We start from the raw sequence: 57,671 nt of genomic DNA on the forward strand, positions 1-57,671 counted from the left end.
CACCGGCTCCCAGTTCGGGTCGGTCATGTCGGCGACCAGCACGTCGCCGGGCAGCACGCGTTCCATTTCGGACGGATCGTGAATCACCTTCACGCGGCCCGCACCGATCTTCTGGCCGATCGCGCGGCCCGTGGTGAGCACCTGCGACTGGCCCTTGAGCTTGAAGCGCTGCTCGACCTTTCCCGCGGCCTGGCTCTTCACGGTTTCCGGGCGCGCCTGGAGGATGAAGATCTTGCCGTCGCGGCCGTCCTTGCCCCACTCGATGTCCATCGGACGCTGGTAGTGCTTCTCGATGATGACGGCGTACTTCGCCAGCTCGATCACGTCTTCATCGGTGATCGAGAAGCGGTTGCGCATTTCGTGGGAGACGTCGACGGTCTTCACGCGGCCCGGCTCGCCCGGCTGCGTGAATTCCATCTTGATGAGCTTCGAGCCGATCGAGCGGCGGATGATCGGGGCCTTGCCCTGCGCGAGCGTGGTCTTGAAGACGTAGAACTCGTCCGGATTCACCGCACCCTGCACGACGGTCTCGCCGAGGCCGTAGCTCGACGTGATGAACACGGCGTCCTTGAAGCCCGATTCCGTGTCGAGCGTGAACATGACGCCCGCGGCGCCGACGTCCGAACGGACCATGCGCTGCACGCCAGCCGACAGCGCGACTTCGGCGTGGGTAAAGCCCTTGTGGACGCGATAGGAGATGGCGCGGTCGTTGTAGAGCGACGCGAACACGTGCTTGAGGCGGTCGAGCACGTCCTCGATGCCCACGACGTTCAGGTAGCTTTCCTGCTGGCCGGCGAACGATGCGTCGGGCAGGTCTTCCGCCGTCGCCGAGGAACGCACGGCAAACGACAGCTCAGCCGGCGAACCGTTCTGGAGCTTTTCGAAACCGGCGCGGATGTCCGCTTCGAGTTGCGGCTGCAGCGGCGCGTCGACGATCCATTGACGGATATCCTTGCCCGCTTCGGCCAGCGCCTTGACGTCGTCGACGTCGAGCGAAGCCAGACGCGCAGCGATCCGCTCGGTCAGGTTGTTGTGTTTCAGAAAGTCGCGGAACGCGAGCGCGGTGGTCGCGAAGCCCGTGGGCACGCGCACGCCGGCCTCGGCCAACTGGCTGATCATCTCGCCGAGCGAGGCGTTCTTGCCGCCCACGATCTCGACATCAGTCATCCGCAACTGCTCGAAAGGCACTACATATGCCTGGTCCTTAGCAACGGTGTTAGTCATACAAGCCCCTAAGTGTGAAAAAAATTCACGATTGCGCAAGTGGGCTCGAACACGGGGCGCTCATTGGAAGCGGATCCGCGTCTTGCGCAACCTGTTGGAGAAGCAATCGCCCGGGCTGCCGCAGCCCGGATTCGCAGTCCGAATCCAGCAGCAGGAAAGCAGGGATATGCATGCGATTACGCGAAGTTAGACGGAATCGCTGCAAGTTGACACCAGAATCAGCCACATTGGCTGCGGTTTGGCGTGGTTGTGCTGCAATTGCTTATCCAACAGGTTGCCGCTATTCTACCGTGCCGACATCCGAAAATGTGCCAGTCGGTCCGAATCGCGCCCCGGAATATTCCGACAGACGCGACCCGGGTGTTCCGTCCGTCTCCCAGTTGTCCAATCGCAACGTACGTACCCTGCTTCAGTCAATGCCGCCCACCGTATTCATCGTCTCCGACGGTACCGGAATCACCGCCGAAACCTTCGCGCATTCCATCCTGTCCCAGTTCGACCAGAAATTCCGTCTCGTGCGCGTTCCGTTCGTCGACTCGACGGACAAGGCTTACGCGACCGCCGAAAAAATCAACGAAGCCGCCGTTCACGAAGGCCGCCGTCCGATCGTGTTCACGACGCTCGTGGACAGCAATTCGAACGAGATCGTCAAGCGTGCGAACGGACTCGTGCTGGACATGTTCCAGACCTTCGTCGAGCCGCTGGAGCAGGAACTGGAGCTGAAGTCGAGCCACGCGATGGGCCGCGGCCACCAGAATGCCGACACGGACGAATACAAGAACCGCATCGAGGCGATCAACTTCTCGCTCGCGCATGACGACGGTCAGTCGAACCGCAATCTCGCGGACGCCGACGTGATCCTCGTGGGCGTGTCGCGCAGCGGCAAGACGCCGACGAGCCTCTATCTCGCCATGCAGTACGGCGTGAAGGCGGCGAACTATCCGCTGATTCCGGAAGACTTCGAGCGCGGCAAGCTGCCGACGGCACTGCTCTCGCATCGTCAGAAGATCTTCGGGCTGTCGATCGACCCGCATCGCCTCGCCGAGATCCGCAACGAGCGGCGCCCGGGCAGCAAGTACGCAGCGCCCGAGAATTGCCGTTTCGAGGTGAACGAAGCGGAAGCGATGATGCGGCGTGAAGGGATCAAGTGGCTCTCGTCGACGCACAAGTCGATCGAGGAGATCGCGACGACGATCCTGCAGGAAGTCCGGCTCGACAAGCCGGCTTACTGATACGCGGCAACAGGCTGCAGCCGGCCCGGGTGGCCGGCTGGAATGGCCGGACCCGGCGTCAGCGCGCGCGGCGCTGCTGGCGGCATTGCTCGAAGAGGCAAACGGCCGCGGCTGCCGCGACATTCAGCGATTCCATGCCGCCCGGCTGCGGAATCGTCACGCGATGCGCAGCCGCATCGCGCCAGACCTGCGACACGCCCGCCCCTTCGTTGCCGAACACCCAGGCGACCCGCCCCGTGAGATCGCATTCGTCGATGGCCTGCGCGCCGTGCGAATCCGTGATGACGACGGGTACGCCCAGCATGTCGGCCAGCGTGCCGGGCTCGACGTCCTCGAATACTTCCAGCAGGAAATGCGCGCCCATCGCCGAGCGCAGCACCTTCGACGACCACGCGTAGGCCGTGCCCGGCGTACAGAACACCTTGTCGATCCCCGCCGCCGCCGCGCTGCGCAGGATCGAGCCGACGTTGCCCGCATCCTGCACGCCATCGAGCACCACGCAGGTCGACAGCACGCGCTGCGGCAAGATGGCCTCGGGCGTGTCGACGAGGAGCAGCATCCCCACGCCGTGCACGACGTTCGAAAGCTGGCCGAACAGCGCATCGGGCAGCGTGATCACGCGCCGGTCGTCGACGCGCGCAACAATTGCACGCGCCTCTTCGTGCGCGAGCGCACCGTCGGTGACGACGCAATATTCCGGCTGACCGCCGCCGTCGAGCCAGGCACTCGCCAGATGGAAACCTTCGAGCAGAGCCTGGCCGCTCTTGCGCTGTTGATGCGTCGAGCCAGCCAGCGCTTTCAGATGCTTGTAGAGCGGATTGTCGCGTGACGTAATGGCTTTCACGTTCGGGCCTGGCGATCTGAATAAAAGGAATTCGGGAAAAGAAAAACGCGCCGCGCGATGCGGCGCTCAGAGCACACGCGCGGCCACATCAAACCGGCGCGAAAGCGTCGTCGAGCGGATCGGCGGATCGACTCGCGGCCACCGTGCGGGTCGCCGCGACGCCATGCAGCGCATAAGCCTCGCGCACCGGCGCAAACGAGCGGCGATGATGCTCGCAAGGACCGTGCTTGCGCAACGCGGCGAGATGTTGCGGCGTGCCGTAACCCGCGTGCACGTCGAATCCATACGCCGGATACGACGCGTGCAATTCCACCAGCATGCGGTCACGCGTGACCTTCGCAATGATCGACGCCGCCGAAATGCTCGGCACCAGCGCATCGCCGCCAACGACAGCTTCGCTGCGCACAGGCAGCACCGGACAGCGGTTGCCGTCGATCTTCGCGAGCGTCGGCGTCACGCTGAGCCCCACGACCGCACGCCGCATCGCGAGCATCGTCGCCTGCAGGATATTGAGCGTGTCAATCTCTTCGACCGTCGCCGACGCGACGCACCACGCGAGCGAGCGCTCGACGATGAGATCGTAAAGCGCGTCGCGGGTCCTGGCTGTCAGCACTTTCGAGTCGTCGAGCCCGGCGATCGGCCGGGCCGGATCGAGAATCACCGCTGCCGCGACGACAGGTCCGGCGAGCGGACCGCGTCCGGCCTCGTCCACGCCGCAGACGATGTCGTCGGGCGAATCGAACAGCAACCCAGCCTGTTGCGCCTGCGCCAGACGCATTGCGCGCTTTGCCGCCGCCGACGATTGCGCTTTCGGTGCAGCCTTTGTTGCGCCTTTCGTTGCAGCTTTTGCAGCAACTTTCGCAGCCCCCTTGGCCGCCGGCTTGCGCGCCCGCCCGGTCGCGTCGTCCATCATGAGCGCCCTCTGCGGCGCTCAACGATTTCCGCCACAACCTGGGCAGCGCGCTGCGACGTGTTCCGGCGCAGCGCCAGATGCATCTCGGTGAAAATTTCCGTGAGCGTGCGCCGGTTCGCCTCGTCGCGCAGCTGTGTGAGCGTGGCGTCGGCGAGCGCCTCGGGCGTCGCGAAGTGCTGGAGGATCTCGGGGACGACGAAACGGCCCGCCAGAATATTCGGCAGGCCCACGTACGGCAGATAACCCTGGCGGCGCATGATCTCCCCGGTAAGCCAGGGCACCCTGTACGAGATCACCATCGGCTTTTTCAGCAGCGCCGCTTCGAGCGTCACGGTGCCGCTCTTCACGAGGATCGCATCGGCAGCCGTCATCGCAAGCTGCGACTGGCCGTCGATGATCGTCAACGCAAGGTTGTTGCGCGTGCTCGCGAGTTCCTGCAGTTGCGCATGGATCGCCGGCGTCGCTGCCGGCATCACAAAGCGCAGACCCGGTTCGCGCTGCTGCATGAGCGCAATGGCGTCGAAGAAGGTCGGGCCGATCAGGTTGATTTCGGAGCGCCGGCTGCCCGGCAGCACGGCGATCACCGGCCCGCTCTCGGGCAGGCCCAGCGCGCGGCGCGCGCCTGCCACGTCCGGTTCGAGCGGAATCTCGTCGGCGAGCGGATGGCCCACGTACGACGCTGAAACGCCCGCCTTTTCGAGTATCGCCGTCTCGAACGGAAATACGCACAGCATGTGATCCACCGACTTCTGGATCTTCTTGATGCGTCCGCCGCGCCACGCCCAGATCGACGGGCACACGAAGTGAATCGTGGGAATGCCCGCCGCGCGCACCGCGTGCTCGAGGCCGAAGTTGAAGTCGGGGGCATCGACGCCGATAAACGCGTCGGGGGGATAGGCGAGCAACTGGTGCTTCAGCTCGCCGCGAATGCGCAGAATTTCGGGGATGTGCCTGAGCGCCTCGACGTAGCCGCGCACCGTGAGCTTTTCCATCGGCCAGTGCGCGTCGAAACCGGCAGCCGACATGCGCGGCCCGCCGATTCCGTAGTACTGCGTCGAATCAGGCAAGCGTTCCGTGAGGCCGGCGAGCAGCGAGGCCGCCAGCAGATCGCCGGACGGTTCGCCGGCGACCATCGCAACACGCAGGGGACGGGCTTGCAGGACCATTGGCTAGCGGATGATGCCGCGTTGCGACTGCTCGACGAACGCGATCAGCGCCTTGACGTGGACATCGCCGTCGCCGCCCGCCTCCGCCAGTTCCGCGAGCTGGACCTTCGCCTCTTCGAGCGACAGGCCGTTCTTGTAGAGCGTGCGATAAGCCGAGCGCAGCGCCGAAATCGCATCGGGCGAGAAGCCGCGGCGGCGCAGGCCTTCGACGTTGACGCCATGCGGCACGGCCTTGTTGCCCGCGGCGACCACGAACGGCGGCACGTCCTGCACGAGCGCCGATGCGCCGCCCACCATCGAATGCGCGCCGATGCGCACGAACTGGTGCACGCCGGTCATGCCGCCGACGATCGCGTAGTCGTCCACGATCACGTGGCCCGCGAGCTGCGCGTTGCTCGACATGATCACGTTGCTGCCGAGGCGGCAGTCGTGGCCTACGTGCACGTAGGCCATGATCCAGTTGTCGTCGCCGACGATCGTGACGCCGGTGTCCTGCACCGTGCCCGTATGCACCGTCGTGTATTCGCGGATCGTATTGCGGTTGCCGATCACGAGCTTCGTCGGCTCGCCCTTGTACTTCATGTCCTGCGGGCGGCCGCCAATCGCCGCAAAGTGGCCGAAGCGGTTGTCCTCGCCGATCGTCGTATGACCTTCGATCACGGTATGCGACCCGACGATCGTGCGAGCACCGATGCTCACGTTCGCGCCCACGACCGCGTACGCTCCGATCTCGACCGATTCGTCAACTTGCGCACCGGGTTCGACAATCGCGGTGGGATGGATCCTGCTCATTCGTCTTTGCTTCCGATTCTGTTATCTGCCGGCGCATCACGCGACGCGCGACGGCACCCCGCGGTGCGCGTTATTGCACGTCCGCATCCATTTTTTTCACGGTGCACATGAGCTCTGCTTCGCACGCGACGACACCGTCCACTTCGGCTTGCGCCTTGAACTTCCAGATGCCGCGCATGTAGCGCTCGAACGTGGCGTTCAGGATCAGCTGGTCGCCCGGCTCGACCACGCGCTTGAAGCGCGCGCCGTCGATGCCGACGAAGTAGTACAGCGTGTTCGCGAAATCCTGCTGCTGTTCGGAGAACGTCAGCAGCGCGGCCGTCTGCGCGAGCGCTTCGAGGATCATCACGCCGGGCATGACCGGGCGCGTGGGGAAATGGCCCGTGAAATACGGCTCGTTGACCGTCACATTCTTCAACGCCTTGATGCTCTTGTGCGGCTCGAGCTCGATGACCCGGTCGACCATCAGGAACGGGTAGCGATGCGGCAGCAGCGTGAAAATCTTGTGGATGTCGAAGTTGAGTTTTTCGATGTTCATGGTATTTCTGCTCACGCTGGAATTGCGCGAAGATGACTGCGAATGCCGATGCCGGTGGCCTGGCGCTGACGCGCAGTATGCGCCAGCCCCGCGGATCGCGGCATGCGGATCTGCCCGGAGCGCGGTCCGGCACGCAAAAAACCGGCGCCTGACGAAAGACGCCGGTCGTGTTGTACCCCTGCTTGTACCCCTGGTTTTACCCGTAAGGCACCGCGCCCGGGTTACCTGTCGTTACGCGTTACGCGTCGCCTTGCGGCTTCGCGGGAAGCGCTGCCTCGAGCGCCCGGATACGATTGCGCAACTTGTCGATGTTGCGCAGCAGCGCGGCGCTCTTGTTCCAGTCGGCGTTGTCGACCGCCGGGAAGGCGCTCGTGTACACACCGGCCTTCGTCAGCGACTTCGAAACCCCCGATTTCGCCGTGACGACCACGTAGTCGGCGAGCGTCACGTGCCCGGCAATACCCACCGCGCCGCCAATCATGCAATGCCTGCCGATCGTCGTGCTGCCGGCAATGCCGACACAGCCTGCGATCACCGTATACGCGCCGATCTTGCAGTTATGGCCGATCTGCACGAGGTTATCGATCTTCACACATTCTTCGATAATCGTATCGGCCATTGCACCGCGATCGATCGTCGTATTGGCCCCGATCTCGACATCCGGGCCGATCGACACGCCGCCGACCTGCGGAATCTTGACCCAGCTGCCCGTGCGCGCTTCGCCCTCGCCCGTGAAATCGGGCGCAAATCCGAAACCATCCGAGCCGATCACCGCGCCTGCGTGCACGATCGCGCGCTCGCCGATGCGGCAGCCGTGATAGATGGTGACGCCCGGGTAAAGATGCGAACCTGCGCCGATCCGCGTGCCGCGCCCGACGAACACGTTCGCGTCAAGACGCACATGCTCGCCGATTACGACGCCCGCCTCGACCGTCACGTTCGGGCCGATCACCGCACTCGCAGCGATCTGTGCCGAAGCGTCGACGCTGGCGCCCGGATGAACGCCGGGTTGAACCTTCGGCGCGGCGAGGTCGATGAACGCCTGCGCGACGCGCGCGAAGTAAGCATACGGATTGGGTGTGACGATGAAGTTGCGGCCGTCGCGCGAAGCAAGCTTCTCGAGGTCGCCCGGGCTGATGAGCACTGCTCCCGCGCGCGTCGTCTCGACCTGCGCCAGATACTTCGGATTGGCGAGGAATGCCAGCTGCTGCGGACCGGCCTGATCGAGCGGCGCGAGCGAGCCGACGCGTTGCGCGGCGTTGCCGACCACCTGGCCGCCGAAACGCCCGGTGAGTTCCTCAAGCGTAAAAGCCATACGTGTCCTGCTCCTGCTTAATTGCTGACCGACGAGCCGGCGAGCGCCTTGAGCACCTGGTCGGTGATATCGATACGCGGGCTCACGTAGACGGCTTCCTGCACGATCAGGTCGTAATGCTGCTGCTCGGCGATCTGCTTGATCACCTTGTTCGCCCGTTCCAGCACCGCGGCGAGTTCTTCGTTGCGACGCTGGTTCAGATCCTCGCGGAATTCGCGCTGCTTGCGCTGGAAGTCGCTGTCGAGCTGCGAAAGATCGCGCTGCTTCTGCGCGCGGTCAGTGGCCGACATCGAGACGCCGCTCTTGTCGAGCGACTCGGACACCGTCTTCAGACGCTGCGCCATGTCCTGCAAGTCCTTGTCGCGCTTGGCGAACTCGGCCTCCAGCTTGGTCTGCGCGGCCTTCGCCGGGACGGATTCGCGCAGGATGCGATCAGAGTTGACTGCTGCGATCTTCGCCTCCTGCGCGTGGGCTACGCCCGCGTCGAGAGCAAACATCGCCAGCGACAACGTCATGGCCCCGATCACCCGTCTTGAATACTTACCCGTTAGCAAAGTCATCCTCTCGTTTCTCTGGATTCCGATTTCCATACTGCTCGCTACACAACCCGCTGTACGACTTCGCCGTACAGCGTATGGTTCACGCCGTCAGAATGCCGTTCCGATCTGGAACTGGAACTTCTGGTACTGGTCGCCCGTGTGTTTCTGGAGCGGGAAACCAAGGCTCAGCTTGAGCGGACCGATCGGCGAGATCCAGGCCAGGCCCGCACCGTAGGCGTAACGCAGGCCGTTCGCGCCGATACTGCTGCCTTCCGTGCCCCAGACGTTACCACCATCGATGAAGGTGAAGACGCGCAGTGTGCGATCGTAACCCGTGCCCGGCAGCGGGAACGTGAGTTCGATGTTGCCGACAACCATCTTCGAGCCGCCGATCGGGTCGTTCGTCGACTTGTCGCGCGGACCCAGCGAGCTCGGCTCATAGCCGCGCACCGAACCGATACCGCCGGCGTAGTAGTTCTTGAAGATCGGGAACGGTTTGCCGCCGAGGCCGTTGCCGTAGCCGCCCTGGATATTCAGGCCGAGCACGAAGCCGCGCGCGAACGAGTAATAGTACTGTGCCTGGACGTCAGCCTTGTAGTACTCCGTCCCGCCCGCCGGCGTGCCGTATTCGGCATTCGCCTGCGTGAAATAGCCCTTGCTCGGTACGAGCGCGCTGTCACGCGAGTCGCGCGACCAGCCGATCGTCAGCGGCACGTTGTTCGACACGCGGCCGAAATGGTTCACGTAATCGCGGTAGCTCTGCGGCGTGTTAGCGTCGACGTCGAGGCGGTCCTGCTCGAGGCCCAAGCCGAAAAACACCGTATCGACTTCCGAGAACGGAATGCCGAACTTCAGATCGCCGCCGACCGTGATGATGCGGAAGCTCGAATCGGTCGAGTAGTAGAGCGGCTGGTACGTGCGGTAGTAGACGTCCGTGATGCGCTTGATGCCGTCCACGGTGAAGTACGGGTCCACCTGCGTGACGGACAGCGTGCGGTACGTCTGCGCGGTGTTCACGTTCAACGAGAGCGACTTGCCCGAACCGAACACGTTGTCCTGCGACACGCCCGCCGAGAGCACCACCTTGTCCGTCGACGAGAAGCCCGCGCCCAGCGTAATCGCGCCGGTCGGCTTTTCCGTGACCTTGACGTTCACGTCCACCTGGTCGGCCGTGCCTTCCACGGGCACCGTCGTCACGTCGACGTCGGTGAAGTAGCCGAGACGATTGATGCGGTCTTTCGAAAGCGCAAGGCGGTTCGAGTCGAACCACGAGCTTTCGAGCTGGCGCATTTCGCGGCGCACGACTTCGTCGCGCGTACGCGTGTTGCCGATCACGTTGACGCGGCGCACATAGACGCGGCGGCTCGGATCGACCTGCAGCGTGAGTTCGACCGTATGGTGTTCCTGGTCGATCTTCGGCAGCGCATTGACCGTGGCGAACGCGTAGCCGTATTCACCGAGCTTGTCGACGATAGCCTTCGTCGTGCTCTTCAGTTTTTCGGCCGAGAACTTATCGCCCGGCCGGATCTTGATGAGCTTCTTCAGCTCGGCTTCGCGGTCGAGCAGATTGCCGGACAACTGGATGCCCGACACCGTGTACGGCTGGCCCTCGTGGATCCCGATCGTCAGGAACATTTCCTTCTTGTCGGGCGAGATCGACACCTGCGTCGAGTCGATATTGAACTCGAGATAACCGTGATCGAGGTAGTAAGAGCGCACGTTCTCGAGGTCGCCCGTGAGCTTTTCCTTCGAGTACAGGTCGTTCTTCGTGTACCAGGAGAACCAGTTCGGCGTGGAGAGCTGCATTTCGCCGAGCAGCGTGCCGCTGCTGAACGCCTTGTTGCCGATGAAGTTGATCTGGCGGATCTTCGCGTTCGGGCCTTCGTTCACCGAGAACAGCAGGCTGACGCGATTGCTGTCGATCGGCGTGACCGTCGTGACCACCTGGGCGGCGTAGAAGCCGCGCGTGAGGTACTGGCGCTTGAGTTCCTGCTCGGCCTTGTCGACGAGCGACTTGTCGTAGTAGCGGCCCTGCGAGAGACCGACCGCATGCAGCGCCTTCGTGAGGTTGTCCTTGTCGAACTCGTGGATGCCCGCGAAGTCGATCGTGCCGATCGCCGGACGCTCCTGAACCTGCACGACAACGACGTTGCCTTCGGAGGCGATCTTCACGTCGTTGAAGAAGCCCGTCGCGTAAAGCGCGCGGATCGCCTCAGAAGCTTTGTCGTCGTTGAAAGTGTCGCCCTGTTTGATGGGCAGATACGCGAAAACGGTGCCCGGCTCGACGCGCTGCAGCCCTTCGATCCGGATATCCTGAACCACAAACGGCGCAGTTACTGCATGAGCAACCAGTCCATGCGCGGCCAGCGCGGCGGCCGCAACGGTCTTTGGAACCAAGCGATGAGGTCTAAACAACGTGCTTCCCCAGGTATGTATAGCTGTATCAGGTCAGGCAGCCCGTCGCGGAAGCCGCCCGACATTTTAAAAATGGATTAACCTAGCCAGATCGTTGAACAACGCAATCGCCGACAAGGCGACGATGCAGGCTAGACCCGCACGCTGCAGCACGAGCTGCCAGCGCTCGGACACGGCTTTGCCTGTTACGGCTTCAACCAGATAATATAACAGATGCCCCCCGTCCAATACCGGAATTGGGAGCAGGTTGAGCACACCGAGGCTAATGCTCACAAGCGCGAGGAACGACAGGAATGCCGATGGCCCAAGCCGCGCACTCTTGCCCGCGTAATCGGCGATCGTCACCGGGCCCGATAGATTCTTCAGCGACGCTTCGCCCGTAATCATGCGGCCGAACATCCGAAGCGAGTAAACCGCGATCTCCCACGTGCGATAGGCGCCGAGCTTCACGCTCTCGATCGGCCCGTAACGCACCTCCACCGAAGGCGCCTGTGCCGCCAGCGCCGCACCGATGTGGCCCACTGTCTCACCGGTCTCGTCGTCGCGCTGGCCAACCGGAGTAATCGTCAGCATCAGCGGCTGGGTGGCATTGCCGCGCATCACTTCGAGACGCAACGGCTTGCCTGCATGTGCCTTCACATACGAGATGAACGTGCCCGCACTATCGACAGGACGGCCATCGATTGCACGCAGATGATCGCCCTTGCGCATGCCGGCGCGCTCCGCCGCGCTGCCCGGCTCGACGCCCGCGACCTGCAGCGTGCCGCCGCCGGCTTCGAGGCCGAGGTGCGACATGAAGTCGTCGTCGAGGTCCTTGCCGCGCAGTTGGGCGAGATCAAGCGGGAAATCGTAGGTGCCGCCGCCGTCGCGGGCCGCGAGCACGACGCGGCCGTGATCGAATGCCGCCGCCAGCAGCTTCCAGCGCAGATCCGACCATGAGCGCACGGGCTGGGTGTCGTTGCCGTCCGCATTCGTGACAGAGACGATTTTTTCGCCGCCCTGGAACCCCGCCTGCGCAGCAGCCGAATGCGCGGGCGGCGCGGCGACGATGGCCGCGGGCTCGTTCACGCCCGACGCGAACACGAGCGCAAACAATGCGATGGCCAGCAGGAAGTTGGCGACAGGGCCCGCCACGACAATTGCGATCCGCTTGCCGACCGGCTGCCGGTTAAATGCGTGCGGGAGCTCGTGCGCGGGAATGCGCTCGTCCGACTCACGTTCGTCGAGCATCTTCACGTAGCCGCCGAGCGGCAGCGCCGCGATGGTCCACTCGGTGCCGGTCTTCTTGCTGACCCATTGCACGATCGGCTTGCCGAAGCCGATCGAAAAGCGCAGAACCTTCACGCCGCACAGGCGCGCGATGCTGTAATGCCCGTATTCGTGGACGACGACGAGCACGCCGATCGCCACGAGAAAAGCCACCAGTTCAGTGAGCAGGTTCATATGCGCCTCCTGCTTGCGCGGCGTGCCGGTGCGTAATGTACGTAACGTGCGAAACGTGCATTACGCGGCCTGAAACGGCCTCAGGCCGGCACCGGCAGGCTGTCGATGATGGTGTGTGCCGCACGGCGCGCGGCGGCGTCCGCTTCGAGCACGACGTCGAGGTTCGACGCGGCCGTATTGTCGAGCGCGTCAAGCACTGCGTCGACCGTCTGCGCAATCGCCATGAAGCCGATGCGGCGGTTAAGGAACGCCTCCACCGCGACCTCGTTGGCCGCGTTGAGCGCCGCGCTCGCCACGCCGCCTTCGGCCAGCGCCTTCATCGCGAGCGCGAGACACGGGAAGCGTGCGTAGTCGGGCTTCTCGAACGTGAGCGTGGCGATCTGCGTCAGATCGAGTTGCGCGACGCCCGAATCGACGCGATCCGGGAACGCCAGTGCGTGCGCGATCGGCGTGCGCATGTCGGGGTTGCCCAGTTGCGCGAGCACCGAACCGTCCGCGTACGAAACCATCGAATGGATCACGCTCTGCGGATGGATCAGCACGTCGATGCGCTCGCCGGGCATCTCGAACAGGTAATGCGCCTCGATCACTTCGAGGCCCTTGTTCATCATCGTCGCCGAGTCGACCGAAATCTTGCGGCCCATCGACCAGTTCGGATGCTTGCACGCCTCGTCCGGCGTCACGCCGACGAGCGTGGCCGGTTCGCGCGTACGGAACGGCCCGCCCGAAGCGGTGAGGATGATCTTCGAAACGCCGCCGTGCAGTTCGCGCTCGCGCGGCAGGGACTGGAAAATCGCGTTGTGTTCGCTGTCGACCGGCAGCAGGATCGCGCCGTTGTCGCGCACCGCGTCCATGAAGATGTCGCCCGACATCACGAGCGCTTCCTTGTTCGCGAGCAGGATGCGCTTGCCGGCCTTCGCCGCCGCGAGCGTCGGCACGAGACCCGCCGCGCCGACGATTGCGGCTACAACCGTGTCGCAGCCGTCGCTCTTCGAGACGTCGACGAGCGCCTGCGGACCATAGGTCACGACAGTGCGGCAGCCCGCTTCGCGCAGCTTCTTCTCGACGCGCGCAGCCGTGTCCGCGTCGCCGACCACAGCCACTTCGGGCGTAAAGCGCAGGCATTGTTCGACGAGCTTGTCGCCGTTGCGGTGCGCCGTGAGCGCATAAACCGAGAAGCGTTCCGGATGACGCGCGACCACGTCGAGCGTGCTGTCTCCGATTGAGCCCGTGGAGCCGAGCAGTGTCAGTCGTTTTTGCATATTCATGTCTCTAGCCGAGCAGCAGCATCGCAAGCGGCAGCACCGGCAGCAGCGCGTCGATACGGTCGAGCACCCCGCCGTGGCCCGGCAGGAGACCGCTCGAATCCTTCACGCCAGCCTGGCGCTTGAGCATCGACTCGAACAGATCGCCGATCACGCTGAACGCGACCAGCACGGTAAGCACAAAAAGCGCACGGCCGAAGCCCAAATGCGCGGCCAGTGCGGAATAAAGCGTCGGCGCGAGGATGCGCAACGTGATCGCGGCGATCGACACCACCATCACGGCGGCCCAGCCGCCCACCGCGCCTTCCCATGTCTTGCCCGGGCTGATCGAAGGCGCCAGCTTGTGGCGGCCGAACGCCTTACCAGCAAAGTATGCGCCGATATCGGCCAGCCAGACGACCAGCAACAGGGACAGGACAAACGCCACGCCCGCCGTGCGCGCCGCGATGAGCGCGTGCCAGCAGGCCGCGAAGATCACGAGACCGCAGGCGAGCAGGAACATGCGCCAGACGCCCGCGGCGAGCGTCGGCTTGCGCAGCAGCACGTAAGGACCGGCGACGATCCAGAACACGCCGGCGGCCTGGAAGAGCGGGCGCGGCGCCTCGAGCTGGGCGCTCAGTATCACGACCGCCCCGGCGATGGCCGCATAGACGATCGAGCCGCTCTTCCCGGCCTTGAGCAGGCGCGCCCACTCCCACGCCGCGAACACGACCACGACACGGATCAGCGCACCGAACACCGGGATCGGCGCGAACAGCGTGACTGGCAAAAGGATGGCCAGCAGCACGATCGCCGTGATGACACGGGTCTTTAGCATGAAAGCGAGTCGGCGTTCTGGGATTGGGTGACGAGCTGGGCGCTCGTGCGGCCAAAGCGGCGTTCGCGTTCGACGTACGATTCGATCGCCCGGCCAAGCGCGGCGGCGTCGAAATCGGGCCAGTAGGTATCGGTGAAATAGAGTTCGGTGTAGGCGAGCTGCCACAGCAGGAAATTGCTGACGCGCTGCTCGCCGCCCGTGCGGATGAAGAGATCCGGCTCCGGCGCGTAGGCCATCGCGAGATGCTGGCCGAGCGTGTCCTCGGTCACGGGCACCGCCACGCCGCTCTTCGCGCTCTCTTCCACGAGCTTGCGGGTGGCCTGCATGATGTCCCAGCGCCCGCCGTAATTCGCCGCGATCGTCAGCGTGAGACGGGTGTTGCGCGCGGTCTTGGTTTCTGCGCGGCGAATCAGATCCTGGATGCGCTCGTTGAACATCGACAGGTCGCCAATCACGCGCAGACGGATCCCATTCGCGTGCAGACGGCCCACCTCGCGCTCGAGCGCGGTGATGAAGAGGCGCATCAGGAACGACACTTCCTCGGTCGGGCGTCGCCAGTTCTCGGAGCTGAACGCGAACAACGTCAGATATTCGACGCCGCGCTCGACGCACGCCTCGACGGTCGAACGCACGGCGTCGACGCCACGCGTATGGCCCGCCACGCGCGGCAGGCGGCGCTGCGTTGCCCAACGGCCATTGCCGTCCATGATGATCGCGATGTGGCGCGGCACGGCCGCCACGTCGGGCACGCGAACGGTTGAGCTGGTATAGGTCATGGCCGTCGGACTATGGCTGCGATAAAGAAGGGAAACCCGGTCGGGACTGAGAGCCTGGCGGCCTCAGACCGTCAGGATTTCGGCTTCCTTGGTCTGGACGAGCTTGTCGATCTCGGCCACGAAGCGATCCGTCAATTTCTGGACGTCGTCGCTTGCACGGCGCTCGTCGTCTTCCGAAATTTCCTTGTCCTTCACGAGCTTCTTCAATTGCTCGTTGGCGTCGCGGCGCAGGTTGCGCACGGCGACCTTCGCCGTCTCGCCTTCGCTCTTGACGACCTTCGTGAGTTCCTTGCGGCGCTCTTCGGTCAGCGCGGGCATCGGCACGCGGATCAGATCGCCGTGCGTGGCCGGGTTCAGGCCCAGGTCCGACTCGCGGATCGCCTTTTCGACGACCTGCACCATCTTCTTTTCCCACGGCTGCACGCCGATCGTGCGCGCGTCGACGAGCGTCAGGTTCGCGACCTGCGAGATCGGCACGGGCGAGCCGTAGTAATCGACCTGGATGTGATCGAGCAGACCGGTATGCGCCCGGCCAGTGCGGATCTTCGCGAGATCGCTCTTGAATGCTTCGATCGAGCGCTGCATTTTTTGCTCCGCGCCCTTCTTGATGTCAGCCACAGTCATTTTGAAATCTCCCAACCTTTAACGGTACGGACCGCCCGGCGCCTCGCCACTACGCGCAGGGGACGCGGCCCGCAATCGAGCCTCTCGGATGACGAGAGTTTACACGTGGACGAGCGTACCCTCGTCTTCGCCCTGAACGATGCGCTTGAGCGCGCCCGGCTTGACGATCGAAAAAACGCGGATCGGCAGCTTCTGGTCGCGGCACAGCGCGAACGCCGTCGCGTCCATGACCTGCAGGTTCCGGCCGATCGCCTCGTCGAAGCTGATCGTCGAATAGCGCGTGGCCGCCGGGTCCTTCTTCGGGTCCGCCGAGTAGACGCCGTCGACCTTCGTTGCCTTCAGCACGACTTCCGCGCCGACTTCCGCGCCGCGCAGTGCGGCGGCCGTGTCGGTCGTGAAGAACGGGTTGCCCGTGCCGGCCGCGAAGATCACGACCTTGCCCTCTTCGAGCTGGCGAATGGCGCGCGGGCGGATGTACGGTTCGACCACCTGATCCATGCGCAGCGCCGACTGCACGCGCGCTTCGATGCCCGCGTGGCGCATGGCGTCCTGCAGGGCGAGCGCGTTCATCATCGTCGCGAGCATGCCCATGTAGTCGGCCGTTGCGCGGTCCATGCCGGCTGCACCGCCCGCAACGCCGCGGAAGATGTTGCCGCCGCCGATCACGACCGCGAGCTGCGTGCCGAGCCTCACCACCTCGGCCACGTCCGCGACCATACGTTCGATCGTGGCGCGATTGATGCCAAAGACATCATCGCCCATGAGGGCTTCGCCGGAAAGTTTGAGCAGGACGCGTTTATAGGCGGGTGTGGGCATGGGGTATCCAGATCGCGCGGAAAGGCAATAACTTGAAACTGTAGGGGTGAAATACAACTTCGGGCAAGCGCAGCCGGAACCGACGATGACCTGTGCCGCCGGGGGCTGGCCGCACGGGCGCCGCTGCGCTGCCCGCCGCGGCGGATTGCTCCGCCGCGGGTGCTACGGTACTGCGGGTACTGCTGTTGCTGTACGCGCGTGAACCTTATTGCTGCTTCGCAGCAGCGACTTGCGCGGCCACTTCGGCGGCGAAGTCGTCCTGACGCTTCTCGATGCCCTCGCCGACCACGAACAGCGCGAACTGATGAACCGTCGCGCCGGCAGCCTTCAGCATCTGCTCGATCGTCTGCTTGTCGTTCTTCACGAACGGCTGGTTCAGCAACGAGACTTCCTTCAGGAACTTCTGCACCGAGCCTTCGACCATCTTCGCGATGATTTCGGCCGGCTTGCCCGATTCGGCAGCCTTCTGCTCGGCGATGCTGCGCTCCTTGGCGATCAGATCGGCCGGCACGTCGTTCGACGACAGCGAGACCGGCTTCATCGCGGCGATGTGCATCGCCACGTCCTTGCCGACCTGCTCTTCGGCGCCCGTGTACTCGACCAGCACGCCGATGCGCGTGCCGTGCAGGTAGGAAGCCAGCTTGTTCGAGGTTTCGAAGCGCGCGAAACGGCGGATCGAGAGGTTCTCGCCGATCTTGCCGACGAGCGCGAGACGCACTGCGTCGACGGTCGAGCCTTCGAGCGGCAGCGCCGACAGGGCTGCGACGTCAGCGGGGTTTTGCGTGGCGACCAGCTCGGCCACCGTCTTCGCGAATGCGTTGAAGTCGTCGTTCTTCGCGACGAAGTCGGTTTCGCAGTTCAGCTCGACCACGGCGCCCGCGTTGCTGCCGACAAACGATGCGATCACGCCTTCAGCCGTAATACGCGAAGCCGCCTTGCTCGCCTTGTTGCCGAGCTTGACGCGCAGCAGCTCTTCGGCGCGCGCCATGTCGCCGTCGGCTTCCGTCAGCGCCTTCTTGCATTCCATCATCGGCGCGTCGGTCTTCGCGCGCAGTTCTGCCACCATGCTTGCGGTAATTGCCGCCATCATTCGCTCCTTGAGTCTGTCTGGTACACACCAGCCGCCTTTCGATTCGGCCAGCAGGAATTCGTTTTCCGCGAAACATGATTTTTACAGTCTCACGGTGCCGCGCATGTGGCACGGCAGCGAAAGTCACGGCTTAAAAAAAAGGGGCCTATGGAAAGCCCCCTTTTCTTGCCGGACACGGGGCAGCTTACGCCTCCGAATTGACCTCAACGAACTCGTCGTCGCCGCCATCGCCGCGCGCTGCGGCAACCACGTCGTTTACTGCGTTTGCACGGCCTTCGAGGATCGCGTCGGCCACGCCTTGCGTGTACAGCGCGACGGCCTTGCTCGCGTCGTCGTTACCCGGGATCACGTAATCCACGCCTTCCGGCGAGTGGTTCGTATCGACCACGGCGATGACGGGGATGCCGAGCTTGTTGGCTTCCGTCACGGCAATCTTGTGGTAGCCGACGTCGACGACGAAAATTGCGTCCGGAATGCCGCCCATGTCCTTCACGCCGCCGATCGACTTCTGCAGCTTGGCGATTTCACGTTCGAACAGCAGCGCTTCCTTCTTGCTCATCTTCTCGAGCTCGCCTGCTTCCACGGCCGCTTCCATGTCCTTCAGGCGCTTGATCGAAACCTTCAGCGTCTTGAAGTTGGTCAGCATGCCGCCGAGCCAGCGTGCGTTGACGTACGGCATGCCTGCGCGCAGTGCTTCCTCGGAGATCGTGTCGCGCGATTGACGCTTCGTGCCGACGAACAGGATCGTGCCGCGATTCGATGCCAGTTGACGCACGTACTTCAGCGCGTCGTTGTACATCGGCAGCGTCTTTTCGAGGTTGATGATGTGAATCTTGTTGCGATGGCCGAAAATGAAGGGGGCCATCTTCGGGTTCCAGAAGCGCGTCTGGTGACCGAAGTGGACACCGGCTTCCAGCATTTGGCGCATGGTAACTGCCATGAGAAATTCTCCGCTAGGGTTTGGGTCTGAAGCCGGCTGCCGCACCGGATGCGCCGCCTTCCCGCCATGAATGACCGCACTCGTGGCGAAAAGATCGAAACGCAAACGGCACCCTGGATGCGCCGGCTCGCGAATATGCTGTCGTCACCGGAAAATCATCCCGCTTCCGGTATCGCGCCCGCGACAGCAGCGGGCTCCTTCCTAATTTCCTAAGCTGCCCGGCCATCTTCTTTACATATTCCGAAAGAATAGAGCGAGCGACTTAGCCGTGAAGTATAGCACGCGCGGATCGGCTCGCTCAAGCCAGCTATTACCCTCGCAGACCTGCGCCGCCGCCAGCCAGCAGGTCTGCCGCCTCGGCTTTCAAAAGACAGCGACGCCTGGGATAAGGTGCGATAATTTGATATTCGACAGCATTTCCGGGCGCCCATCATGGCCATATCGATCAAGAATGAACACGACATCGCGCAAATGCGCGTCGCCGGCAAGCTGGCGAGCGAGGTGCTCGATTACATCACGCCCTATATCGTCGCGGGCGTAACGACCGGCGAACTCGACCGCCTGTGTCACGAATACATGACCAACGTGCAGGGCACGGTGCCCGCGCCGCTCAACTACCAGCCGCCGGGCTACCCGCCGTATCCGAAAGCCACCTGCATCTCGGTCAACGACGTGATCTGTCACGGTATTCCGGGCGAAAAGACGCTGAAGAACGGCGACGCGCTCAATATCGATGTCACCGTCATCAAGGAAGGCTATTTCGGCGACACGAGCCGGATGTTCATCGTCGGCGAGGGTTCGATCCTCGTGAAGCGCCTTGTCCAGACGACCTATGAGTGCATGTGGCTCGGCATCGACCAGGTGCGCCCGGGCGCCCATCTCGGCGATATCGGCCACGCCATCCAGCGCTATGCCGAAGCGCAAGGCTACAGCGTCGTGCGCGAATACTGCGGCCACGGCATCGGCACGGTTTTCCACGACGACCCGCAAGTGCTGCACTACGGCCGCCCCGGCACCGGCATCGAACTCGTGCCCGGCATGATCTTCACGGTCGAACCGATGATCAACGCCGGCCGCCGCGAAATCCGCACGATGCCGGACCAGTGGACCGTCAAAACGAAGGATCGCAGCCTCTCGGCGCAGTGGGAGCATACGGTGCTCGTCACCGAGACCGGTTACGAGGTGCTCACCGTGTCGGCGGGCACGCCGGCTAAACCGGCGATCGTCGCTCAGGCTGCGGGCACGGCAGCCTGAAGCGCCGGACAGGCGAGCGACGCATGCCGCTCGCGGGCCAGTCATGCCACCTGAGCAGCCACCCGCGCGCCCGCGCACTTGTCCACGCATTTGCCCAATTTACTGGCGGCGGCCGTGTGCCACCTGGCGCAGAACCGTCAGTCGCGAGACAATCCTGAAAAGTCGGGCGCACTGCATCGATCCCACGTAGTTATCAGCAGTCGTCGGCAGTCATCGCAGCGCGATTGCGCACGCCCGCCCCGCCGGAAAGGGCGCGCGGCAGCGACACCGTCCGTTCCGGGCGGCTCACCGGCAGATCCGGCCGCGGCGCAGCTCCGGCCGGCCGCAATCCAACCCGCGCACGTACAACCCGAGCCCATGAGCGTTCCCGCCGCCGTCCCCGATACGTCGTCGCTGAAATCCGACTACAAGGCCGCCAAGGCCCTGTTGCTGGAGCGTTTCCGCACCGCGGCCAATGTCGACACGCTGATGCGCGCGCTCGCCCGCACCACCGACGACACGCTGCGCAGCGCCTGGAACATGTGCGATCTGCCCGCGTCGCTAACGCTCGTCGCAGTCGGCGGGTTCGGGCGCGGCGAGCTCGCGCCTTATTCCGATGTCGACATCCTCGTGCTGTTGCCCGACGATGCGCCGCTCGCGCCGCTCGAAGCGCGAATCGAGCGCTTCATCGGGCTCGCGTGGGATCTCGGGCTCGAAATCGGCAGTAGCGTGCGCAGCGTCTCGCAGTGCCTCGACGAATCCGCGCACGACATCACGGTGCGCACGTCGCTGCTTGAAGCCCGTCGCATCACCGGCAGCGCGACGCTCTTCGGCGACTTCGTACAGCGCTATCGCGACGCGATGGACCCGCGTGCGTTCTTCCAGGCGAAGGTGCTGGAGATGCGCCAGCGCCACGCCAAATTCCAGGACACGCCCTACTCGCTCGAACCGAACGTGAAGGAAAGCCCCGGCGGCTTGCGCGATCTGCAGTTGATCCTGTGGATCACCGAAGCCGCGGCGTTCGGCAGCAGCTGGCGCGAACTCGACCAGCGCGGACTGATCACCGGCCGCGAAGCGCGCGAGCTGCGCCGCAACGAGGCATTCCTGAAGACGCTGCGCGCACGCCTGCACGTGATTGCAGGGCGCCGCCAGGACATCCTCGTGTTCGACCTGCAGACGGGCGTCGCGGAAAGCTTCGGCTATGTGGCGAGCGCGACGCGCCGCGCGAGCGAACTGCTCATGCGGCGCTATTACTGGGCCGCAAAGGCGGTCACGCAGCTCGCGACGATCCTGATCCAGAACATCGAGGCGCAACTCTTCCCGAGCACGAGCGGCGTCACGCGCGTGCTCTCGGATAACTTCGTCGAAAAGCAGGGGATGATCGAGATCGCGAGCGACGACGTGTTCGAGCGCGAGCCACACGCGATCCTCGAAGCCTTTCTGCTGTACGAGCAGGTGGCGGGGTTGAAGGGCCTCTCGGCGCGCACGCTGCGCGCGCTTTACAACGCGCGCGAGACGATGAACCAGCACTGGCGGCGCGATCCCGAGAATCGCCGGCTCTTCATGGAAATCCTGATGCAGCCGAGCGGCATCACCCACGCCATGCGGCTCATGAACCAGACGAGCGTGCTCGGACGCTATCTGCTGAATTTCCGGCGCATCGTCGGCCAGATGCAGCACGACCTCTACCACATGTACACGGTCGACCAGCACATCCTGATGGTGCTGCGCAACATCCGCCGCTTTGCCGTCGTCGAGCATGCGCACGAATACCCGTTCTGCAGCCAGTTGATCGCCAACTTCGAGCGTCCCTGGGTGCTGTATATCGCGGCGCTCTTTCACGACATCGCCAAGGGCCGCGGCGGCGATCACTCGATGCTCGGCATGGCCGATGCGCGCCGCTTCTGCCGCGAGCACGGCATCGAAGCCGACGATACCGCGCTGGTCGTCTGGCTCGTCCAGCATCACCTCACGATGAGCCAGGTCGCGCAGAAGCAGGACACGAGCGACCCCGAGGTCATCAAGCGCTTCGCCGATCTGGTCGGCACCGAGCGGCACCTGACCGCGCTCTACCTGCTGACGGTCGCCGATATCCGCGGCACGAGCCCGAAGGTGTGGAACGCCTGGAAAGGCAAGCTGCTCGAGGACCTCTATCGCGCGACGCTCGCCGTGCTCGGCGGCGCGCGCCCCGATATGCACTCCAAGCTGAAGAAGCGCCAGGAGGAAGCCATCGCGCTGCTGCGCCTCGAAACCGTGCCGGAGAACGCACACTGCGAGCTGTGGAGGGAGCTGGACGTCGGCTACTTCCTGCGCCACGACGCCGCCGATATCGCCTGGCAGACGCGCGTGCTCTATCGCCACGTCGAAGCGCCTGCGCCCGTCGTGCGCGCGCGGCCCTCGCCGATCGGCGAGGCGCTGCAGGTGCTCGTCTACGCGAAGGACCGCCCCGACCTCTTCGCGACGATGTGCGCCTACTTCGACCGCAGCGGCCTGTCGGTGCTCGACGCGCGCGTGAGCACGACGCGCCACGGCTACGCACTCGATAACTTCATCGTCGCCCACACGGAAGGCGACGTGCACTACCGCGACATCGCGAACCTCGTCGAACTGGAACTCGCGGCGCGGCTGACCGCTGCCGGCGGCCCGCTGCCCGAACCGGCGAAAGGCCGTCTGTCACGGCTCTCGCGCACGTTCCCGGTGACGCCGCGCGTCGATCTGCGAGCCGACGAGCGCGGCCAATACTACATCCTGTCCGTGTCGGCGAACGACCGGCCGGGCCTTCTTTATTCCATCGCGCGCGTGCTGGCCGAACACAGGGTCGGCGTCCACGCGGCACGGATCAATACGCTCGGCGAACGCGTCGAAGACGTGTTTCTGCTCGACGGCGCGGTTCTCTCCGATAACCGCCTGCAGATCCGCGTCGAGACCGAATTGCTGCGCGCAATAGCAGTGTAAATAACCATGTCCACGAGAATTCGACTCACAGCGCGGCACCCGCGCCCGGCCACGCCCGAACGCGCTCCCGTCCGCCGAGGCAGCGCGACCGCACGCAAGCCGGTGCGCCCGGCCGCAAGCGCGGCACCCGCCGCAAAGACGCCGGCGAAGCCCGCAGGCGCGCGCGGCGACGGCCGCACGACCGAACGTAGCGGCACCAAAGCGGCTGCGCCGCGTGATCGCGATACGGCAAAGCGGCCTGCACGAACGGCGCCGGGTGAACGTCCGGTACGCCCACGCGGCGAGGGTTTTGGTGATGATCGCCGTCCGGCGCGTGCGCGTGGCGAAGGCTTTGGTGATGATCGCCGTCCGGCGCGTGCGCGCAGCGAAGGTTTTAGTGATGGTCACCGTCCGGCTCGTCCGCGCAGTGAAGGCTTTGGTGATGAACGCCGTCCGGCTCGTCCACGCAGCGAAGGTTTCAGTGATGATCGCCGTCCGGCGCGTGCGCGTGGCGAAGGTTTTGGTGATGATCGCCGTCCGGCGCGTGCGCGTGGCGAAGGTTTTGGTGATGATCGTCGTCCGGCGCGTGCGCGCAGTGAAGGCTTTGGTGATGATCGCCGTCCGGCGCGTGCGCGCGGCGAAGGCTTCGGTGATGATCGTCGTCCGGCACGTCCGCGCGGCGAAGGCTTCGGAGCGGATCGCCGTCCGGCGCGTCCACGCAACGAAGGTTTCAGCGATGATCGCCGTCCCGCTCGTCCGCGTGGCGAAAGCGCTGGCGACGAACGCCGTCCCGCTCGCCCACGCGGCGAAGGTTTCGGTGACCGCGAACGCAAATTCGGCGACCGCAAAGCGCCGGGCGCCGCACCACGCCGCGAATACGGCTCGTCGGCAGAAGGCCGCCGCCCTCGCGACGAAGGCACGCGCCGCGCGAGCTCCGAGCGCCCCGCGCGCGAAGAGCGCAGCTTCGCACGCCCGGTCAAGGCCGCCTCGGGATATCGCGACGACGCCCCCGCGCGCAAGTTCGCGACGCGCGTCAAGCAGGACGACCGCGCCCCGCGCAGCGCACCCGTTGAATCCGCTGAGGGTGCACCGCACCGCGCGCCCCACACCGGGTCCGATGCAGCCGGCTCCCTACGCCTGTCGAAGCGCATGTCAGAACTCGGTCTGTGCTCGCGCCGCGAGGCGGACGAGTGGATCGAGAAGGGCTGGGTTCTTGTCGACGGCGAACGTATGGACACGCTGGGCACGAAGGTCACACCCGACCAGCGCATCGAGATCGACCCGGCGGCACGCGCTGCACAAGCCCGCCAGGTGACGATCCTGTTGCACAAGCCAGTGGGCTACGTCTCGGGCCAGGCCGAGGACGGCTATCCGCCCGCAGCCACGCTCGTCACGGCGGCCAACCAGTGGGATGGCGACCGCTCGGGCGTGCGCTTTTCGCCGCTGCATCTGCGCACGCTTGCACCTGCGGGCCGCCTCGATATCGACTCGACCGGCCTGCTCGTGCTGACCCAGGACGGGCGCGTGGCGAAGCAGCTGATCGGCGAGCAGTCGGACATCGACAAGGAATATCTCGTGCGCGTGACCTACGACGATATCGAGACCGACATCGACCAGCATTTTCCCGCCGACCTTCTCGCAAAACTGCGCCACGGCCTGTCACTGGACGACGTTCCGCTCAAGCCCGCGATGGTGAGCTGGCAGAACGGCGAGCAGTTGCGTTTCGTGCTGCGCGAAGGAAAGAAGCGGCAGATCCGCCGCATGTGCGAGCTGGTCGGACTGAAGGTGGTGGGGCTCAAGCGCGTGCGCATGGGCCGGGTGCTGCTGGGCGCACTGCCGCAAGGCCAGTGGCGCTATCTGACGCCCGACGAGTCGTTCTGAGTTGATTCGATCTGCGCCGAACCCTCCCTCATGCGGGGAGGTTCGTGCAAACCAGAACGGGAGCCAGCGGCTCCCGTTTTTGCTTGAACGGCTTAATCGTCGGCGACCGGGTCGAGATCGGGAAACAGCACGTCGGTGAAGCCGAACTTCGAGAAGTCCGTGATCCGCATCGGATAGAGCTTGCCGATCAGGTGATCGCATTCGTGCTGGACCACGCGGGCGTGGAAGCCCTCGGCGACACGCTCGATCGGCGAGCCGAACTGATCGAAGCCGTTGTAGCGGATCATCGAGTATCGGCTCACCACGCCGCGCATGCCCGGCACCGACAGGCACCCTTCCCATCCCTCTTCCATATCATGTGAAAGAGGATGAATGACGGGATTGATGAGCACGGTTTGCGGCACGGCGGGCGCCTCGGGATAGCGCTCGTTATGCTCGAAGCCGAAGATCACGACCTGCAGATCCACGCCGATCTGCGGCGCGGCAAGACCCGCGCCATTCGCAGCGTGCATCGTGTCGAACATGTCGGCGACGAGCGTGTGCAACTCGGGTGTGTCGAAATGATCGACTGGCTTTGCGATGCTGAGCAGCCGCGGATCGCCCATCCTGAGAATTTCGCGAATCATGTCGAGGATCCCTCCAGGAGCTTGTGCAACCCTTCTTCGTCCAGCACCGGCACGCCGAGTTCCTCGGCTTTCGCGAGCTTGCTGCCCGCGTCGGCGCCTGCGACCACGTAATCGGTCTTCTTCGAAACCGAGCCTGCCACTTTCGCACCGGCCGCTTCGAGCATTTCCTTGGCCGCGTCGCGCGTGAGCGTCGGCAACGTGCCGGTCAGCACGACCGTCTTGCCGGCCAGCACGCCCTGCGGCGCCCTGGGCGCAGGCGGGCCCTCCGGCCATGCGACCTTGCCCGGCGCCCGCAGTTGCTCGATGACCGTGCGGTTGTGTGCCTCGGCGAAAAACTGGTGCAGCGCTTCGGCGACGATGGGTCCCACGTCGTTCACTTCGAGCAGTTCCTCGACGGAAGCCCGCATTAACGGATCGAGCGAACCGAAGTGCTTCGCGAGATCCTTCGCCGTGGATTCGCCGACATGCCGGATACCAAGCGCATAAATGAAGCGCGCGAGCGTCGTGGATTTGGCCTTCTCGAGCGAATCCAGCAGATTCTGTGCCGACTTGTCCGCCATGCGGTCGAGCGCGGCCAGCGTGCCGAAGCCGAGGTTGAACAGGTCTGCGGGCGTGCGCACCAGGTTCTGGTCGACGAGCTGGTCGATGATCTTTTCGCCGAGTCCGTCGATATCGAGCGCGCGCCGCTGCGCAAAATGCCAGAGCGCCTGCTTGCGCTGCGCCGGGCAGAACAGGCCGCCCGTGCAGCGCGCAATGGCCTCGTCGGGCAACCGCTCGATGCCCGATCCGCAGACGGGACAATGCGTGGGCATCACAAATTCACGGGCGTCGGCGGGACGACGATCGAGTAGCGCGCCCACGACTTCGGGAATTACGTCGCCTGCGCGGCGCACGATCACCGTATCGCCGATGCGGATATCCTTGCGCCGCACTTCGTCTTCATTGTGGAGCGTGGCATTCGTCACCGTCGCGCCGCCGACGAACACGGGTTCGAGGCGGGCAACCGGCGTAATGGCGCCCGTGCGGCCCACCTGGACATCGATGGCGAGCAGCTTCGTGAGCGCTTCCTGGGCCGGAAACTTGTGGGCGAGCGCGAAGCGCGGCGCGCGCGAAACAAAGCCGAGCGCGTCCTGCTCGTCGCGCCGGTTGACCTTGTACACCACACCGTCGATGTCGTATGGCAGGCCGTCACGCTTTTCGCCAACCGCGCGGAAAAACGCGAGCAGGCCCTGCGCACCGGTCACGACGGCGCGTTCGCCGTTCACCGGCAGCCCGAGTTCCGCATACCAGTCGAGCAGTTCGCTGTGCGTGGCGGGCATCGGCTCGCCTTCGAGCGCTCCGATACCGTAGGCGAAGAACGACAGCGGCCGCTGCGCGGTGACCTTCGAATCGAGCTGACGCAGGCTGCCCGCCGCCGCGTTGCGAGGGTTGGCAAATTCCTTCTGGCCGGCGTCGCGCTGACGCTCGTTCATGCGCTCGAAGTCGCGGCGGAACATCAGCACTTCACCGCGCACATCGAGCACTTTCGGCACTCGCTCGCCCTTCAGACGCAACGGCAGCGAGCGAATCGTGCGAACGTTTTCCGTGACGTTCTCACCGGTCGATCCATCGCCGCGCGTGGAAGCCTGAACGAACAGGCCATCCTCGTATCGCAGCGAAATGGCGAGCCCGTCGAACTTCAGTTCGCACGCATATTCCACTTCGGACTTGCCGAGCGCGTCGGCCACGCGCTTGTCGAATGCGACGATGTCCTCATCCTCGAAGCCGTTGTTGAGCGAGAGCATCGGCACGTCGTGGACGACGGGCTCGAACCCGGTTGCAACCTCGCCGCCTACGCGCTGCGTGGGGGAATCGGGCGTGACGAGTTCGGGATGGCCGGACTCGATCTGCTGAAGCTCCTTGAACAGCCGGTCGTATTCCGCGTCGGGCAACTCCGGCTGGTCGAGGACGTGGTACGCGTGATTTGCCCGCTCGAGTTCGGCGCGCAACCACGCCGCACGTTGCGACGCAGACGGTTCATCGGGATGACGGGCGGACGTTTGGGCCATGCTGGAGCAGCTTTACGTGTGGATTTGGGAGACAGATTATCGCAGGAAGCGGCATGTGTGGCATCGGCCGAACGGCCATGGTTGCGTACCGCACGTACACCGCGCGCGCACTGCACGCACACTGCCCGCGCGCCCCTGGCCGAACGGCGAACGTTCGGCCAGCCTCGTTGACAACGGCTTGCACAGGATGCGAACGTGAACGCATTCGCAACCTGCACGATGCGTGACCGCCATGAGCTTTCCAGCCGTTGTATCCGGCGCCTCCACTGTGGCGCCTCGCGCAGGCCGTCGCACGCCGCGTGCCCGCACCGTGAGGGACGAGCGGAACGCGCGGCACGCTTGCGGTGCCGCGCTGCGCCCGTTCGAATTATTGGCTGAAGAGCCGGCGGGTGGCGGGCGACCCGGCCGGAATGCCGGCCTGTTCGAGCTTCGCGTAGAGCGTCATGAGCTGCTTGTCGATGGACTGCAGCACCGATTCCGGCAGCGGACGGCGCTGATCGTCGACCACGCGGCCGCCGATGCGCTCCGCAAGCGAGCGTGCGTAATCGCACATGAGGCGGAATGGCAGGATGTCCTCGTCGGCCACCGGCACGTCGAGAATCAGGCTGATGATCTGGCCGCCCTTGTACGTGAGGTCGTCGCGCAGGAAGTTGGTGTCGCCGAACTGCAGCATGAACACCGGGCTCTGCTTCGCGTCGAGCTTCACGAACCGCGTGCCGTCGCGCGAGAGCAGCAGGCCGTCTTGCGCGGCCACGGCCTGGACGTAGTTCGCCGACCACGGTGCGCCGTCCGACATCACGTTGATCGAGAGCTGCGCGTCGCATTGCGCGGCGAAACCGTCGAGTTCGCGCGCCATCGAAACGGTTTCCATCATGTCCGGGAATTCCGGCGCGGCGTCGAGTGCGTCGGCGAATTGCTGCACGCCGGTCACGAACTCCGAAAACTCCAGTTCGTTGAGCGGGCCACTGCGGTTGGCAAGCTGGGCGGCGGCGCGCAGCTCTTCATAGCGCACGCCGTTTTGCAGCAGCTCCCAACCGTCGCCACCCTCAGGCTTGCCTTCGATATGCACCGGCTTGCTGCCGGCGCGACGCAGGCGCTGGGCGAACGGAATCACGCGCTCGCCAGCCATCGGCGCTGCAAGGCGGATCGGGACGATGCAATCGATGCGGCGATCGACGACCGCAGGCGGCGCAGACGAAATCGTGGTCGCGGCAGGCAGGACCGGTTCTACGCGTTCGGCCTCTTCAGGCACGGCCGCAGGCGCAGCGCTCTCCACGGCAGGCGGGCTGACCTCGGTTTCCGCATCGGGGAATCCGTTCGGCGACGTGTTTTCAGCCTGGATGTCGGCTGGCGTATCGAGCGGCGCCACCGTGCCGAACCCCGGCTCGACGCGCTTCTCGGCATCGCCCGCGAGCGACGGCTCGCGCCGCGCTGCCGCTCGGGCCGGCTCGATAAACGGACTTTGCTCCTCCAGGTTGTCGCGCGGCGGCGTTTCGGCCACTTCCTGCGGCATCGGCCGCGGCATGCGCCTGCGCACTCTCGCGCCCTGCCACGCGTTATAGACCACCACACCCCCGACCACCACGGCGCCCGCGCCGATCAATCCGAGAGTCAACTCGTCCATGCATGCTCCATCAGCCATTCTTGTCCGGCGGCGCGCTACAGGCGCGATCCGCTTGCGTTGCGTTCGCGCCGCACGCGGTGGCCGGCTTTCGCCCGGCGTCACCGGATGCGCGTCGCGCGCCGCTCGTTAAACCGTATTCTGTGCAAAACCCGCTGCTGTTTCCATGTCGACCGCAACGATACGGGACACGCCCTGCTCCTGCATCGTCACGCCGATCAGCTGCTGGGCCATTTCCATCGCGATCTTGTTGTGCGAAATAAACAGGAACTGCGTCTTGTCCGACATGGCACGCACCAGATTCGCGAAACGCTCCGTGTTCGCGTCGTCAAGCGGCGCGTCCACTTCGTCCAGCAGGCAGAACGGCGCAGGATTGAGCTGGAACATCGCGAACACCAGCGCGGTCGCCGTCAGCGCTTTTTCGCCGCCGGACAGCAGGTGAATCGTCGAGTTCTTCTTGCCCGGCGGCTGCGCCATCACCTGCACCCCGGCATCGAGAATCTCGTCGCCCGTCATGATGAGTCTCGCCTGGCCGCCGCCGAAGAGGCGCGGGAACAAATCGCCGAAATGCTGGTTCACTTCGTCGAACGTGCCTTGCAGCAGCGTGCGCGTTTCCTGGTCGATCTTGCGGATCGCGTCCTCGAGCGTTTCGATCGCGCTCGTCAGGTCGGCGGACTGCGCATCGAGGAAGATCTTGCGCTCTTTCGCCGCTGCGAGTTCGTCGAGTGCCGCCATGTTCACCGGGCCGAGCGCCGCAATTGCGTTATTGATGCGCGTAACTTCGCCCTGGAGATACGACGGCTTCATGTCCGGCGTGAGCTTCTCGCGCAGCGCCGTTTCATCGACGCCCGCGGCCTGCAGTTGTTCGACGAACTGCTCGCCGTTCAGACGCGCGGCCTGCTCCTTCAACTGCAATTCCGTGATGCGATCACGCAGCGGCTGCAGCGCACGCTCGGCGCTCAACCGCGTTTCGTCGGCCTGACGCAGCTTGCCGGTGAGATCGTCCAGTTCCGTGCGCGCAACGCGCAACAAGGCTTCCTTCTGGGTGCGAATCTCGAGCGCATCCTGAAGACCGGTGTGAGCGGTCTGTTCGTTGATCGTTTCGAGTTCGGCGCGAGCGTCTTCGAGCGATGCCGCTACCCGCTCGCTCTGATCGTGCGCCACCTGGATGTTGCGCCGCAGTTCTTCGATCCGGTTCGCCATGTCGCGCGCGGCGAAGCGCGCATCGCTCGCGGCACGTTCGAGATCGCGCGCCTCATTGCGCGCAGCGCCGAGTGCCTCGTCGAGTGCTTCGAACGCAAGCTGGTTGTCCTCGAAACGTGCCTGAAGTTCCGCCAGCTCGCCATCGTGGCGCTCGAAGTTCGCTTCCGACTCGGCGCGCAACGCGCGCTGCTCGTCGACCTGTGCCGCGATCTCGTCGAGTTCCTCGCGAATCTGCGTGCTGCGCGCCGTATAACGCTCGTGCGCCTGCGTGAGTTTGAGCACGTCCAGTTGCAGTGCGTGCACGCGCTGCGTCGCGCGCTCGGCTTGCTGACGCACTTCCGTGAGCGCCTGCGCAGCCTGCGTGTGTGCAGCCTCTGCACGAATCGCAGCCGCACGCGCGTCGTCGGCGAGCAGGGCCTGTGCGCGCGCCTGGCGCGTCAGATTCTCGATTTCCTGCTGCCGCGCCAGCATGCCGGCCTGTTCGGAATCGGCCGCATAGAGCTGCACGCCCACGCGCGTCACCATGTGGCCGGACTTCACGACGAACACGCCGCCCGACGGCAACTGCGCACGCTGCGCCAGCGCCTCGGAAAGATCGGCCGCGACGAACGTCGAGCCGAGCCATTCGGTCAGCACCGCGCGCAATCCCGCATCGTCGATCCGCACGAGCGAGAGCAGCGGCGTGAGCCCGGAATGCACAGGCGCCGCCTGGCCCGCCGCGGGCGGCGCGTAGAACGCGAGCTTGGCGGGCGGCGCGTCGGTCGCGAACGCCTTCACCCAGTCGAGGTTCGACACTTCGAGTGCGGCGAGCCGCTCGCGCAGCGCCGCTTCCAGCGCCGTTTCCCACCCGGCCTCGACATGCAGCTTTTTCCACAAACGCGGCAGCGCGCCAAGCTCGTGACGTTCGAGCCAGGGCTGGATCTTGCCCTCGGTCTGCACGTTTTCCTGCAACTGCTTGAGCGCCGAGAGACGCGCTTCGATCTGGTGAATCTGCGCGTTCTCGGCCTGCACGCGCTCGTGCGCCGAGCGGCGTTCGCCGTCCAGACGCGGCAGTGCCTCCTGCGCATCGCCGAGCCGCAACTGCGCGTCGTGCAGGATTTCCTCCTGCTCGGCCAGTTGCATGCGCAACTCTTCGAGCTGCGCTTCGTCCGGTGCGTCGAGTCCGCCCTCTTCGGATTTCAGCCGCTCGTGACGCTGTTGCAGTTGTTGCAGCATCTGGTCGGCGTTGCGCTGATGCGCGGCTTCGAGCTTCAGCGCCTGTTCGGTGCGCGCAATGCCCGCGCGCTCTTCGTTGAGCTGGCCCTGCGCATCGCGCCACCGGCCTTCGAGCGCAGGCAGCGCATCCTGCCTGGCCGCAGCCTCCTCTTGGGCGACAGCAGCCTTTTCTTCGGCCATCGCCAGCTGCTCTTCAGCATCCTCGATGTCGCCTTGCGACTTCTGCGCCTGGGATTGCCATTGTTCGCGCTGTGCGCTCAGCGCCGCAATCTGCGCCTGCACACGATTGCGCGACTCGACGATGAACTTGATTTCGGCTTCGAGGCGGCTCACCTCGGCATTGGCTTCGTAGAGCGCGCCCTGCGCGCCCTGCATCGCGTCGCTCGCGGTGTAATGCGCCACGCGCAACGTTTCGAGTTGCGCCTCGACCTCGCGCAGTTGCGCCGTCTGGCGCTCGAGATCGATCTGCGCCTGTTCGATCGCGCGTTGCTGACGCTCCTGCTCGCTCGCTGCCTCGTTCTTGCGCAGCAGCCACAGCAGGCGCTGCTTTTCCTCACCGTCGAACTGAAGTTCGCGGAACTTCGTCGCGACGACCGCCTGGCCTTCCAGCTTCTCGAGGTTCGTCGAGAGTTCGCGCACGATGTCCTCGACGCGCGTGAGGTTCTCGCGCGTGTCGTGCAGGCGGTTCTCCGTCTCGCGGCGGCGCTCCTTGTACTTCGAGACGCCCGCCGCCTCTTCGAGGAACACGCGCAGCTCTTCCGGCTTCGCTTCGATGATGCGCGCGATCATGCCCTGGCCGATGATCGCGTAGGCGCGCGGACCGAGGCCCGTGCCGAGGAAGATGTCCTGGATGTCGCGGCGGCGCGCCGGCAGGTTGTTGATGTAGTAGCTCGATGTGCCGTCGCGCGTCAGCACGCGCTTGACGGCAATCTCCGCATACTGGCCCCACTGGCCGGCGGCACGGCCGTCCGCGTTGTCGAACACGAGTTCGACGCTCGCGCGGCTGCCGGGCTTGCGTGCCGTCGAGCCGTTGAAGATGACGTCCTGCATCGACTCGCCGCGCAGCTCGGACGCGCGGGACTCGCCGAGCACCCAGCGCACAGCGTCGATGATGTTGGATTTACCACAGCCATTCGGCCCGACCACACCGACCAGTTGGCCCGGAACCTGAAAATGCGTGGGATCGACGAATGATTTGAAGCCAGCGAGTTTAATCGAGGTCAGACGCACGGCGATATCGCTGTTTGAATTGGGAGAGTGAACGGGACCGCCCGTGCCGCACACCACGCACCGGCGCAATCGCCCGGCAGCGGAACGCGCACTGGGCAGCCGCCACGGCTCGCCGCGCGGCGCGGCCTGGCGTGCGCTCCACGGCGAGAATTAGCGGCAATCATACCATCGCACGCAGGTCGTTCTGCTCGCTCTGCGACCCACTGCCTGCACTGCCGCCGTCATCGTCGTCGCTGTCTTCGGCATGGCCGCCTGACAGCGCAGCGCTGTCCTCTCGCCGGGCAGGCGCGCTGCGCACACGATGCACCCAGCTCGACAGCAGCGTCGCGGCCACGATGCAGCCGCCGCCCGCCCACTCGCGCGGGCCGGGCACCTCGCCCGCGAAGAGCCACGAAGTGAGCGCCGTCACGATGATCTCGAACAGCATGATGATCGACGCGCGGTTCGCAGCCACGCGCGCGAGCCCGTACTGCACGATCATGTTGTTCGACGCGAGCACGAGACCGAGCGCCAGGACGAGCAGCAGCGCGCGCCCGAGAAGGTCGCCCGCGGGGGCCGCCGCCATCGGTTCGAAGACGCTCGCGCAGGCGCTGAACAGGGCCGTGCCACCGAAGACCACGGCCGTGCGCATTTCCGGCCGCATGTCCGGCAGCACGCGGCTCGTCTTGAGCGCCAGCACGTTGCTCATCGCGAAACCCATGCCGCCCGCAAGGCCCGCCCATTCCGCGGCATTGCCCGGCAGCGGCACGCCGAGCGCCGGCGACCACAGCATCAGCATCGCCCCGCCGAGCGAAAGCGCAGCGAGCGCCGCGCCCGACCAGGTCAGCCGCTCGTCGAGGATGAAGTGCGCAAAGAGCGCGGTCCACGCCGGGGCCAGATAGAACAGCAGCATCACGCGCATCACCTGGCCGTGGATCGTGCCCCAGACGAAGCCGAGATTCGTCACGCCCGCCGCAAGCCCGAGAAACGGCAAGACCCAATGCCAGCGCACCGTCGCAATCGAGCGGCGGCGCAGCAGCAGCACGAACGCGCACCCGGCGGCGCTCGTCGCCGCACTCGCAGCCGCGCCAGCGACGCCGAGCGCCGCCAGCATCCGCAGCGGATACCAGACGATGCCCCACACCGACGCGCCGACGAGGATCGCCAGCGTCGGCCAGTCGACGCGCAACCGCTGGTTCATCGCGGCGCCCTCAGGCACGTCAGGGGCTTCGGGTGCCTCAGGTGCGCATCGCGGGTCATGCACCGCCGATACATCGAAAACCGCATTCGTGCTCCCCCATCACGTCCATCAAAACCCTTTGGAACCTGTTTGTCGCCCTTCCGAGCGTTCAAAACCTTCTACTTTTCTTCGCGGCTGCAGGCAATCCGTAAAGGCCATGCGGCACGCCGCATGGCCCGCGACACCACGCTATAATCGACCGCCCGCAACCGTCGTCTGCCGCATGGCTTCAAGTGCGCGCCGCAGGCGAGTTCCACGCGCCTGCTCCCCTGTTTTTCGTTCACGCCCGTTTTTCGCTTACGCCCGCCCAACGCCCAAGTGAATCCGCTACTCGACACCCTTCAGACCTATCCCTTCGAAAAGCTGCGCGCCCTTTTCAAGGAGGTCACGCCGAAAGCCGGCCTGCGGCCCATCAGCCTGGGCATCGGCGAGCCGAAACATCCGACGCCCGCGCTGATCCGCGACGCCGTGGTCGCCTCGCTCGACGGTCTCGCGGTGTATCCGGCGACAGCGGGCAGCCCCGCGCTGCGCGAGTCGATCGCGAACTGGATCAAGACGCGCTACACGTTGCCCGCCATCGACGCGAGCACCGAAGTGCTGCCGGTCTCGGGCTCGCGCGAGGCGCTGTTCGCGCTCGCGCAGGCCGTGGTCGATCCGGCCGCTGGCGTGAAAGACCCGGCCAGACGGGCGATCGTACTCTGCCCGAACCCGTTCTACCAGATCTACGAAGGCGCCACGCTGCTCGCGGGCGGCGAGCCGTACTTCGTGAACAGCGATCCGGCACGCAACTACGCGTGCGACTATTCGCAGGTGCCCGAGGACGTGTGGGCCCGCACGCAGCTGCTCTACGTGTGCTCGCCCGGCAACCCCACTGGCGCCGTACTCACGCTCGACGACTGGCGCGAACTCTTTGCGCTGTCCGACCGCTACGGCTTCGTGATCGCCTCCGACGAGTGCTACTCCGAGATCTACTTCGACGAAACGAAGCCGCCGCTCGGCGGCCTCGAAGCGGCGCACCGCCTCGGCCGCGGCTTCGAGCGCCTCGTGATGCTGTCGAGTCTTTCGAAGCGCTCGAATGTGCCGGGCATGCGCTCGGGCTTCGTCGCAGGCGACGCCGCGATCCTCAAGCGGTTTCTGCTCTACCGCACCTACCACGGCGCGGCGCTGTCGCCGGTCTGGCAGGCCGCGAGCGTGGTCGCGTGGGGCGACGAGCAGCACGTCCGCGAAAACCGCGCGAAGTACGCGCGCAAGTTTGCAACGGTCACGCCGATGCTCGCCGACGTGCTCGACGTGCGTCTGCCGGACGCCGCGTTCTACCTCTGGGCGAATGTCGCGCGCACCGGCCTGTCCGATACCGCTTTCGCCCAGCGTCTCTACGCCGACTATAATGTGACGGTCCTGCCGGGCTCCTATCTGGCCCGCACCGCGCACGGCACGAATCCAGGACAGAATTTCGTCCGCATGGCGCTCGTCGCCGACGTCGAGGAGTGCATCGAGGGCGCACAACGCATCGTCGATTTCTGCCGCTCGCTCGCCTGAACGCCACGCGCGGCACCCACGAGGCATGCCGCGCCCGCACCGTCTTCCCTATCCGAACTCACACGAAACCAACACCATGTCGCAACAACTTCAGCAGATCATCGACAACGCCTGGGAAAACCGCGCAGACTTCTCGGCGAAGTCCGCACCGAACGACGTGCGCGAAGCCGTCGCCCACGTCATCGCGGAACTGGACCGCGGCGCACTGCGCTGCGCCGAGAAGAAAGACGGCGGCTGGGTCGTCAACCAGTGGGTGAAGAAGGCCGTGCTGCTGTCGTTCCGTCTCGAAGACAACGTGCCGATGCCCGCGGGCGGCTACAGCCAGTTCTACGACAAGGTGCCGTCGAAGTTCGCGAACTACACCGCCGAAGACTTCGCTGCGGGCGGTTTTCGCGTCGTGCCGCCGGCCATCGCGCGCCGCGGCTCGTTCATCGCGAAGAACGTCGTGCTGATGCCGTCGTACACGAACATCGGCGCATACGTCGACGAAGGCACGATGGTCGACACCTGGGCCACGGTCGGTTCGTGCGCGCAGATCGGCAAGAACGTGCACCTCTCGGGCGGCGTCGGCATCGGCGGCGTGCTGGAGCCGCTGCAGGCCAACCCGGTCATCATCGAAGACAACTGCTTTATCGGCGCACGCTCGGAAGTCGTGGAAGGCGTGATCGTCGAAGAGAACTCGGTCATCTCGATGGGCGTGTACCTCGGCCAGAGCACCAAGATCTACGACCGTGAAACCGGCGAAGTTTCGTACGGCCGCATTCCGGCGGGCTCGGTCGTCGTCGCGGGCAACCTGCCCTCGAAGGACGGCTCGCACAGCCTCTATTGCGCCGTGATCGTCAAGAAAGTCGATGCGAAGACGCGCGCCAAGGTCGGCCTGAACGAGCTGCTGCGAGGCGACTGATGGCGGCGAGCAAAACCGTCGTCTATGGCATTCCGAACTGCGACACCGTGAAGAAGGCCCGTGTGTGGCTCGAAGCGCACGGCATCGCGTTCGAATTTCACGATTTCAGGAAGGCGGGCGTGAGCGCGCCGATGATCGAAAGCTGGCTCAAGGACGTGTCCCTCGAAGCGCTTGTCAACCGGCGCGGCACGACGTGGCGCGGCCTGCCCGACGAAACGAAATCGGCGGCCGAAAACCAGGACGGCGCGATCGCGCTGATGATCGAGAAGCCATCGGTCATCAAGCGGCCCGTCGTCGTCGTGAACGGCCGTGTGAAGACGCTCGGTTTTTCGGCGGAACAGTACGCCACGCTCTTCGCGTGAGCCGGACTGCTTCGCACAACGCGTAATAACAAGCTGTTGCCGGCGCCCGTGTGAACCCGCGGCGCCGGCATTTTTATTGAAAGTGGCCCTTCCATGTCCGGCACCCTCGCCCTTACCGAAGCCCTGATCGCGCGCGCGTCCGTCACGCCCGACGACCAGCACTGCCAGCGCATCATGACCGAGCGCCTCGCGCCGCTCGGCTTCACGTGCGAAACGATCGAGTCGCACGGCGTGACGAACCTGTGGGCCGTGAAGCGCGGCACTCACGGAGCCGCCGGACCGCTCCTCGCCTTCGCGGGCCATACCGATGTCGTGCCGACCGGCCCGCTCGAACAGTGGAAATCGCCGCCGTTCGAGCCGGTGCAACGCGACGGCAAACTCTACGGCCGGGGCGCCGCCGACATGAAAACCTCGCTCGCTGCGTTCGTCGTGGCAAGCGAGGAGTTCGTCGCCGCGCATCCGCAGCATCGCGGCGCCATCGCCTTTCTCATCACGAGCGACGAGGAAGGCCCCGCGACCGACGGCACCGTGAAGGTCGTCGAAGCGCTGCAGCAGCGCGGCGAGAAAATCGATTACTGCATCGTCGGCGAGCCGACTTCGACGCACACGCTCGGCGACTGCGTAAAGAACGGCCGCCGCGGCTCGATATCGGGCAAGCTGATCGTCAAGGGCGTGCAGGGGCATATCGCCTATCCGCATCTCGCGAAAAACCCCGTGCATCTGCTCGCGCCCGCACTCGCCGAGCTGGTGGCCGAAAAGTGGGATGACGGCAACGAATACTTCCCGCCCACGACGTGGCAGGTGTCGAACCTGCACAGCGGCACCGGCGCAAGCAACATGATTCCGGGCCACGCCGACGTCCAGTTCAACTTCCGCTTCTCGACCGCCAGCACGGTGGAAGGCCTGCAGCAGCGCGTGCATGCGATCCTCGACAAGCACGGCCTCGACTACGAGCTGCACTGGACCGTGAGCGGCCTGCCGTTCCTCACCCCGCGCGGCGCGCTGTCGAACGCGCTCGAAAAAGCGATTTTCGACGAGACCGGCGTCACGACCGAACTCTCGACGACGGGCGGCACGTCCGACGGCCGCTTCATCGCGCGCATCTGCCCTCAGGTGGTCGAATTCGGCCCGCCGAACGGCAGCATCCACAAGATCGACGAGCATATCGAACTCAAGTACGTCGAACCGCTGAAGAACGTGTATCGTCGCGTGCTCGAACAACTGATCGCCTGAACACGCCTGCCGGAGCCCCCCACATGACGCATCCCCTGTCGACCACCTTTTCCACCGTGCGCGACCTGCTGCGCTACGCCGTGACGCGCTTCACCGCCGCGGAACTCGCGTTCGGCCACGGTTCGTCCAACGCCTACGACGAGGCCGCCTACCTGATCCTGCACACGCTGCATCTGCCGCTCGATCTGCTCGATCCGTTCCTCGACGCACGGCTCGCGGCCGACGAGATCGACGCCGTGCTCGGCGTGATCGAGCGCCGCGCGACCGAGCGCGTGCCCGCCGCCTACATCACGAACGAAGCGTGGATGCACGGCGTGCGCTTCTACGTCGACGAACGCGTGATCGTGCCGCGTTCGTTCATCGGCGAACTGCTCGCAGACGGCCTTCAGCCGTATGTCGAGGATCCCGAACAAGTGGGCGCGGTGCTCGAACTGTGCACCGGCTCGGCAAGCCTTGCGATACTCGCCGCGCACGCGTTCCCGAACGCCGACATCGACGCAGTCGATCTCTCGGCTCCGGCGCTCGAAGTGGCGCGCCGCAACGTCCACGAGCACGGCTTCGACGAACGCATCGCGCTGTTCGAAGGCGACCTGTTCGCGCCGTTGGCCGAACGCCGTTACGACGTCATCCTGACGAACCCGCCGTACGTGAACGCCGAATCGATGGAGGCGCTGCCGCCCGAATACCGTCACGAGCCGGAAATGGCGCTCGCGGGCGGCGCGGACGGCATGGACATCGTGCGCCGCATTCTGGCGCAGGCGCGCAACTGGCTGACCGACGAAGGCGTGCTCGTGGTGGAGATCGGCAACGAGCGCGCGAACGTGGAAGCCGCGTTCGGCGGGCTGGACCTCGTCTGGCTCTCGACGAGCGCCGGCGACGATCAGGTGTTCCTGATCCAGGCGGCCGATCTGCCGGTGTAAGCGCCTGATGTAAGTCCCTTTTCGCGCGCGAAAACGGGCGAAAACCGTCAGATCGCGGTTTCGCGCGCGAAAATCGGAACAACGCGGAACGACGCAGAACAACGCGGAACGACGCGGCACGCGACGCCCGGGGCCAGAACCATCACCCCAGCCCGGCCGGGTTCGGTAAGATGGAAGCTTCCCGGCTACAGCGCTACGGTGTCGTCCAGCATCCGGCGCGCCCCGCGCCTCTATGCAATTCGACTGGTCACAGCTCGGCCCGCTTCTCGCGATCATCCATCTCCTCGGAATCGCTGCGGCGTGTCACGCCATCCTCAACACCCGCACCTCGCAAGGCGCGATAGCGTGGGCTGTGTCGCTCGCGACGATGCCCTATCTGACGCTGATCCCCTACCTTTTCCTCGGCCGCAGCAAGTTCGCGGGCTACGCCGACGCGCGGCGGCTGCGCAATGCAACCCTGCGCTCGCGCGCTCGCGCGCCCGAGTGCGACGAGCTCGCTTCCACCGGCGAATGGCCGGTCGAAGAACTCGGCGCGCGCGTCATCCAGACGATGGCGCAACTCGGCGGCATGCCGATCGTGCCCGGCAATTCAGTACGCACGCTCGTGAACGGCGAAGCCACGTTTTCGGCCATCTTCGAGGCCATCGAGCAGGCGCGCCACTACGTGGTCGTGCAATTTTTCATCGTGCATGCGGATACCCTCGGCGAGATGCTGAAGGACACGCTCATCCAGTGCGTGGCGCGCGGCGTGCGTGCGTTCTTCCTCTACGACAGCATCGGCTGCTTCGACCTGCCCGCGAGCTACGTCAGCGCATTGCGCGCAGGCGGCGTCGTGGTGCATCCGTTTTCGACCCGGCGCCACTTCGTCAACCGCTTCCAGCTCAACTTCCGCAACCACCGCAAGATCGTCGTCGTGGACGGCGAACGCGCCTTTGTGGGCGGGCACAACGTGGGCGTCGAATACCTCGGCGCCAGGCCGCCGCTCTCGCCCTGGCGCGACACGCATATCGAAGTGCGCGGTCCCGCCGTCGCGAACATCCAGTTCGCCTTCACCGAGGACTGGTACTGGGTCACGCACGCGTTGCCCGACTGCGAACCGCCGCCCGTCGCGCCTTGCGACGACAACATGTTTTGTCTCGTGATGCCGACCGGTCCCGCCGATCGTCAGGAAACCTGCTCGCTCATCTTCGTCGAGGCGATCAATGCGGCACGCCGGCGGCTGTGGATCACCACCCCCTATCTCGTGCCCGATGAAGCGGTGTTCTCGGCGCTGCGGCTCGCGGTGCTGCGCGGCGTAGACGTACGCATCATGATTCCGGGCCGCCGCGACCACTACGTGGTGTTCGAGGCCTCGACGCTGTACGCATTCGATGCCATCCGCGCGGGCATTCGCATCTTCCGTTATCAGCCTGGCTTCCTGCACCAGAAGGTCTTGCTGATCGACGACGTGGCGGCAGTCGTCGGCAGCGCGAACCTCGACAACCGCTCGTTCCGGCTGAACTTCGAGATCATGGTGCTCACGGTGCACCGCGGCTTCGCGGCCGAAGTCGAAGCGATGCTGCTGCGCGACTTCGAGCAAGCCGTGGAGATCGACCGCACCGAATACCGCGACGCGCGCGCCTGGCGCAAGATGACCATGCATCTCGCACGCCTGTTCGCGCCGATCCTCTAGCCGCGCGGTTCACAACAACCGGTCACAACAGCTTTTCGATATCCGCCGCGATTGCCTCTGGTTTGGTGACCGGCGCATAGCGCTTGACCACATTGCCGTTGCGGTCGACGAGGAATTTCGTGAAATTCCACTTGATCGCCTCGAGCCCGAGCACGCCCGGCGCCTCGCCCGTGAGCCAGCGATAGAGCGGATGGGCATTCGCGCCATTCACGTCGATCTTGCCGAACATCGGAAACCTGACGCCATAGTTCTGCTCGCAAAAGCTGCCGATCTGCGCCGCGTCGCCCGGCTCCTGCTTGCCGAACTGGTTGCACGGAAAACCGAGCACGTCGAGGCCGCGCGCGGCATACGCCTCGTAAAGCTTTTGCAGACCCGCGTACTGCGGCGTGAACCCGCACTCGCTCGCCGTGTTCACGACCAGCAGCACCTTGCCGGCGAAGCGTTCAAGGCTTACTGGCGCGCCGCCGCCAAGCGGTTCTGCTGAAAACGAATAGATCGACGTCATCTGTGCACTCCCCGGGAAATGACCCAGTTTAGGTGAGAATCGCCGCGCGCCGCACCTCTGCCGAACGGCTGATGCCGGCGCACGGGCCGCACGGTCTAAAATAGCGGTTTTCCCAAGCTGGCGCCGCTGTGATCCGCTTCAATCAATTCAGTCTTGCCCGCGGCACCAAGCCGCTTTTCGACCAGACCTCATTCACGCTGAACCCCGGTGAAAAGGCCGGTCTCGTCGGCGCGAACGGCGCGGGCAAATCAACGCTGTTCGCCGTGCTGCGCGGCGAGCTGCACGCGGATGCGGGCGACTTTTCGCTGCCGCCCTCATGGCGGATCGCGCACGTCGCGCAGGAAACGCCGGCAGTCGAGCGCACGGCGCTCGACTACACGCTCGACGGCGACGCCGCGCTGCGCGACATCGAGGCGCGCATCGCCGCGGCATCTGCGGCGCACGACGGTGCAGCGGAAGCCGAGGCGCACGCGGCCTTCGCCGACGCCGACGGCTACACTGCGCCCGCGCGCGCCGAAGCGCTGCTGCTCGGGCTCGGCTTCACGCTCGAGCAGACGCGCGCGCCGGTCTCGAGCTTCTCGGGCGGCTGGCGCATGCGCCTGAACCTCGCGCAGGCGCTGATGTGCCGCTCCGATCTGCTGCTGCTCGACGAACCCACGAACCACCTCGACCTCGACGCGATCGTCTGGCTCGAAGACTGGCTGCATCGCTACCCGGGCACGCTCATCGTGATCTCGCACGACCGCGAGTTCCTCGATTCCGCCTGCAACGTCACGCTGCATCTGGAAAACCAGCAGATCAAACGCTACGGCGGCAACTACTCGCAGTTCGAAATCCTGCGCGCGCAACAACTCGCGCTCCAGCAAAGCGCCTACGAAAAGCAGCAGAAAACCGTCGCGCACCTGCAAAGCTTCATCGACCGCTTCAAGGCCAAGGCGACCAAGGCGCGCCAGGCGCAAAGCCGCGTGAAGGCGCTGGAAAAGATGGAGCTGATCGCGCCCGCGCACGCAAGCTCGCCGTTCACGTTCGAATTCCGCACGCCCGATTCCGCGCCGAATCCCATGCTCATCATGGAAGACGTGCGTTGCGGCTACCGCGCCGAGGACGGCAGCGAAACGCCCATCGTGAGCGATGTCGCGCTGTCGATCCAGAACGGGCAGCGCATCGGCCTGCTCGGGGCGAACGGCCAGGGCAAGTCCACGCTCATCAAGACGCTCGCCGCTACGCTCGCGCCGCTCTCAGGCGATCTGCGCACGGGCAAGGGCCTGCAGATCGGCTATTTCGCGCAGCATCAGCTGGAAACATTGCGCCCGGACGACTCGCCGCTGCAGCATCTCGCGCGCCTCGCGCCCGATACACGCGAGCAGGAACTGCGCGACTTTCTCGGCGGCTTCAATTTCCCCGGCGAAATGGCCACGGCGTCCATCGCGCCGTTTTCGGGCGGCGAAAAGGCGCGGCTCGCGCTCGCGCTCATCATCTGGCAGAAGCCGAACCTGCTGCTGCTCGACGAGCCGACCAACCACCTCGATCTCGAAACGCGTCACGCGCTCACGATGGCGCTCGCGCAATTCGAAGGCACGCTGATCCTCGTCTCGCACGACCGCCATCTGTTGCGCGCGACCACCGATCAGTTCATGCTCGTCGCCAGACATCGCCTGCAGCCGTTCGACGGCGATCTCGACGACTATCGCGACTGGCTGCTCCAGCACGCCGCCGAGCAGCGCGCCGCCCTCCGGCAGGATGCGGGCGGCGACGGCGCGGCCGATGCGGGCGTCAATCGCAAGGAGCAACGCCGCCAGGAAGCGGAGACGCGCCAGAAGCTGTCGCAGCTGAAAAAACCGCTCCAGGTGAAAATCGGCAAGATCGAGAAGGAAATGGACACGCTCAACGCGGAAAAAGGCACGCTCGATGCCTTCGTTGCCGACCCCGCGAGTTACGAGCCCAGCCAGAAGACACGCCTGACCGAAGCAATCCGCCGCCAGGCCGAAGTCCAGGCGCGCCTCGATACGCTCGAAGCCGACTGGCTCGACGCGCACGAGGATCTCGAACAGATTGGCTAGCCGCGGCGCACGCGCCGTACGAAGCGAAGGAGATACGAGTGTCGTCACCTGCTGCGTTACAAGGTCTACGCGTCCTTGATCTGACCATGCTGCTGCCCGGCCCGGTTGCCACGCTGCGTCTCGCGGAAATGGGCGCGGACGTGCTGAAGATCGAGCCGCCCGGCGCTGGCGACGCGGCCCGCGCGATGATGCAAAGCTCCGCGGACGAAGTCGCCACGCGACCCGGCGCGTTCTACCGCCTCGTCAACCACGGCAAGCGCGAAACCCGGATCGACCTGAAATCGCAAAGCGGGCGCAATGTCCTGCTGGCGCTCGCGCGCGAAGCGGACGTGCTCGTCGAGAGCTTTCGGCCCGGCGTGATGACGCGGCTGGGCGTCGGCTACGAGACGCTGAGCCAGATCAATCCGAAGCTCGTTTACTGCGCCATCAGCGGATACGGCGCCGACAGTCCGTTCGCCGACCGCGCCGGGCACGACCTGAACTACATCGGCTATTCGGGCGTGCTCGACCAGCTTGCAGCGCGCGACGGCACGCCGGTACTGCCGAACTTCCAGATCGCCGACCTGCTCGGCGGCGCGCTCTCAGCCGTCACGCAGATCCTCGCCGCACTCTGGCAGGTCGCGCGCGGCGGCACGGGCCGCTTCATCGACATTTCGATGGCGCACGCCGCTTACGCGTACAACGTGGTCGCGCAAGTCGCGCTCGCCAACGACGACGCGGCAGCCCTCCAGCCCGGCGGCGGCCTGCTCAACGGCGGCGTGCCCTGCTACAACCTGTATCGCACCCAGGACGGCCGCTGGCTCGCCGTCGGCGCGCTGGAACTGAAGTTCTGGCAGGCGTTCTGCAAGGCGCTCGGCCGCGAAGAGTGGGCCGAGCGGCACTGGAGTCTGGGGCAGGCAATCGGCGGCACGGATGCTGCGGGGCTCATACGCGAACTCGCGGCGGTCATCGCGGCGGAGCCGTTGCAAACGTGGATCGATCTGCTTGAACCGATCGACTGTTGCGTGACACCTGTGCTCACCGCAGGTGAGGCGTCGCGCCACCCGCTGTTCAACCCGGACGCCCTGCAGAAAGCACTCACGGAAAACACCGCAGAGCAGGCAAACAATCCGGTCGCGCAAGATGCGGCAGCGCAAAGCGCGCCCCGCGTGAATCCGCAAATGGGCGCGTTCAGCAGCGGCAAGCCGTTCTCCTACGGCCCCTGGAACTGAAACCCGGCGCAGTGCAAAAGTAAAAATGGGCGCACATGGCGCCCATTTTTACTGGCTAACGCCGCGGCAGTGTTTGCCGGGGCGTGCGTTCGTCGTCGTAGAGAATGTACCTGCGGCCTTCCACGTGATGCGCAATCGTGCTGCGCACCTGGGCCGCCGTCACGTTCCCGGCCACCACGCGTCGCGAGATGCAGCCGTCGCTGTCGATCCACTCGACGATGCGGCAACTGCTGCCCCAGGGCTGCATGAGCGGCTCGGATATCCTGCACCCGCGCACGACGATCGAACGACTATCGGCGAGCGTATCAACCTGTTTCACGACGCTATCCTTTCCGCTGCGTGCGAGTCAAACACGCGGCCAAGAATAGGGAAATCGCAGAAAGCCCAGGTTACAGTGCGTGGCAGGGTTGTTACCAATCATTACGCGACAGTACAGGGGCCGCAGCGCCCTGCGTGTACCTCGCCTGCGCCTTGCCTGCGCCTTGACTGCACCTTGCCTACACCTGAGTGAATAGCCGTATCCGGCCGGTTTCATTCGAGCGTGCGGACTTTGTCGATGGCCTCTTCGATCCGCTCGACCGCGATTACCTGCAAGCCGTCGACCGGCTGCTTCGGCGCGTTCGCACGTGGAATCAGCGCGCACGAGAAACCCAGCTTCGCCGCTTCCTTCAGACGCTCCTGGCCGCGTGGCGAAGGCCGGATCTCGCCCGCAAGCCCCACTTCGCCGAAAACGATCAGCCCTTTGGGCAACGCCTTGTTACGCATCGACGAGTGAATGGCCAGCAGCACGGCGAGGTCGGCGGCCGGTTCGGTGATCTTCACACCGCCCACGGCGTTCAGGAACACGTCCTGATCGAAGCATGCGATTCCCGCGTGCCGATGCAGCACCGCGAGCAGCAGCGCAAGCCGGTTCTGTTCGAGACCGACGGCGAGTCGCCGCGGATTGGGCACCTGAGCGGTATCGACGAGCGCCTGCACCTCGACGAGAAGCGGACGCGAGCCTTCCTGGGTCACGAGCACGCACGAACCCGGCACGCTTTGTTCGTGCTGCGAGAGAAATAGCGCGGACGGATTCGCGACACCACGTAAGCCTCGCTCCGTCATTGCGAACACGCCGAGTTCGTTGACCGCGCCGAAGCGGTTCTTGAACGCGCGCACGAGACGGAACGACGAATGGGTATCGCCTTCGAAGTACAGCACGGTGTCGACGATGTGTTCGAGCACGCGCGGCCCCGCGAGGTTGCCCTCCTTCGTGACGTGGCCGACCATGATGATCGCGGTGCCCGACTGCTTCGCGATGCGCGTGAGCTGCGCCGCGCACTCGCGCACCTGCGCGACTGAACCGGGCGCGGAAGTCAGCGCCTCGGAATAGATGGTCTGGATCGAATCGATCACCGCAACATCGGGTTTTTCGGCCTCGATGGTTGCCTGAATCTTTTCGAGCTGGATTTCGGCGAGCAGTTGCAGTTCGCTCGCTTTCGAGCCGGGATCGAGCAGCGCAAGCCGTTGCGCGCGCAACGCAATCTGCGCCGCCGATTCTTCGCCGCTGACGTAGAGCGCGCGGCGCTCGGCCGCAATCTGTGCGAGCGACTGCAGGAGCAGGGTCGATTTGCCGATGCCCGGATCGCCGCCGATCAGCACCACGCCGCCCGCCACGAGGCCGCCGCCCAGCACGCGATCGAATTCGCCGACACCGGTCGTGAAACGCGGCACGTCGGACGCCTCGATATCGGCGAGGCGCCGCACGGGCGCGTTCTTCGCGAGCGACTGGTAGCGGTGGTTGCCCGCCGGTTCGGCGACGCCTTCCACCAGCGTGTTCCACGCGCCGCACGCGGGGCATTGCCCTTGCCACTTGGGAACCTGCCCGCCGCACTCGCTACACGTATACAGCGTCTTGACCTTCGCCACCGCTTATTCCGCCCGTACCGGCACGCGCGGTGCAACGGCGCACATCAGCTCGTAGCCGATCGTGCCGCACGCCTGCGCAACGTCGTCGATCGGCAGGGCCGCACCCCAAAGCTCGACACGCGCCCCCACACCCGCACGCGGCACCGGGGTGAGATCGACCGTGAGCATGTCCATCGACACACGCCCGACCACGCGCGTGCGCACGCCCTCGACCACCACGGGCGTGCCTTCGGGCGCGCTGCGCGGATAGCCGTCTGCGTAACCGCAGGCGACGACGCCGATGCGCATTGGCTTGCGTGCCGTGAAAGTCGATCCATAACCGATGGTCTGGCCTTCGGCGATGGTTTGCGTGCCGATGATCTCGGCACTGAACGTCATGGCGGGCTGCAGTCCGACACCATCAATCGCCGAGGCCACGCCCGACGGCGATGCGCCATAGAGGATGATGCCCGGCCGCACCCAGTCGAAGTGCGCGGCCGGATACCAGAGCGTCGCAGCCGAATTGGAGAGGCTGCGCACGCCGGCGATGCCTTGCGCGCCGCGCTCGAACGTATCCATCTGCTCGGCGATGCCGCGCGGCGTATCGGCGTCGGAGAAGTGCGTCATCAGCGTGATCTGACCAATGCCGGGGCAGGCGCGCGCCCGCTCCCACGCCGCGCGATATTTTTCGGGTGTGTAGCCGAGCCGGTTCATGCCGCTGTTCATTTTCAGCTGTACGTTGACCGGCTTCGAAAGACGCGCCATTTCGAGCATGCGCATCTGCTCGTCGGAGTGCACGACCGTCGTGAGACTGTAGCGGTCGATCACGTCGATATCGGTGGGACGAAAGAAGCCTTCGAGCAGCAGGATCGGACCCGCCCAGCCCAGTTCGCGCAGTTTCACGGCTTCTTCGAGATCGAGCAGCCCGAAGCCGTCCGTGGCCCGCAGACCGGGGAACGCACGGGCGAGCCCGTGCCCGTAGGCGTTGGCCTTGACTACGGCCCAGATTTTCGACTTCGGCGCGTATCGGCGGGCGACGGCGAGATTGTTGGCGAGTGCGGCGGTATGAATCGTGGCTGAGAGGGGGCGAGGCATGGGAAATTTTCGTAAAGACGCTTTTGAATCATGAGCTTACGATGCACTTCCAGTGCCCGGAAGTCCCATCTGTAGGACGCTCGAGGAATCTGCTAGTCGGAATGCACCTATTTTCATGATATAAAGCCCTGCGCACAACCCATTTCGAACGTAATAAGCCCGGATGCATCCCATCCGTCCGGGGCGGACGGACCGCAGCGAGGACAGCATCGCATCAGATGAAAAAAGGCTTTTACACCATCATGGCCGCGCAGTTTTTTTCGTCGTTGGCCGACAATGCGCTCCTGATCGCTGCAATTGCACTGCTGAAAGATCTCCACGCCCCGAGCTGGATGACCCCGCTGCTCAAGCTGTTCTTTGTCCTTTCCTACGTTGTTCTGGCCGCCTTCGTCGGCGCCTTCGCCGATTCGCGCCCCAAAGGCCGCGTGATGTTCATCACGAACACGATCAAGGTCGTGGGCTGCGCCATGATGCTCGCGGGCACGCACCCGCTATTCGCATACGGCGTCGTGGGGTTCGGGGCTGCGGCCTATTCGCCCGCGAAATACGGCATCTTGACCGAGCTGTTGCCGCCTGAACGGCTCGTCGCCGCGAACGGCTGGATCGAGGGCACCACCGTCGGATCGATCATTCTCGGCACCGTCCTCGGCGGCGCGCTCATCAGCCCGCATATCGCGTTGCACATGCTCCGCCACACGCCTGCGTCGGTCCAGACCCCCGCTCAGGCCGCGATGCTCGTCATCATGGTCATCTACGTCGTCGCAGCCCTCTTCAATCTGCGCATTCCCGATACCGGCGCACGCTACCCGCGCCAGCAACGCGGGCCCGTGCGCCTCGTGGCCGATTTCGCCGACTGCTTCCTGATCCTGTGGCGCGACAAGCTCGGCCAGATCTCGCTCGCCGTCACGACGCTTTTCTGGGGCGCGGGCGCCACGCTGCAGTTCATCGTGCTCAAGTGGGCCGAAGTCTCGCTCGGCATGTCGCTCTCAGAGGGCGCGATCCTTCAGGCCGTCGTGGCCGTGGGCGTCGCGGCCGGAGCCATCATTGCCGCCGCACGCGTGCCGCTCAAGAAGTCGCTGTCGGTGCTGCCGGTCGGCATCGTGATGGGACTGGCCGTCATGACGCTTGCGTTCTACACGCGCGATCTCTTTCCGCCGCACTGGGGCATGCGCATCGGCCACATGCACGTGAGCGGGTACCTCACCTTCGCCTACCTGTTCCTGATTTTCATCGGCGGGCTCTCCGGCTTCTTCGTCGTACCGATGAACGCGCTGCTCCAGCATCGCGGCCACGTGCTGCTCTCCGCCGGCCACTCCATCGCCGTGCAGAATTTCAACGAGAACCTCTCGGTGCTCGTCATGCTGTGCCTCTATGCCGTGCTCGTCTGGCTCGACGTGCCCGTCACCGTCGTCATCGTGCTGTTCGGCACCTTCGTCTGCCTCATGATGTGGCTCGTGATGCGCCGCCATCAGGCCAATCAGCGCGCGTTCGACTCCATCGCGCTGATCGGCGAAAATCACCGCCATTGATCCCGTTATTGCCTCCGCGTGCGCGCCTCGTGCGCACGTCTTCGGGCGCCCGCCCGCCCGTCAAGCTGCCATGACTTCATCCATTTCGAACGTCCTCACCATCGCCGGCTCGGATTCGGGCGGCGGCGCGGGCATCCAGGCCGACCTCAAGACATTCTCGGCACTCGGCGCGTACGGCGCGAGCGTGATCACCGCGCTCACCGCGCAGAACACGCGCGGCGTCACCGCGATCCACACGCCGGATCCCGCGTTCGTCACGGCGCAGCTCGACGCGGTATTCGACGATATCCGCATCGACGCCGTAAAGATCGGCATGCTCGCGAACGCAGCGATCGTGCGCGCCGTCGCCGACGCGCTGCACCGTCACAAACCGGCGCGCATCGTGCTCGACACGGTGATGATTTCGAAGAGCAATCACGCGCTGCTGGCGCCGGAAGCCGTCGCCGCGCTGCGCGAGGAATTGCTGCCGCTCGCGGGCGTCGTCACGCCGAATCTGCCGGAAGCCGCGGCGCTGCTCGGCGTCGCGCCCGCCGCCGACGAAGCCGCGATGGTCGAGCAAGGCGAAGCGCTGCGCGCACTCGGCGCGCGGGCCGTGCTGATGAAGGGCGGCCATCTCGGTAGCGGCGACAGCCCGGACTGGCTCGTCGAAGCGAGCGGCACGCTGCGTCTTGGCGCGAAGCGGGTGCCGGTCACCAATACGCACGGCACGGGCTGCACGCTGTCTTCGTCTGTCGCGGCGCTGTGGCCGCAGCGGGCGACGCTTGCCGAAGCCGTCAGCGACGCCAAGCAGTACCTCACCGGCGCACTCGAAGCGAGCGATCGTCTCGACGTCGGCCACGGCGTCGGGCCCGTGCATCACTTCTATCGCTGGTGGTGAGCGTCTGGTGGCGAGCGTTCGCGCGCGGCCTTATTCGCGCGCAAACGCCCTGGCTTGCGCGGGCCAGTCGTCGGGGACGATGAAGCCGCGCGACTGCTCGATGTAGCGGTTTGCCGCGTCGGCGACGAAGGCGGCCACCATCGCCGGTTCGTCGGGGCGCGGCAGATCCGCAAGCAAGGTTTCAGGATCGCCTGGGGCCGCAACCGACATTTGATCGGCGAAGGCACCCGGCAAATCAACCGACCCTTCCCCGCTTCTCCCGGCGCGCAGCGATAGCTCAGTCTGCATGCGCGCTGTCGCCGCCATCCCCGACGATTCGCGCTTGCCATCTGCGATACGGCGCGGCGCGAGCCACGCCATGCGCGGCAATGCGCTCCAGCCGTCGGCAGCCTGCCGTGCTGCGAAAGCGGGCCACTCCGTGCGTGTGACCCACCAGCCGCGTGCGTGGCCTCGCGCGAGCGCGGGCGGATCGTTCACGGCGGCTGGCGCACTTGCCCCCGCTTGATAGAACAGCCAGCCTTTCACGAACATCTGCGCGATCCACGGCCCAGGAAATCCGAGCGACACGAATTCCTCCCGCTCGCTGAGCCGAAGCTGATGATCGATCAGATGGGTGCGTTTGCGATCCAGACGGTCGCGCAGACCAGGCCCGACGAAGTCCGCGAGCGTTGCCTGCGCATCCCCGCAATGCAGGTAGCACTTCACCGCCAGTTCCCAGTGCAGACGCTGGCCATCGCGCGTTTCTACAAGAAAGTCGCATTCGCCGAGCGTGTGGCCCGCGCGCCGCAACGGCACGTTGGCCGCCACGAGCCGCGCTGCGGGGCCGTATTCAAGGAACCAGCCAAGCAGGATCTCGGCGTAGCGGCCAAGCCGCTTCGGCCGGCTGCCGTCGAGCACCGCATGCAGCGGCGCCGGATCGCGATCGAGTTGAATGAGCCATTGCGCGGCGGCATGCGCCTCGGCGGGATGGCTCCACGGCTCGGCGAGCGGCGACCGGGGTGGTTGTGCGCTCAACAGATCCGCGCTGAAGAGCAACCACGCGAGATCGCGCACTGCAGGATCGGTCAGCCCGTCGAGACGCCCGGCGACATCGACGCCGGATGTGTCCGAGGGCTGGGCGGCGGTCATTTTTCGCCGCCGTCCGCCTTACGCCAGATATCGCGCGCGAGGCAGAGATCCGCCCACGCCTTCGACTTGTCGTGCAGGCTGCGCAGCAGGTAAGCGGGGTGATAGGTGACGATCACAGGCACGCCCTCGTATTCGTGCACGCGGCCGCGCAGCGACGCGATGCTGGCCTCGCTCTTGAGCAGGCTCTGCGCGGCAAAACGGCCCAGGGCGACGATGATCTTCGGCTTGACGAGCGCGACCTGGCGCTGCAGATAGGGTTCGCAGCGCGCGACTTCATCGGGCTCGGGATTGCGGTTGCCGGGCGGGCGGCACTTGATGACGTTGGCGATATAGACGTTCTCGCCGCGGGCGAGCGACAGTGCGCGCAGCATGTTGTCGAGCAGCTTGCCAGCCTGACCGACAAACGGTTCGCCCTGACGGTCCTCGTTCTCGCCGGGCGCTTCGCCGATCAGCATCCAGTCGGCCTCGCGGTCGCCTACGCCGAACACCGTCTTCGTGCGCTTCTCGCACAGACGGCAGCGCGTGCAGGCTTCGACGCGTTCGGCGAGCGCATCCCAGTCGAGCGATGCGACATCGTTTCGGGGTGCTGCGGATTGCGAACGAGGTTCGTCGCCATGCGCGCCGGGCAGCGCGGGCACGGCGTCAAACCAGGCGAAATCTTCTTCGGTCAGTGGCGGCGGTTCGTCGGACGCGACCGGGACGGCCGTTGCACGGGTGGCCGCTTCGGCCGACGGCGCGACAGACGCTGCATCGTCGATCGTTTCGACAGCATCCGCGCGCGCGGCGCGCGCCGGAAGATCGCCCAAACGTGCTGGTCGTGCTGCCTGCACTGATTGCCGTCGCGCGTCAGCCTGCGCGGCAGGCGCGGCGACAGCATCAGCCACAGCGGCATCTCCCGCACCGGGAGCAACCGGCGCGGCCAGCTCGCCTGCAATGGCCGCCTCAACCGCTGCCGTTGCGGCAACACGCGACGCCTGCGTGCCTTTGCTCACCCAGCGCGGCGAGAGGCCCAGTTCGTCCAGCGCGAACTCATTGAGCGCCATCCGCGCCCTCCCCTGCAAAAGAAAAACGCATCACGATCGCATCCTCGCGGCTGTGATGCCGGGCCGGATAGTAGTTCTTGCGCCGGCCGATCGTGACGAAGCCGAACTGCTCGTACAGCCGGATCGCGCGATGATTCGATGGCCGCACTTCCAGCAGCAGCCCTTCGAGCCGCTGCGCTCCCGCAATCCGCACCGCCTCGCGCAACAGCGCGAGCCCGGCGCCCGCGCCCTGCGCCGCGGGCGCGACGCACAGGTTCAGCAGATGCATCTCGTCGACCACCGGCATCAGCACGCAGTAGCCGAGTAGCGTGCCTGTCATGTGGCGCATGCAGATGCCGAAATAGCCGTTGCGCAGCGAATCTTCGAAGTTGCCGCGCGACCACGGAAACTCGTATGCGACCCGCTCGATGGCGGCGACCTCGTCGAGGTCGCTCTCGGTCATCTGCGACAGATAGCGGTCGGTCATCAACACGCCGCTCATCGCCCGTCCTCTGTGGCGGACGCCGGCGGCACATCCTGGACACCCGGGGCGGCGCGCCCGGCCTTCGCGGCCAGCCGCTCGGCCGTGGTCTGGGCGACCTTGTTGCGCACGTATTCGGGCGCGGCCTGGTCGGCGCGCAGCGTGTGGCCCGCGCGGAACGCGCGCAACGCGGCATGCGCGAGCGGCAACGCGTGCGGCAACGCCTCGGCGTCGATCACACGAGCCGCATGAGAGGCCGCGAGCCGCGTGCCGAACGCCGCAGCGGCGTTGCCCGCCAGCGTGAAGGGAGCCTCGGGCGCGACGATGCGCTCCGGCGCGTCGAGCGACGCGGGATGCACCGTGCGCCAGTCGCGCGCCGCCGCGTCCCACTCGAACTCGGCCCAATAGGCTTCGTCCATACGGGCGTCGAGCGCGGCCAGCACGTGCGTCGCAGCGGCATCGCGCAGCCGCGCGCTTTCGGCGCAAACGAGCAGCGTGCCGACCGGCACGACCGGAATATCGAGCCCGAATGCGAGTCCCTGGGCGACGCCCGTTGCGGTGCGCAGCCCGGTGAACGAGCCCGGCCCGGCGCCGAAGGCAATCGCGTCGCAGTCCGCGAGCGTCAGCCCGGCTTCGGCGAGCAGCTCGCCGATGGCCGGTAGCAGGCGCGTGCTGGACACGGCGCCGGTGGCCTCGTGGCGCACCCACACGGCCACTTCGGCGTACGGTTCGGTGACGGACGCACCGCCGGAGGCGGCGGTGGCGCGAAGAAGGGCGACCGAGCAGAATTCGGTCGACGTATCGAGGGCAAGCAGCACGGTGTCGTTCATGACCGCCATTGTAATGCGACGCCCCGCGCTCTCCCATGCGGGACGTGGTGCGTGCGTCGCCGGCCCGATTCTGGAGGAATCGCTCCAGACAGATGTGGAACGCGCTGCTACCATCGGCGCCTGTTTCCGCGCTATGTCTGCGCGGCTTCTGATTAAACCCGTAGAGGAAAGACGATGAGTGACGTAAATGCGCTGTTCGAGAAAGCCCATGAAGAAGTGCAGCAGTTGCCCGAACGGCCGGGCAACCTGACGCTGTTGCGCCTCTATGCGCTCTACAAGCAGGCTACCAAAGGCGACGTCCACGGCGACAAGCCGGGTTTCACCGACATCGTCGGCAAGTACAAGTACGAAGCCTGGGCCGCCCTCAAGGGCACGGCCCAGGACGCAGCGAAGCAGCAATACGTCGAGCTGGTCGAATCGCTCAAGCGCGGCGACGCAAGCTAGGCACCCGGGCAGGCGCTGCACCGTGGGCATCGCCGTGGCCATCGCGGTGGCCATGGATTGCGGCTGGAGCGGCTGGCAGATACGCCAGCCGCCGTCCGCAGCGCGCCGCATTCCCTCGCTGGCAACTCGCTCTGGCGCAGCGCAACAAATCCGGATATAATTCGCGGCGCGCCGGGTTCCGGCCACCCAGCCAGAGCTGGGCGGGCCAGCAAGGCGCCTCGCAGCGTTAAGCTCCAATCCAGTTTAGAACCTGTCCCCTCCTGCCTTGGCCCTTCGGGCCGTCATGTATCAGGCTGGCGGCAAGCCAATATCGGTGCGCCGCATCCGAAACAGCTTCTAACGAAAATCCACCATATGGGGTGGATTGCCCCCGTTTTTCGATTTGTTCGCAAAATCCGACGACTTGGGTATGCCGATTGGCGCCGACGTTCTATTTCCTGTATTCCCAAGGATTTTCATGACTTCGAGCATTACCCCAAGCCCCCTCGACGCGATCGCCGGCAAAGCCCTCGGTCTCGGTGACGCTGCCGACGCATCTACGCAAGTCGCGGCACAAGCTGCTGCGCAAACCGCGGCACAAGCTGCCCCGCAAGCCACCGATACGCCCGAAGTGCCCGAAGGTCCGACCTTCGTGTCGCTCGGCCTGTCGCCTGAGATCGTCTCGGCGCTGACCGCAGCGGGCTACAAGTCGCCGACCCCCGTGCAGCAGCGCGCCATTCCTGCTGCCATCGCCGGGCGCGACCTGATGGTCTCGAGCCCGACCGGTTCGGGCAAGACCGCGGCCTTCATGCTGCCCGCGATCGAGCGCTTCGCGCAGATCCAGAAGGCGCAGGCCGCACAGCCGCGCGAGCCGCGTCCGCAGGGCGAGCAAGGCGATCGCCGCCAGCGCCGTCCGCAGCCGGTCGCGCGCCCGGGTCTCCTCGTCCTCACGCCGACGCGCGAACTCGCCATGCAGGTGACCACCGCTGCGTCGACCTACGGCAAGCATCTGCGCCGCCTGCGCACGGTCAGCATCCTCGGCGGCGTGGCCTACGGCCAGCAGTTGATGCTGCTCGCCAAGAACCCCGAGATTCTCGTCGCGACGCCGGGCCGTCTGCTCGACCACCTCGAGCGCGGCCGCATCGACCTGTCGGAACTCAAGATGCTCGTCCTCGACGAAGCGGACCGCATGCTCGACATGGGCTTCATCGAAGACATCGAGACGATCGTCGCCGCCACGCCCGAGTCGCGTCAGACCATGCTGTTCTCGGCCACGCTCGACGGCAAGATCGGCTCGCTCACCGGCCGCCTGCTGAAGGATCCGGAGCGCATCGAAATCACGCACAAGATCGAGGCGAATTCGAACATCGCGCAAACCGTGCATTACGTCGACGACCGCGACCACAAGGATCGTCTGCTCGACCACCTGTTGCGCGACGAGAGCCTCGACCAGGCCATCGTGTTCACGGCGACCAAGATGGATGCGGACCAGCTGGCCGGCCGTCTCGCCGACGCCGGTTTCGAATCCGCCGCACTGCACGGCGACCTGCCGCAAGGCGCGCGCAACCGCACGATCCGCTCGCTGCGCGAGCGCCGCGTGCGCGTGCTCGTCGCGACCGACGTCGCGGCGCGCGGCATCGACATTCCGGGCATCACGCACGTCTTCAACTACGACCTGCCGAAGTTCGCCGAAGACTACGTGCACCGTATCGGCCGTACGGGTCGCGCGGGCCGCTCGGGCGTCGCGGTGAGCCTCGTGCATCACGCCGAGCAAGGCGCGCTCAAGCGCATCGAGCGCTTCGTGCGTTCGACGCTGCCGGTCAACGTGGTCGAAGGTTTCGAGCCGCGCAAGGCACCGCCCGCGAATCGCGGCTTCGGCGGCCGCGGCCGTCCTGGCGGCAATGGCAACGGCGGCCGGCGCTTCGGCAGCGGCAAGCCGGGCGGCTATGGCAACCGTAGCGGCAACGGCAGCAACGGCGGCGGCTGGCAAGGCAAGTCCGAAGGCTCGCGTGGCGGCTATAGCGGCCAGTCGCGCGACGGCGGTTACGGCCAGCGTGACGGCGGCAACGGTGGCAACGGCGGGTCCCGCGAAGGCTACGGCGCTTCGCGCGGCGAAGGCGGCAACGGCAACAGCCGCGGCTACGGCCAGCCGCGCGGCGAAGGCTACGGCCGCTCGCGCGAGGGCTACAGCGCCCGCCGCAACGACGGCCCGCGCGGCGCGCGTCGCGACAGCTAAGCGCTGTTTCTTGCGGGAGCAAGGCAGGATTTCCGGCCTGCTCCCGAAGCTGCACATCGAAGACCGGTGCCTCGTCACCGGTCTTTTTTTGCCTCCGTCAAGGTTTCACGATATGAAAAAATTTTTTGCTTCGTAAAAAATTGTGCTGCGTGGCACAAAGCAACTCATTGCAAGATGGGAAATTGCATCCCTCATTACGAAACGAATCAAATAACCAATTGATTTTATTGAACTAAAAAACATCAAAAAACCCGCATAGAGATCTGTCGTCCCCATATCGATTTGCCTAGACTCTTATATAAGACTTCACGAAACAAAACGCACGGAAGCGTAAGAGAAGTACCTCATTTTGCGAAGTCACCGATTTCATCCGGTCTTACTTATCAGGCAAACGAAGGAGCACATCATGTCGACCCGTCAGGAACAAGCGAAGCAACTCCAACAGGAATGGGATACCGATCCGCGCTGGAAAGGCATCAAGCGCAACTACACCGCCGACGACGTGGTGCGTCTGCGCGGCTCGGTCCAGCCTGAGCACACGCTCGCGAAGCAAGGCGCACAAAAGCTGTGGAACGGCGTGAACAACGAGCCGTTCATCAACTCGCTCGGCGCGCTGACCGGCAACCAGGCCATGCAGCAGGTGAAGGCCGGTCTCAAGGCGATCTATCTGTCGGGCTGGCAGGTCGCGGGCGACGCCAATCTCGCCGGCGAAATGTACCCGGACCAGTCGCTCTACCCCGCCAACTCGGTGCCGCAAGTCGTGAAGCGCATCAACAACACGCTCACGCGCGCCGACCAGATCCAGTGGTCCGAAGGCAAGAACCCGGGCGACGAAGGTTACGTCGACTTCTTCCAGCCGATCGTCGCGGACGCTGAAGCCGGCTTCGGCGGCGTGCTGAACGCATTCGAACTGATGAAGGCCATGATCGACGCGGGCGCCGCAGGCGTGCACTTCGAAGACCAGCTCGCTTCGGTGAAGAAGTGCGGCCACATGGGCGGCAAGGTGCTCGTGCCGTCGCGCGAAGCCGTCGCCAAGCTGACCGCCGCGCGTCTCGCTGCCGACGTCTGCGGCGTGCCGACCGTGCTGCTCGCCCGCACCGACGCGGAAGCCGCCGACCTCGTCACCTCCGACATCGACGACAACGACAAGCCGTTCCTCACGGGCGAGCGCACGGTGGAAGGCTTCTTCCGCACGCGCAACGGCCTCGAACAGTCGATCGCGCGCGGTCTCGCCTACGCGCCGTACGCTGACATGATCTGGTGCGAAACCGGCAAGCCGGACCTCGAGTTCGCCAAGAAATTCGCGGAAGCGATCCACAAGCAGTTCCCCGGCAAGCTGCTGGCGTACAACTGCTCGCCGTCGTTCAACTGGAAGAAGAACCTCGACGACGCAACGATCGCGAAGTTCCAGCGCGAACTCGGCGCGATGGGCTACAAGTTCCAGTTCATCACGCTCGCGGGCTTCCACTCGCTCAACTACTCGATGTTCAACCTCGCACACGGCTATGCGCGCCAGAACATGAGCGCGTTCGTCGAACTCCAGCAGGCCGAGTTCGCCGCCGCCGAAAAGGGCTTCACCGCCGTGAAGCACCAGCGCGAAGTCGGCACGGGCTACTTCGACGCCGTGACGCAGACGGTCGAGCGCGAAGCGTCGACGACCGCCCTGCACGGTTCGACGGAAGACGAGCAATTCTTCGACAAGAAGGTGGCGTAAGACCACCCGCAGCAAAGGCACCGCCGGGCGGTGCCGCAGCCGGTACGCGTGACCCTGGCGGGGCTCGCCGGCTGCGACAGCAAT

47 protein-coding genes (1 of these 47 only partly in view) are annotated in these 57,671 nt (G+C 65.3%); 17 read left to right on the top strand and 30 right to left on the bottom strand.

Going from position 1 to position 57,671, the window contains the following annotated elements; translation table 11 throughout:
- A protein-coding gene (gene ppsA / locus EPN59_RS00675) for a phosphoenolpyruvate synthase (protein WP_293045345.1) crosses the window boundary here: on the bottom strand, positions 1-1,224 show its 5' portion. It extends 1,176 nt beyond the left edge of the window; the window shows 1,224 of its 2,400 coding nt (coding positions 1-1,224); the start codon lies at positions 1,222-1,224; its stop codon lies beyond the left edge, outside the window.
- 416 nt (positions 1,225-1,640) lie between these two features.
- Between ppsA and EPN59_RS00680 the strand changes: the two genes are divergently transcribed.
- Complete coding sequence (locus tag EPN59_RS00680; RefSeq protein ID WP_293039201.1) at positions 1,641-2,456, top strand: pyruvate, water dikinase regulatory protein; 816 nt, start codon at positions 1,641-1,643, stop codon at positions 2,454-2,456.
- Positions 2,457-2,514: 58 nt separating this feature from the next.
- On the opposite strand, the gene EPN59_RS00685 is transcribed toward EPN59_RS00680, so the two are convergent.
- From EPN59_RS00685 to rpsB, 16 genes are all read right to left on the bottom strand, one after another.
- Positions 2,515-3,300: an RNA methyltransferase gene (locus EPN59_RS00685; RefSeq protein WP_293045347.1), complete on the bottom strand. Its 786-nt coding sequence runs from the start codon at positions 3,298-3,300 to the stop codon at positions 2,515-2,517.
- Positions 3,301-3,388: 88 nt separating this feature from the next.
- Positions 3,389-4,078, bottom strand: a complete 690-nt coding sequence (gene rnhB, locus EPN59_RS00690; RefSeq protein ID WP_293036873.1) for a ribonuclease HII — start codon at positions 4,076-4,078, stop codon at positions 3,389-3,391.
- Positions 4,079-4,209: 131 nt separating this feature from the next.
- A complete protein-coding gene (lpxB, locus tag EPN59_RS00695) occupies positions 4,210-5,379 on the bottom strand; it encodes a lipid-A-disaccharide synthase (protein WP_293036875.1) in 1,170 nt (389 codons plus the stop codon).
- A gap of 3 nt (positions 5,380-5,382) precedes the next feature.
- Positions 5,383-6,171, bottom strand: coding sequence for an acyl-ACP--UDP-N-acetylglucosamine O-acyltransferase (gene lpxA, locus EPN59_RS00700; RefSeq protein ID WP_293036877.1), 789 nt, complete (start codon positions 6,169-6,171; stop codon positions 5,383-5,385).
- A gap of 70 nt (positions 6,172-6,241) precedes the next feature.
- Positions 6,242-6,709 (bottom strand): 3-hydroxyacyl-ACP dehydratase FabZ, encoded by a 468-nt coding sequence (gene fabZ, locus EPN59_RS00705; protein ID WP_293036879.1) that lies wholly within the window; start codon positions 6,707-6,709, stop codon positions 6,242-6,244.
- 238 nt (positions 6,710-6,947) lie between these two features.
- The gene (lpxD, locus tag EPN59_RS00710; protein WP_293036881.1) at positions 6,948-8,024 is read right to left on the bottom strand and encodes a UDP-3-O-(3-hydroxymyristoyl)glucosamine N-acyltransferase; all 1,077 of its coding nucleotides are present in this window, start codon (positions 8,022-8,024) and stop codon (positions 6,948-6,950) included.
- Between the two features lie 17 nt (positions 8,025-8,041).
- Positions 8,042-8,578 (bottom strand): OmpH family outer membrane protein, encoded by a 537-nt coding sequence (locus tag EPN59_RS00715; RefSeq protein ID WP_293036904.1) that lies wholly within the window; start codon positions 8,576-8,578, stop codon positions 8,042-8,044.
- Between the two features lie 93 nt (positions 8,579-8,671).
- Entirely contained in the window at positions 8,672-10,978 is a 2,307-nt protein-coding gene (bamA, locus tag EPN59_RS00720; protein ID WP_293036883.1) for an outer membrane protein assembly factor BamA, read from the bottom strand.
- 66 nt (positions 10,979-11,044) lie between these two features.
- Positions 11,045-12,421 (bottom strand): RIP metalloprotease RseP, encoded by a 1,377-nt coding sequence (rseP, locus tag EPN59_RS00725; protein WP_293036885.1) that lies wholly within the window; start codon positions 12,419-12,421, stop codon positions 11,045-11,047.
- Between the two features lie 80 nt (positions 12,422-12,501).
- A complete protein-coding gene (locus EPN59_RS00730; RefSeq protein WP_293036887.1) occupies positions 12,502-13,683 on the bottom strand; it encodes a 1-deoxy-D-xylulose-5-phosphate reductoisomerase in 1,182 nt (393 codons plus the stop codon).
- Between the two features lie 10 nt (positions 13,684-13,693).
- A complete protein-coding gene (locus EPN59_RS00735; protein WP_293036889.1) occupies positions 13,694-14,503 on the bottom strand; it encodes a phosphatidate cytidylyltransferase in 810 nt (269 codons plus the stop codon).
- Positions 14,497-15,279 carry a polyprenyl diphosphate synthase gene (uppS, locus tag EPN59_RS00740; RefSeq protein WP_293036891.1) on the bottom strand — a complete coding sequence of 261 codons (783 nt, stop codon included), beginning with the start codon at positions 15,277-15,279 and terminating at the stop codon, positions 14,497-14,499. Before uppS ends, EPN59_RS00735 begins: the two co-directional genes overlap by 7 nt.
- A gap of 63 nt (positions 15,280-15,342) precedes the next feature.
- A complete protein-coding gene (gene frr / locus EPN59_RS00745; protein WP_293036893.1) occupies positions 15,343-15,903 on the bottom strand; it encodes a ribosome recycling factor in 561 nt (186 codons plus the stop codon).
- Positions 15,904-16,002: 99 nt separating this feature from the next.
- Positions 16,003-16,719, bottom strand: coding sequence for a UMP kinase (gene pyrH / locus EPN59_RS00750; RefSeq protein ID WP_293036895.1), 717 nt, complete (start codon positions 16,717-16,719; stop codon positions 16,003-16,005).
- Between the two features lie 205 nt (positions 16,720-16,924).
- Entirely contained in the window at positions 16,925-17,806 is an 882-nt protein-coding gene (gene tsf / locus EPN59_RS00755) for a translation elongation factor Ts (RefSeq protein WP_293036896.1), read from the bottom strand.
- A 187-nt stretch (positions 17,807-17,993) separates the two neighbouring features.
- Positions 17,994-18,749: a 30S ribosomal protein S2 gene (gene rpsB / locus EPN59_RS00760; protein ID WP_293036898.1), complete on the bottom strand. Its 756-nt coding sequence runs from the start codon at positions 18,747-18,749 to the stop codon at positions 17,994-17,996.
- Positions 18,750-19,181: 432 nt separating this feature from the next.
- On the opposite strand from rpsB, the gene map reads away from it, so the two are divergent.
- From map to EPN59_RS00775, 3 genes are all read left to right on the top strand, one after another.
- A complete protein-coding gene (gene map, locus EPN59_RS00765) occupies positions 19,182-20,003 on the top strand; it encodes a type I methionyl aminopeptidase (protein ID WP_293036900.1) in 822 nt (273 codons plus the stop codon).
- Positions 20,004-20,360: 357 nt separating this feature from the next.
- Positions 20,361-22,937 carry a [protein-PII] uridylyltransferase gene (locus EPN59_RS00770; protein WP_293036902.1) on the top strand — a complete coding sequence of 859 codons (2,577 nt, stop codon included), beginning with the start codon at positions 20,361-20,363 and terminating at the stop codon, positions 22,935-22,937.
- Between the two features lie 6 nt (positions 22,938-22,943).
- A complete protein-coding gene (locus EPN59_RS00775) occupies positions 22,944-24,797 on the top strand; it encodes a pseudouridine synthase (RefSeq protein ID WP_293045350.1) in 1,854 nt (617 codons plus the stop codon).
- 92 nt (positions 24,798-24,889) lie between these two features.
- Here EPN59_RS00775 and def read toward each other — a convergent pair whose 3' ends face one another.
- The 5 genes from def to EPN59_RS00800 form a co-directional block, all read right to left on the bottom strand.
- On the bottom strand, positions 24,890-25,423 hold the full coding sequence (def, locus tag EPN59_RS00780) for a peptide deformylase (RefSeq protein WP_293036687.1): 534 nt from the start codon (positions 25,421-25,423) through the stop codon (positions 24,890-24,892).
- Positions 25,420-27,471: an NAD-dependent DNA ligase LigA gene (gene ligA / locus EPN59_RS00785; RefSeq protein ID WP_293036688.1), complete on the bottom strand. Its 2,052-nt coding sequence runs from the start codon at positions 27,469-27,471 to the stop codon at positions 25,420-25,422. Before ligA ends, def begins: the two co-directional genes overlap by 4 nt.
- Positions 27,472-27,838: 367 nt before the next feature.
- Positions 27,839-29,095: a cell division protein ZipA C-terminal FtsZ-binding domain-containing protein gene (locus tag EPN59_RS00790; RefSeq protein ID WP_293036690.1), complete on the bottom strand. Its 1,257-nt coding sequence runs from the start codon at positions 29,093-29,095 to the stop codon at positions 27,839-27,841.
- 126 nt (positions 29,096-29,221) lie between these two features.
- A complete protein-coding gene (smc, locus tag EPN59_RS00795; RefSeq protein WP_293036691.1) occupies positions 29,222-32,740 on the bottom strand; it encodes a chromosome segregation protein SMC in 3,519 nt (1,172 codons plus the stop codon).
- Positions 32,741-32,900: 160 nt separating this feature from the next.
- Positions 32,901-33,920, bottom strand: coding sequence for a DMT family transporter (locus tag EPN59_RS00800; protein WP_293036693.1), 1,020 nt, complete (start codon positions 33,918-33,920; stop codon positions 32,901-32,903).
- Between the two features lie 357 nt (positions 33,921-34,277).
- On the opposite strand from EPN59_RS00800, the gene dapC reads away from it, so the two are divergent.
- The 6 genes from dapC to cls all read left to right on the top strand — a co-directional run bounded on the left by dapC (position 34,278) and on the right by cls (position 40,589).
- Positions 34,278-35,498, top strand: coding sequence for a succinyldiaminopimelate transaminase (dapC, locus tag EPN59_RS00805; protein ID WP_293036694.1), 1,221 nt, complete (start codon positions 34,278-34,280; stop codon positions 35,496-35,498).
- 76 nt (positions 35,499-35,574) lie between these two features.
- Positions 35,575-36,402 (top strand): 2,3,4,5-tetrahydropyridine-2,6-dicarboxylate N-succinyltransferase, encoded by an 828-nt coding sequence (dapD, locus tag EPN59_RS00810; RefSeq protein ID WP_293036696.1) that lies wholly within the window; start codon positions 35,575-35,577, stop codon positions 36,400-36,402.
- On the top strand, positions 36,402-36,764 hold the full coding sequence (locus tag EPN59_RS00815; protein WP_293036697.1) for an ArsC family reductase: 363 nt from the start codon (positions 36,402-36,404) through the stop codon (positions 36,762-36,764). Before dapD ends, EPN59_RS00815 begins: the two co-directional genes overlap by 1 nt.
- Before the next feature lie 93 nt (positions 36,765-36,857).
- Complete coding sequence (dapE, locus tag EPN59_RS00820; protein WP_293036699.1) at positions 36,858-37,997, top strand: succinyl-diaminopimelate desuccinylase; 1,140 nt, start codon at positions 36,858-36,860, stop codon at positions 37,995-37,997.
- A gap of 35 nt (positions 37,998-38,032) precedes the next feature.
- Entirely contained in the window at positions 38,033-38,917 is an 885-nt protein-coding gene (gene prmB, locus EPN59_RS00825; RefSeq protein ID WP_293036714.1) for a 50S ribosomal protein L3 N(5)-glutamine methyltransferase, read from the top strand.
- A gap of 232 nt (positions 38,918-39,149) precedes the next feature.
- A complete protein-coding gene (cls, locus tag EPN59_RS00830; RefSeq protein ID WP_293036700.1) occupies positions 39,150-40,589 on the top strand; it encodes a cardiolipin synthase in 1,440 nt (479 codons plus the stop codon).
- A gap of 22 nt (positions 40,590-40,611) precedes the next feature.
- On the opposite strand, the gene EPN59_RS00835 is transcribed toward cls, so the two are convergent.
- Positions 40,612-41,094, bottom strand: a complete 483-nt coding sequence (locus EPN59_RS00835; protein ID WP_293036702.1) for a glutathione peroxidase — start codon at positions 41,092-41,094, stop codon at positions 40,612-40,614.
- A 128-nt stretch (positions 41,095-41,222) separates the two neighbouring features.
- Between EPN59_RS00835 and EPN59_RS00840 the strand changes: the two genes are divergently transcribed.
- Both EPN59_RS00840 and EPN59_RS00845 read left to right on the top strand, forming a co-directional pair.
- Complete coding sequence (locus EPN59_RS00840) at positions 41,223-43,154, top strand: ATP-binding cassette domain-containing protein (protein WP_293036703.1); 1,932 nt, start codon at positions 41,223-41,225, stop codon at positions 43,152-43,154.
- Between the two features lie 38 nt (positions 43,155-43,192).
- Positions 43,193-44,365 (top strand): CaiB/BaiF CoA-transferase family protein, encoded by a 1,173-nt coding sequence (locus tag EPN59_RS00845; RefSeq protein WP_293036705.1) that lies wholly within the window; start codon positions 43,193-43,195, stop codon positions 44,363-44,365.
- Between the two features lie 55 nt (positions 44,366-44,420).
- On the opposite strand, the gene EPN59_RS00850 is transcribed toward EPN59_RS00845, so the two are convergent.
- From EPN59_RS00850 to alr, 3 genes are all read right to left on the bottom strand, one after another.
- Complete coding sequence (locus tag EPN59_RS00850; RefSeq protein ID WP_293036706.1) at positions 44,421-44,684, bottom strand: DUF2866 domain-containing protein; 264 nt, start codon at positions 44,682-44,684, stop codon at positions 44,421-44,423.
- 212 nt (positions 44,685-44,896) lie between these two features.
- Positions 44,897-46,273, bottom strand: a complete 1,377-nt coding sequence (gene radA / locus EPN59_RS00855) for a DNA repair protein RadA (RefSeq protein ID WP_293036708.1) — start codon at positions 46,271-46,273, stop codon at positions 44,897-44,899.
- A gap of 3 nt (positions 46,274-46,276) precedes the next feature.
- On the bottom strand, positions 46,277-47,347 hold the full coding sequence (gene alr / locus EPN59_RS00860) for an alanine racemase (protein ID WP_293036709.1): 1,071 nt from the start codon (positions 47,345-47,347) through the stop codon (positions 46,277-46,279).
- 218 nt (positions 47,348-47,565) lie between these two features.
- Between alr and lplT the strand changes: the two genes are divergently transcribed.
- Together lplT and thiD are read left to right on the top strand one after the other, a co-directional pair.
- A complete protein-coding gene (lplT, locus tag EPN59_RS00865) occupies positions 47,566-48,876 on the top strand; it encodes a lysophospholipid transporter LplT (RefSeq protein ID WP_293036711.1) in 1,311 nt (436 codons plus the stop codon).
- A 70-nt stretch (positions 48,877-48,946) separates the two neighbouring features.
- Complete coding sequence (thiD, locus tag EPN59_RS00870; RefSeq protein WP_293045352.1) at positions 48,947-49,753, top strand: bifunctional hydroxymethylpyrimidine kinase/phosphomethylpyrimidine kinase; 807 nt, start codon at positions 48,947-48,949, stop codon at positions 49,751-49,753.
- A 30-nt stretch (positions 49,754-49,783) separates the two neighbouring features.
- On the opposite strand, the gene EPN59_RS00875 is transcribed toward thiD, so the two are convergent.
- Genes EPN59_RS00875 through tsaB form a run of 4 tightly spaced genes read right to left on the bottom strand, consistent with a single transcriptional unit; the run spans position 49,784 to position 53,214 of the window.
- Positions 49,784-50,881: a DUF1853 family protein gene (locus EPN59_RS00875; RefSeq protein ID WP_293045354.1), complete on the bottom strand. Its 1,098-nt coding sequence runs from the start codon at positions 50,879-50,881 to the stop codon at positions 49,784-49,786.
- Positions 50,878-51,924 (bottom strand): uracil-DNA glycosylase, encoded by a 1,047-nt coding sequence (locus EPN59_RS00880; protein WP_293036719.1) that lies wholly within the window; start codon positions 51,922-51,924, stop codon positions 50,878-50,880. Before EPN59_RS00880 ends, EPN59_RS00875 begins: the two co-directional genes overlap by 4 nt.
- Positions 51,911-52,405 (bottom strand): ribosomal protein S18-alanine N-acetyltransferase, encoded by a 495-nt coding sequence (gene rimI / locus EPN59_RS00885; protein WP_293036721.1) that lies wholly within the window; start codon positions 52,403-52,405, stop codon positions 51,911-51,913. The genes EPN59_RS00880 and rimI overlap by 14 nt, the downstream gene beginning before the upstream one ends.
- Complete coding sequence (gene tsaB, locus EPN59_RS00890; protein WP_293036723.1) at positions 52,402-53,214, bottom strand: tRNA (adenosine(37)-N6)-threonylcarbamoyltransferase complex dimerization subunit type 1 TsaB; 813 nt, start codon at positions 53,212-53,214, stop codon at positions 52,402-52,404. The genes rimI and tsaB overlap by 4 nt, the downstream gene beginning before the upstream one ends.
- Before the next feature lie 174 nt (positions 53,215-53,388).
- On the opposite strand from tsaB, the gene EPN59_RS00895 reads away from it, so the two are divergent.
- From EPN59_RS00895 to aceA, 3 genes are all read left to right on the top strand, one after another.
- Positions 53,389-53,658, top strand: a complete 270-nt coding sequence (locus EPN59_RS00895) for an acyl-CoA-binding protein (RefSeq protein ID WP_293036725.1) — start codon at positions 53,389-53,391, stop codon at positions 53,656-53,658.
- Positions 53,659-54,115: 457 nt separating this feature from the next.
- Positions 54,116-55,873: a DEAD/DEAH box helicase gene (locus tag EPN59_RS00900; protein ID WP_293045357.1), complete on the top strand. Its 1,758-nt coding sequence runs from the start codon at positions 54,116-54,118 to the stop codon at positions 55,871-55,873.
- A gap of 406 nt (positions 55,874-56,279) precedes the next feature.
- Positions 56,280-57,587 carry an isocitrate lyase gene (gene aceA / locus EPN59_RS00905; RefSeq protein ID WP_293041033.1) on the top strand — a complete coding sequence of 436 codons (1,308 nt, stop codon included), beginning with the start codon at positions 56,280-56,282 and terminating at the stop codon, positions 57,585-57,587.
- Positions 57,588-57,671 lie beyond the last annotated feature (84 nt).

Source organism: Paraburkholderia sp. (assembly GCF_004298475.1).
Classification (GTDB): domain Bacteria; phylum Pseudomonadota; class Gammaproteobacteria; order Burkholderiales; family Burkholderiaceae; genus Paraburkholderia; species Paraburkholderia denitrificans.

What these genes read in the sequence shown, in the direction of transcription:
- rpsB (WP_293036898.1), bottom strand. Translation starts at nt 18,749, where the DNA reads ATGGCAGTTACCATGCGCCAAATGCTGGAAGCCGGTGTCCACTTCGGT.
- rnhB (WP_293036873.1), bottom strand. Translation starts at nt 4,078, where the DNA reads ATGCGTCTGGCGCAGGCGCAACAGGCTGGGTTGCTGTTCGATTCGCCC.
- EPN59_RS00770 (WP_293036902.1), top strand. Translation starts at nt 20,361, where the DNA reads ATGAGCGTTCCCGCCGCCGTCCCCGATACGTCGTCGCTGAAATCCGAC.
- EPN59_RS00790 (WP_293036690.1), bottom strand. Translation starts at nt 29,095, where the DNA reads ATGGACGAGTTGACTCTCGGATTGATCGGCGCGGGCGCCGTGGTGGTC.
- frr (WP_293036893.1), bottom strand. Translation starts at nt 15,903, where the DNA reads ATGACTGTGGCTGACATCAAGAAGGGCGCGGAGCAAAAAATGCAGCGC.
- EPN59_RS00875 (WP_293045354.1), bottom strand. Translation starts at nt 50,881, where the DNA reads ATGACCGCCGCCCAGCCCTCGGACACATCCGGCGTCGATGTCGCCGGG.
- pyrH (WP_293036895.1), bottom strand. Translation starts at nt 16,719, where the DNA reads ATGCCCACACCCGCCTATAAACGCGTCCTGCTCAAACTTTCCGGCGAA.
- rseP (WP_293036885.1), bottom strand. Translation starts at nt 12,421, where the DNA reads ATGAACCTGCTCACTGAACTGGTGGCTTTTCTCGTGGCGATCGGCGTG.
- uppS (WP_293036891.1), bottom strand. Translation starts at nt 15,279, where the DNA reads ATGACCTATACCAGCTCAACCGTTCGCGTGCCCGACGTGGCGGCCGTG.
- fabZ (WP_293036879.1), bottom strand. Translation starts at nt 6,709, where the DNA reads ATGAACATCGAAAAACTCAACTTCGACATCCACAAGATTTTCACGCTG.
- EPN59_RS00900 (WP_293045357.1), top strand. Translation starts at nt 54,116, where the DNA reads ATGACTTCGAGCATTACCCCAAGCCCCCTCGACGCGATCGCCGGCAAA.
- EPN59_RS00815 (WP_293036697.1), top strand. Translation starts at nt 36,402, where the DNA reads ATGGCGGCGAGCAAAACCGTCGTCTATGGCATTCCGAACTGCGACACC.
- EPN59_RS00735 (WP_293036889.1), bottom strand. Translation starts at nt 14,503, where the DNA reads ATGCTAAAGACCCGTGTCATCACGGCGATCGTGCTGCTGGCCATCCTT.
- dapD (WP_293036696.1), top strand. Translation starts at nt 35,575, where the DNA reads ATGTCGCAACAACTTCAGCAGATCATCGACAACGCCTGGGAAAACCGC.
- EPN59_RS00835 (WP_293036702.1), bottom strand. Translation starts at nt 41,094, where the DNA reads ATGACGTCGATCTATTCGTTTTCAGCAGAACCGCTTGGCGGCGGCGCG.
- EPN59_RS00880 (WP_293036719.1), bottom strand. Translation starts at nt 51,924, where the DNA reads ATGGCGCTCAATGAGTTCGCGCTGGACGAACTGGGCCTCTCGCCGCGC.
- lpxB (WP_293036875.1), bottom strand. Translation starts at nt 5,379, where the DNA reads ATGGTCCTGCAAGCCCGTCCCCTGCGTGTTGCGATGGTCGCCGGCGAA.
- thiD (WP_293045352.1), top strand. Translation starts at nt 48,947, where the DNA reads ATGACTTCATCCATTTCGAACGTCCTCACCATCGCCGGCTCGGATTCG.
- EPN59_RS00775 (WP_293045350.1), top strand. Translation starts at nt 22,944, where the DNA reads ATGTCCACGAGAATTCGACTCACAGCGCGGCACCCGCGCCCGGCCACG.
- rimI (WP_293036721.1), bottom strand. Translation starts at nt 52,405, where the DNA reads ATGAGCGGCGTGTTGATGACCGACCGCTATCTGTCGCAGATGACCGAG.
- lpxD (WP_293036881.1), bottom strand. Translation starts at nt 8,024, where the DNA reads ATGGCTTTTACGCTTGAGGAACTCACCGGGCGTTTCGGCGGCCAGGTG.
- tsf (WP_293036896.1), bottom strand. Translation starts at nt 17,806, where the DNA reads ATGGCGGCAATTACCGCAAGCATGGTGGCAGAACTGCGCGCGAAGACC.
- alr (WP_293036709.1), bottom strand. Translation starts at nt 47,347, where the DNA reads ATGCCTCGCCCCCTCTCAGCCACGATTCATACCGCCGCACTCGCCAAC.
- cls (WP_293036700.1), top strand. Translation starts at nt 39,150, where the DNA reads ATGCAATTCGACTGGTCACAGCTCGGCCCGCTTCTCGCGATCATCCAT.
- EPN59_RS00800 (WP_293036693.1), bottom strand. Translation starts at nt 33,920, where the DNA reads ATGAACCAGCGGTTGCGCGTCGACTGGCCGACGCTGGCGATCCTCGTC.
- EPN59_RS00680 (WP_293039201.1), top strand. Translation starts at nt 1,641, where the DNA reads ATGCCGCCCACCGTATTCATCGTCTCCGACGGTACCGGAATCACCGCC.
- EPN59_RS00730 (WP_293036887.1), bottom strand. Translation starts at nt 13,683, where the DNA reads ATGCAAAAACGACTGACACTGCTCGGCTCCACGGGCTCAATCGGAGAC.
- ligA (WP_293036688.1), bottom strand. Translation starts at nt 27,471, where the DNA reads ATGGCCCAAACGTCCGCCCGTCATCCCGATGAACCGTCTGCGTCGCAA.
- tsaB (WP_293036723.1), bottom strand. Translation starts at nt 53,214, where the DNA reads ATGAACGACACCGTGCTGCTTGCCCTCGATACGTCGACCGAATTCTGC.
- def (WP_293036687.1), bottom strand. Translation starts at nt 25,423, where the DNA reads ATGATTCGCGAAATTCTCAGGATGGGCGATCCGCGGCTGCTCAGCATC.
- EPN59_RS00895 (WP_293036725.1), top strand. Translation starts at nt 53,389, where the DNA reads ATGAGTGACGTAAATGCGCTGTTCGAGAAAGCCCATGAAGAAGTGCAG.
- lpxA (WP_293036877.1), bottom strand. Translation starts at nt 6,171, where the DNA reads ATGAGCAGGATCCATCCCACCGCGATTGTCGAACCCGGTGCGCAAGTT.
- aceA (WP_293041033.1), top strand. Translation starts at nt 56,280, where the DNA reads ATGTCGACCCGTCAGGAACAAGCGAAGCAACTCCAACAGGAATGGGAT.
- dapE (WP_293036699.1), top strand. Translation starts at nt 36,858, where the DNA reads ATGTCCGGCACCCTCGCCCTTACCGAAGCCCTGATCGCGCGCGCGTCC.
- map (WP_293036900.1), top strand. Translation starts at nt 19,182, where the DNA reads ATGGCCATATCGATCAAGAATGAACACGACATCGCGCAAATGCGCGTC.
- lplT (WP_293036711.1), top strand. Translation starts at nt 47,566, where the DNA reads ATGAAAAAAGGCTTTTACACCATCATGGCCGCGCAGTTTTTTTCGTCG.